54 protein-coding genes (1 of these 54 running past the window's edge) are annotated in these 56,351 nt (G+C 63.2%); 37 read left to right on the top strand and 17 right to left on the bottom strand.

Annotated elements, in window-relative coordinates:
- The first annotated feature begins 127 nt into the window (after positions 1–127).
- The 8 genes from KIO74_RS20185 (at position 128) to KIO74_RS20220 (ending at position 7,993) form a co-directional block, all read left to right on the top strand.
- Positions 128–1,684, top strand: a complete 1,557-nt coding sequence (locus tag KIO74_RS20185; RefSeq protein WP_213333619.1) for an ABC transporter substrate-binding protein — start codon at positions 128–130, stop codon at positions 1,682–1,684.
- A gap of 8 nt (positions 1,685–1,692) precedes the next feature.
- Entirely contained in the window at positions 1,693–2,787 is a 1,095-nt protein-coding gene (locus KIO74_RS20190) for an ABC transporter ATP-binding protein (RefSeq protein WP_213333620.1), read from the top strand.
- Positions 2,777–3,832: an ABC transporter ATP-binding protein gene (locus KIO74_RS20195; RefSeq protein WP_249731085.1), complete on the top strand. Its 1,056-nt coding sequence runs from the start codon at positions 2,777–2,779 to the stop codon at positions 3,830–3,832. Before KIO74_RS20190 ends, KIO74_RS20195 begins: the two co-directional genes overlap by 11 nt.
- A gap of 30 nt (positions 3,833–3,862) precedes the next feature.
- On the top strand, positions 3,863–4,723 hold the full coding sequence (locus tag KIO74_RS20200) for an endonuclease/exonuclease/phosphatase family protein (protein ID WP_213333621.1): 861 nt from the start codon (positions 3,863–3,865) through the stop codon (positions 4,721–4,723).
- A gap of 6 nt (positions 4,724–4,729) precedes the next feature.
- Positions 4,730–5,650, top strand: coding sequence for an ABC transporter permease (locus KIO74_RS20205; RefSeq protein ID WP_213333622.1), 921 nt, complete (start codon positions 4,730–4,732; stop codon positions 5,648–5,650).
- A 1-nt stretch (position 5,651) separates the two neighbouring features.
- Positions 5,652–6,524, top strand: coding sequence for an ABC transporter permease (locus KIO74_RS20210; protein ID WP_213333623.1), 873 nt, complete (start codon positions 5,652–5,654; stop codon positions 6,522–6,524).
- An 81-nt stretch (positions 6,525–6,605) separates the two neighbouring features.
- Complete coding sequence (locus KIO74_RS20215) at positions 6,606–6,950, top strand: ArsR/SmtB family transcription factor (RefSeq protein ID WP_213333624.1); 345 nt, start codon at positions 6,606–6,608, stop codon at positions 6,948–6,950.
- Positions 6,951–7,000: 50 nt separating this feature from the next.
- Complete coding sequence (locus KIO74_RS20220; protein WP_213333625.1) at positions 7,001–7,993, top strand: SRPBCC domain-containing protein; 993 nt, start codon at positions 7,001–7,003, stop codon at positions 7,991–7,993.
- A gap of 66 nt (positions 7,994–8,059) precedes the next feature.
- Here KIO74_RS20220 and KIO74_RS20225 read toward each other — a convergent pair whose 3' ends face one another.
- Entirely contained in the window at positions 8,060–8,467 is a 408-nt protein-coding gene (locus KIO74_RS20225; RefSeq protein WP_213333626.1) for a VOC family protein, read from the bottom strand.
- A 218-nt stretch (positions 8,468–8,685) separates the two neighbouring features.
- A complete protein-coding gene (locus tag KIO74_RS20230; RefSeq protein ID WP_213333627.1) occupies positions 8,686–9,132 on the bottom strand; it encodes a MarR family winged helix-turn-helix transcriptional regulator in 447 nt (148 codons plus the stop codon).
- Positions 9,133–9,200: 68 nt separating this feature from the next.
- Here KIO74_RS20230 and KIO74_RS20235 point away from each other — a divergent pair, with 68 nt between their 5' ends.
- The 3 genes from KIO74_RS20235 to KIO74_RS20245 are packed head-to-tail and all read left to right on the top strand — an operon-like array spanning position 9,201 to position 11,273.
- Positions 9,201–9,938, top strand: coding sequence for a DUF899 domain-containing protein (locus KIO74_RS20235; protein WP_213333628.1), 738 nt, complete (start codon positions 9,201–9,203; stop codon positions 9,936–9,938).
- Between the two features lie 8 nt (positions 9,939–9,946).
- On the top strand, positions 9,947–10,438 hold the full coding sequence (locus KIO74_RS20240) for a DUF1579 domain-containing protein (RefSeq protein ID WP_213333629.1): 492 nt from the start codon (positions 9,947–9,949) through the stop codon (positions 10,436–10,438).
- Between the two features lie 43 nt (positions 10,439–10,481).
- A complete protein-coding gene (locus KIO74_RS20245) occupies positions 10,482–11,273 on the top strand; it encodes a VOC family protein (protein ID WP_213333630.1) in 792 nt (263 codons plus the stop codon).
- Positions 11,274–11,316: 43 nt separating this feature from the next.
- Here KIO74_RS20245 and KIO74_RS20250 read toward each other — a convergent pair whose 3' ends face one another.
- Positions 11,317–12,426, bottom strand: coding sequence for a sulfite oxidase (locus KIO74_RS20250; protein WP_213333631.1), 1,110 nt, complete (start codon positions 12,424–12,426; stop codon positions 11,317–11,319).
- A 368-nt stretch (positions 12,427–12,794) separates the two neighbouring features.
- Between KIO74_RS20250 and topA the strand changes: the two genes are divergently transcribed.
- The 4 genes from topA (at position 12,795) to KIO74_RS20270 (ending at position 17,132) form a co-directional block, all read left to right on the top strand.
- On the top strand, positions 12,795–15,584 hold the full coding sequence (gene topA / locus KIO74_RS20255; protein WP_213333632.1) for a type I DNA topoisomerase: 2,790 nt from the start codon (positions 12,795–12,797) through the stop codon (positions 15,582–15,584).
- Positions 15,585–15,775: 191 nt separating this feature from the next.
- On the top strand, positions 15,776–15,976 hold the full coding sequence (locus tag KIO74_RS20260; RefSeq protein WP_213333633.1) for a CsbD family protein: 201 nt from the start codon (positions 15,776–15,778) through the stop codon (positions 15,974–15,976).
- A 307-nt stretch (positions 15,977–16,283) separates the two neighbouring features.
- The gene (locus KIO74_RS20265) at positions 16,284–16,631 is read left to right on the top strand and encodes a DUF883 family protein (protein WP_213333634.1); all 348 of its coding nucleotides are present in this window, start codon (positions 16,284–16,286) and stop codon (positions 16,629–16,631) included.
- On the top strand, positions 16,632–17,132 hold the full coding sequence (locus tag KIO74_RS20270; protein WP_213333635.1) for a hypothetical protein: 501 nt from the start codon (positions 16,632–16,634) through the stop codon (positions 17,130–17,132).
- A gap of 246 nt (positions 17,133–17,378) precedes the next feature.
- Here KIO74_RS20270 and KIO74_RS20275 read toward each other — a convergent pair whose 3' ends face one another.
- Positions 17,379–18,209, bottom strand: coding sequence for a response regulator (locus KIO74_RS20275; RefSeq protein ID WP_213333636.1), 831 nt, complete (start codon positions 18,207–18,209; stop codon positions 17,379–17,381).
- 242 nt (positions 18,210–18,451) lie between these two features.
- Between KIO74_RS20275 and KIO74_RS32710 the strand changes: the two genes are divergently transcribed.
- The gene (locus tag KIO74_RS32710; protein WP_213333637.1) at positions 18,452–18,691 is read left to right on the top strand and encodes a NepR family anti-sigma factor; all 240 of its coding nucleotides are present in this window, start codon (positions 18,452–18,454) and stop codon (positions 18,689–18,691) included.
- 274 nt (positions 18,692–18,965) lie between these two features.
- The gene (locus KIO74_RS20285) at positions 18,966–20,741 is read left to right on the top strand and encodes a histidine kinase dimerization/phosphoacceptor domain -containing protein (RefSeq protein WP_213333638.1); all 1,776 of its coding nucleotides are present in this window, start codon (positions 18,966–18,968) and stop codon (positions 20,739–20,741) included.
- A 272-nt stretch (positions 20,742–21,013) separates the two neighbouring features.
- Here KIO74_RS20285 and KIO74_RS20290 read toward each other — a convergent pair whose 3' ends face one another.
- Positions 21,014–21,190, bottom strand: a complete 177-nt coding sequence (locus tag KIO74_RS20290; RefSeq protein ID WP_110377000.1) for a DUF1328 domain-containing protein — start codon at positions 21,188–21,190, stop codon at positions 21,014–21,016.
- 611 nt (positions 21,191–21,801) lie between these two features.
- Here KIO74_RS20290 and KIO74_RS20295 point away from each other — a divergent pair.
- The 6 genes from KIO74_RS20295 (at position 21,802) to KIO74_RS20320 (ending at position 28,890) form a co-directional block, all read left to right on the top strand.
- On the top strand, positions 21,802–22,098 hold the full coding sequence (locus KIO74_RS20295; RefSeq protein WP_213333639.1) for a NepR family anti-sigma factor: 297 nt from the start codon (positions 21,802–21,804) through the stop codon (positions 22,096–22,098).
- A complete protein-coding gene (locus tag KIO74_RS20300) occupies positions 22,098–22,661 on the top strand; it encodes a sigma-70 family RNA polymerase sigma factor (protein ID WP_213335977.1) in 564 nt (187 codons plus the stop codon). Before KIO74_RS20295 ends, KIO74_RS20300 begins: the two co-directional genes overlap by 1 nt.
- Positions 22,662–22,942: 281 nt before the next feature.
- Positions 22,943–23,503, top strand: a complete 561-nt coding sequence (locus KIO74_RS20305; RefSeq protein WP_291954832.1) for a TetR/AcrR family transcriptional regulator — start codon at positions 22,943–22,945, stop codon at positions 23,501–23,503.
- On the top strand, positions 23,500–24,579 hold the full coding sequence (locus KIO74_RS20310; protein ID WP_213333641.1) for an efflux RND transporter periplasmic adaptor subunit: 1,080 nt from the start codon (positions 23,500–23,502) through the stop codon (positions 24,577–24,579). Before KIO74_RS20305 ends, KIO74_RS20310 begins: the two co-directional genes overlap by 4 nt.
- Before the next feature lie 137 nt (positions 24,580–24,716).
- Positions 24,717–27,875 carry an efflux RND transporter permease subunit gene (locus tag KIO74_RS20315; RefSeq protein ID WP_213333642.1) on the top strand — a complete coding sequence of 1,053 codons (3,159 nt, stop codon included), beginning with the start codon at positions 24,717–24,719 and terminating at the stop codon, positions 27,873–27,875.
- 100 nt (positions 27,876–27,975) lie between these two features.
- Positions 27,976–28,890, top strand: coding sequence for a tellurite resistance TerB family protein (locus KIO74_RS20320; RefSeq protein ID WP_213333643.1), 915 nt, complete (start codon positions 27,976–27,978; stop codon positions 28,888–28,890).
- Positions 28,891–29,070: 180 nt separating this feature from the next.
- Here KIO74_RS20320 and KIO74_RS20325 read toward each other — a convergent pair whose 3' ends face one another.
- Complete coding sequence (locus KIO74_RS20325) at positions 29,071–30,252, bottom strand: pyridoxal phosphate-dependent aminotransferase (protein ID WP_213333644.1); 1,182 nt, start codon at positions 30,250–30,252, stop codon at positions 29,071–29,073.
- A gap of 252 nt (positions 30,253–30,504) precedes the next feature.
- On the opposite strand from KIO74_RS20325, the gene KIO74_RS20330 reads away from it, so the two are divergent.
- From KIO74_RS20330 to KIO74_RS20350, 5 genes are all read left to right on the top strand, one after another.
- Entirely contained in the window at positions 30,505–32,307 is a 1,803-nt protein-coding gene (locus KIO74_RS20330) for an IlvD/Edd family dehydratase (protein ID WP_213333645.1), read from the top strand.
- A 272-nt stretch (positions 32,308–32,579) separates the two neighbouring features.
- Positions 32,580–33,434 (top strand): isocitrate lyase/PEP mutase family protein, encoded by an 855-nt coding sequence (locus tag KIO74_RS20335; RefSeq protein WP_213333646.1) that lies wholly within the window; start codon positions 32,580–32,582, stop codon positions 33,432–33,434.
- Positions 33,431–34,120 (top strand): GNAT family N-acetyltransferase, encoded by a 690-nt coding sequence (locus tag KIO74_RS20340; protein WP_213333647.1) that lies wholly within the window; start codon positions 33,431–33,433, stop codon positions 34,118–34,120. Before KIO74_RS20335 ends, KIO74_RS20340 begins: the two co-directional genes overlap by 4 nt.
- Positions 34,117–34,587, top strand: coding sequence for a GNAT family N-acetyltransferase (locus KIO74_RS20345; protein ID WP_213333648.1), 471 nt, complete (start codon positions 34,117–34,119; stop codon positions 34,585–34,587). Before KIO74_RS20340 ends, KIO74_RS20345 begins: the two co-directional genes overlap by 4 nt.
- 21 nt (positions 34,588–34,608) lie before the next feature.
- On the top strand, positions 34,609–35,355 hold the full coding sequence (locus KIO74_RS20350) for an SDR family oxidoreductase (RefSeq protein WP_213333649.1): 747 nt from the start codon (positions 34,609–34,611) through the stop codon (positions 35,353–35,355).
- A gap of 205 nt (positions 35,356–35,560) precedes the next feature.
- On the opposite strand, the gene KIO74_RS20355 is transcribed toward KIO74_RS20350, so the two are convergent.
- The gene (locus KIO74_RS20355; RefSeq protein ID WP_213335980.1) at positions 35,561–36,499 is read right to left on the bottom strand and encodes a 2-hydroxyacid dehydrogenase; all 939 of its coding nucleotides are present in this window, start codon (positions 36,497–36,499) and stop codon (positions 35,561–35,563) included.
- A 364-nt stretch (positions 36,500–36,863) separates the two neighbouring features.
- Here KIO74_RS20355 and KIO74_RS20360 point away from each other — a divergent pair, with 364 nt between their 5' ends.
- The 4 genes from KIO74_RS20360 to KIO74_RS20375 all read left to right on the top strand — a co-directional run bounded on the left by KIO74_RS20360 (position 36,864) and on the right by KIO74_RS20375 (position 41,999).
- Positions 36,864–37,928 carry an ABC transporter ATP-binding protein gene (locus KIO74_RS20360; RefSeq protein ID WP_213333650.1) on the top strand — a complete coding sequence of 355 codons (1,065 nt, stop codon included), beginning with the start codon at positions 36,864–36,866 and terminating at the stop codon, positions 37,926–37,928.
- A 325-nt stretch (positions 37,929–38,253) separates the two neighbouring features.
- Positions 38,254–39,564 carry an ABC transporter substrate-binding protein gene (locus tag KIO74_RS20365; RefSeq protein WP_213333651.1) on the top strand — a complete coding sequence of 437 codons (1,311 nt, stop codon included), beginning with the start codon at positions 38,254–38,256 and terminating at the stop codon, positions 39,562–39,564.
- Between the two features lie 472 nt (positions 39,565–40,036).
- Positions 40,037–40,966 (top strand): carbohydrate ABC transporter permease, encoded by a 930-nt coding sequence (locus KIO74_RS20370; RefSeq protein ID WP_213335983.1) that lies wholly within the window; start codon positions 40,037–40,039, stop codon positions 40,964–40,966.
- A gap of 130 nt (positions 40,967–41,096) precedes the next feature.
- Positions 41,097–41,999 (top strand): carbohydrate ABC transporter permease, encoded by a 903-nt coding sequence (locus KIO74_RS20375; protein ID WP_213333652.1) that lies wholly within the window; start codon positions 41,097–41,099, stop codon positions 41,997–41,999.
- On the opposite strand, the gene KIO74_RS20380 is transcribed toward KIO74_RS20375, so the two are convergent.
- Positions 41,989–42,948, bottom strand: coding sequence for a DMT family transporter (locus KIO74_RS20380; RefSeq protein WP_213333653.1), 960 nt, complete (start codon positions 42,946–42,948; stop codon positions 41,989–41,991). The genes KIO74_RS20375 and KIO74_RS20380 overlap by 11 nt on opposite strands.
- A 381-nt stretch (positions 42,949–43,329) precedes the next feature.
- A complete protein-coding gene (locus KIO74_RS20385; protein WP_213333654.1) occupies positions 43,330–43,830 on the bottom strand; it encodes a MarR family winged helix-turn-helix transcriptional regulator in 501 nt (166 codons plus the stop codon).
- A 218-nt stretch (positions 43,831–44,048) separates the two neighbouring features.
- Between KIO74_RS20385 and KIO74_RS20390 the strand changes: the two genes are divergently transcribed.
- On the top strand, positions 44,049–44,828 hold the full coding sequence (locus KIO74_RS20390) for a creatininase family protein (RefSeq protein WP_213333655.1): 780 nt from the start codon (positions 44,049–44,051) through the stop codon (positions 44,826–44,828).
- A gap of 114 nt (positions 44,829–44,942) precedes the next feature.
- Here KIO74_RS20390 and KIO74_RS20395 read toward each other — a convergent pair whose 3' ends face one another.
- A complete protein-coding gene (locus KIO74_RS20395) occupies positions 44,943–46,532 on the bottom strand; it encodes an OpgD/OpgG family glucan biosynthesis protein (protein ID WP_213333656.1) in 1,590 nt (529 codons plus the stop codon).
- 605 nt (positions 46,533–47,137) lie between these two features.
- Here KIO74_RS20395 and KIO74_RS20400 point away from each other — a divergent pair.
- The 4 genes from KIO74_RS20400 to KIO74_RS20415 all read left to right on the top strand — a co-directional run bounded on the left by KIO74_RS20400 (position 47,138) and on the right by KIO74_RS20415 (position 51,104).
- Positions 47,138–48,268: a type III PLP-dependent enzyme gene (locus KIO74_RS20400; RefSeq protein WP_213333657.1), complete on the top strand. Its 1,131-nt coding sequence runs from the start codon at positions 47,138–47,140 to the stop codon at positions 48,266–48,268.
- 257 nt (positions 48,269–48,525) lie between these two features.
- Entirely contained in the window at positions 48,526–49,065 is a 540-nt protein-coding gene (locus KIO74_RS20405) for a GNAT family N-acetyltransferase (RefSeq protein WP_213333658.1), read from the top strand.
- A 109-nt stretch (positions 49,066–49,174) separates the two neighbouring features.
- The gene (locus tag KIO74_RS20410; protein WP_213333659.1) at positions 49,175–50,608 is read left to right on the top strand and encodes a homospermidine synthase; all 1,434 of its coding nucleotides are present in this window, start codon (positions 49,175–49,177) and stop codon (positions 50,606–50,608) included.
- A 169-nt stretch (positions 50,609–50,777) separates the two neighbouring features.
- The gene (locus tag KIO74_RS20415; protein WP_213321262.1) at positions 50,778–51,104 is read left to right on the top strand and encodes a hypothetical protein; all 327 of its coding nucleotides are present in this window, start codon (positions 50,778–50,780) and stop codon (positions 51,102–51,104) included.
- A gap of 9 nt (positions 51,105–51,113) precedes the next feature.
- On the opposite strand, the gene KIO74_RS20420 is transcribed toward KIO74_RS20415, so the two are convergent.
- The 7 genes from KIO74_RS20420 to aztA all read right to left on the bottom strand — a co-directional run.
- On the bottom strand, positions 51,114–51,620 hold the full coding sequence (locus KIO74_RS20420; RefSeq protein ID WP_213333660.1) for a DUF2937 family protein: 507 nt from the start codon (positions 51,618–51,620) through the stop codon (positions 51,114–51,116).
- Between the two features lie 163 nt (positions 51,621–51,783).
- On the bottom strand, positions 51,784–52,062 hold the full coding sequence (locus tag KIO74_RS20425; protein WP_213333661.1) for a hypothetical protein: 279 nt from the start codon (positions 52,060–52,062) through the stop codon (positions 51,784–51,786).
- 6 nt (positions 52,063–52,068) lie between these two features.
- Positions 52,069–53,067, bottom strand: a complete 999-nt coding sequence (locus tag KIO74_RS20430) for a WD40 repeat domain-containing protein (RefSeq protein ID WP_213333662.1) — start codon at positions 53,065–53,067, stop codon at positions 52,069–52,071.
- Positions 53,068–53,163: 96 nt separating this feature from the next.
- On the bottom strand, positions 53,164–54,126 hold the full coding sequence (locus KIO74_RS20435) for a CobW family GTP-binding protein (protein ID WP_213333663.1): 963 nt from the start codon (positions 54,124–54,126) through the stop codon (positions 53,164–53,166).
- A gap of 219 nt (positions 54,127–54,345) precedes the next feature.
- Entirely contained in the window at positions 54,346–55,311 is a 966-nt protein-coding gene (locus KIO74_RS20440) for a metal ABC transporter substrate-binding protein (protein WP_213333664.1), read from the bottom strand.
- Positions 55,312–55,419: 108 nt separating this feature from the next.
- Positions 55,420–56,289: a metal ABC transporter permease gene (locus KIO74_RS20445; RefSeq protein WP_213333665.1), complete on the bottom strand. Its 870-nt coding sequence runs from the start codon at positions 56,287–56,289 to the stop codon at positions 55,420–55,422.
- A gap of 1 nt (position 56,290) precedes the next feature.
- Positions 56,291–56,351: the end of a zinc ABC transporter ATP-binding protein AztA gene (gene aztA / locus KIO74_RS20450; protein WP_213333666.1), read on the bottom strand. It continues 743 nt past the right edge of the window; the window shows 61 of its 804 coding nt (coding positions 744–804); the start codon falls outside the window, past its right edge; it ends in the stop codon at positions 56,291–56,293.

A 56,351-nucleotide genomic window follows, 5' to 3' on the forward strand; every position in this document is an offset into this window, starting at 1 on the left:
ACTTGAGGCTGTTGATAATATAGATAGTAAATTCGATTTACTGTGGCGATATCATATCTTGTCACAAAATTGATTCATAGATGATCTAAGTTAATCTCCAATATATATCTATCCAAAGGATATGGATATGCTGGATCTGTCACGTCGTTCATTCATGGCGGGAAGCGCCGCTGCTGCCACGCTCGCGGCCACCGGAGTGTCGGCGCAGGCCAAGCGCCCGGAACTGCGCATCGCGGTGCAGGGGCTGCCGGTCACGCTCGAGCCCGTCAATGCCATCAGCAATGTCGGCAATCGCATCTCGAATGCGATCTTCGACACGCTCATCCGGCGCGATTTCTTTGCCGATGGCTCGGGCTCGGCAACGGCGCTGGTGCCGGCGATCGCCAAATCCTGGAAGCGCGAGGATGCGCGCACGGTCACCGTGACCATTGCCGACGGCATCAAGTTCCACAACGGCGATGTGGTCACCGCCAAGGATGTGGCGTTCACCTTCTCGGCCGATCGCGCCTGGGGCGCCAAGCCGATGGTGCCGCGCGGCCCGCTGTTTTCCGCGAATTTCGAGAGCGTGGAAGCGATCGACGACAAGACCGTGCGCTTCAAGACCAAGGCCGACGACTTCAGCCTGGAGAAGCGTCTCGCGTCGTGGATCTCCTGGGTCGTTCCGGAGAAGCTCTATCGTGAGCAGGGACCGGAAGCCTTCGGCCTGAAGCCGGTCGGTACGGGCCCCTACAAGCTCGTCGAGTTCATTCCGGGCGACCGCGTCGTTCTCGAAGCCTTCGATGATTACTATCTCGGGCGCCCGACAGCCTCGCGCGTCACCTTCCAGGTCGTGCCGGAAGTCGCCACCCGCGCCGCCGGCCTCATCAGCGGCGACTATGATATCGTCTGCGCCCTGACGCCGGACAACCTGCCGCTGCTGGCTTCCCAGTCCCATGTCGAGGCGCGTTCGTCGCAGATCGAGAACGTGCATCTCGTGGTGTACCAGTCGGACGCGCCGGCGCTGTCCGACAAGCGCATGCGCCAGGCCCTCAACCTCAGCATCGACCGCGACCTGATCAACAAGACGCTGTGGGGCGGTCTTGCCGGCATCACCAACGGCTTCCAGATCCCGCAGTATGGCGTGGTCTATGACCCAAAGCGCCCCGGGTTCAAGCATGATCCGGCCGCGGCGCGTGAACTGGTGAAGGCGGCGGGCTACAAGGGCGAGCCGATCACCTTCCGCACGTTGAACGATTACTACGTGAACTCCAACGCGGCGATCCAGATGATGCTGGAGATGTGGAAGGCCGTCGGTATCAACGCGCGGATGGAGATTCTCGACCAGTGGAGCCAGGTGCTGGCGCCGGGCCTCCAGATCCGCAACTGGTCGAACGGTTTCCAGATGCCCGACGCGGCGACCCCGCTCCCGAGCGACTGGGGTCCGAAGGGCTCCGTGCAGACCGTCCACGGCTGGAAGGCTCCCCAGGCTTTCAACGATCTCGCGGCGCAGGTCGCGAGCATGCCCGATGGCGACGATCGCCGTGGCGCCTTCCAGCGCCTGCTCGACATCTGGGAAGACGAGGCGCCCGGCGCCGTGCTCTATCGCCCGGTCGAGATCTATGGCATCCGCCGGGACATCAACTGGAAGCCTGTCAGCTTCGAGTTCATGGATCTGCGGCCTTATAATCTCTCCTTCGCGGGATGAGTTGGGGCATGGCCGAGCGCTCGACAGTGCGCGTCGAGGTCGAGGGGCTCACCCTCGCCTCGGCGGCCGGAGACATCCTCGTCAATGGTGTCGACCTTGCCGTGTCAAGCGGCGAGATCGTTGCCCTCGTCGGGGAGAGCGGCTCCGGCAAGAGCCTGACGGCGCTCGCCATTCTCGGCCTCCTGCCGCGTGGCATCACGCGGCTCCGCGGCCGGGTGCGTCTCAATGGTATTGACGTGACGGATCTGGCCGGCCCGCATGCGGCCGTGCGCGGGCGGCAGATCGCGGCCATCTTCCAGGATCCGCAGGCCTCGCTCGACCCACGCTGGACGGTGGGGCGCTATCTCGCCGGCCAGTTCCGGCGCTATGGCGCGACGGGCCGGCGCGCGGCCGAGACGGCTGCCGCCGACATGCTCGCGCGTGTCGGCCTTGGTGATCCCGGCCGCGTCATGGGCGCCTATCCGCATGAGCTCTCCGGCGGCATGGCCCAGCGGGTGATGATCGCCGGGGCGCTCGCCGCCGGACCGCAGTTCCTTATCGCCGACGAGCCGACGACCGCGCTCGACGTGACGACGCAGGCGCAGATCCTCGACCTTCTCGAAGATCTCCAGGCGGAGACGGGGCTCGGCGTCCTGCTCATCACCCACGATCTCGGCGTCGTCGCGGAGATGGCGCAACGCGTGGTCGTGCTCTATGGCGGCTCGGTGATGGAGACGGGGGAGGCGTCCGACGTGCTGGGCGCGTCCTGGCACCCCTACACCCAGGCGCTTCTGGCCGCGATGCCCGATCTCGCGCAGCTGGAACCGCCGCGTCCTATTCCCGGTTCGCCGGGCGATCGCCTTGCCGCCGGCACCGGCTGTCCCTTCCAGCCGCGCTGCCGGGACGCGATCCCGCTTTGCGCACAACGTCCGCCGTCGGTTGTCGTCAGCGGCAGCCATCGCGCGGCCTGCCATCGCAGTGAGCCGCGCATGCCGCGATCTGCCGGGCAGGCTTTGGCGCGGCCGCAGGGCGATGCCGGCGAGAGCACGGGTTGGCTGTCGACCCCGAACCATCCCTTGCCCGCTGTGGGCGCTTCGCCGGGGGAGCGCCGCCATGTCGGTTGATCGCAGGATGTCGGTTGATGCGCTCGTTGAGGCGCGCGGCGTCGGGCGATCCTTCAGCGTCGGCGGCTGGCTCGGCGCTCGCCGCGCCATCGCCGCCGTCGGCCATGTGGATCTTGCCATCCGGCGCGGAGAGACGCTGGCTATCGTGGGCGAAAGCGGCTGCGGCAAGAGCACGCTTGGCCGCCTGCTGCTCGGCCTGGAGCGTCCGACTCAGGGACAGGTGCTGTTCGACGGGCGGGATCTCGCGGGACTGGGCGAGCGCCGGCTCAGGCATCTCAGGGCGCACATGCAGCTCGTCTTCCAGAACACGCTGGCGGCGCTCGATCCGCGCATGACGATCGGCCAGCAGATCCTCGAGCCATTCCGCATTCATCGTATGGATGTGCCCGCCAGCGCGCCGCCCATCGAGCAGCTTCTTGCCGATGTCGGCCTCGCGCCGGCGCTCGCCGAGCGCTTTCCGCACCAGCTGTCCGGGGGCCAGCGCCAACGGGTCGTCATGGCCCGGGCGCTTGCGACGGAGCCGGATTTCGTCGTGTTCGACGAGCCGGTCTCGGCGCTCGACGTGTCCGTCCAGGCGCAGATCATTGCCCTCATTCGCAGCCTACAGCGCCAGCGCGGCTTCGCCTCGGTGTTCATTTCCCATGACCTCCGGGTCGTGCGCCATATCGCGGACCGCATTGCCGTCATGTATCTCGGCCGCGTGGTGGAGGAGGGGCCGATCGCGAAGGTCTTCGCGGCGCCCGCCCACCCCTATACGCGCGCGCTGGTGTCGTCCGTGCCACGGGTCGCCCTGGGAGCCCGGCGGCAGCGCGTGCGGCTGGCTGGCGAGCCGCCGAGCCCGGCCGCCATCCCCGCTGGCTGTCCCTTCCATCCCCGCTGCGCCCTGGCGCAGGATGTCTGCCGCAGGGACAGGCCCGCGCTGGCCGTCGTCGGGGGAGGCCAATCGGCCGCTTGCCACTTCGCCGCCACCGCTGCCGAGGACGCGGCCATAACACCGACACTTGTGCCGACAGATCCGCCGCCGCTGCGGCAGGCACACGCCTGACTGCCATAGCCCACGAAAAGAGGCATCCCGATGCGCGTCGTCACCTACAACATCCAGTACGGCAAGGGCCGCGATGGCCGCTACGACATCGATCGCGTCGCCGATGTGCTCGTTGGCGCCGACATCATCGGCCTACAGGAGATCGAGGCCTATTGGGAGCGCTCAGGCAATATCCACCAGGTCGAGCGCATCGTGGAACGCCTTGGCGACTACCACGCCGTGTACGGCGCGACGGTCGACATCGACAAGCGTCTCGACGGCCGGCATGTCCGTCGCCAGTTCGGCAATGCCATCCTCTCGCGCTGGCCGATCGTTACGACGCGCACCTTCCTGTTTCCGAAGCTGACGCCGCTCACGGCCCACGCCATCCAGCGCGGCGTGACCGAGGCGACGATTGAGACGCCGCTCGGTCTCATCCGCGTCTATTCCAGCCATTTCTCGCATCTGTGCGACGAGGAGCGGCTCATCCACGCGCAGGTGACACTCGACGTGCATCGCCGCGCCCGGAACGACGGGCCTGTATCGGCGGGCGGCCATCCAGACACCACGTGGCTGGAAGAGCCGCCGCCGGCGGTCCCCGCCGAGGCGATCCTGATGGGCGATCTCAACCTGACGCCGGACAGCCCCGTCTACGAGCTCCTCGTCGGCCCGACCAGCGGCATGTATGGCCGCCTCAACCCGCCCGACTGCTTCTGCGATGCCTGGGTCGCCGCCGGCCATGCCGAGAACGAGGGCGACACCATCTATCTCGACTGGGATGCCAAGACCGGCAAGCGCATCGACTACATCATGGTGACGCCCGGTCTCCGGGCCAAGGTCGCCTCGGCCGAGGTTCTGCGCGACGCCGATGCCTCCGACCATCAGCCGCTCGCGGTCACCTTTCGCGACTGACGCGCCATGTTCGGATTCGCGATCATCAAGATTGTGCGGGCCATCATCACCCTCTGGGCGGTGATGACCTTCGCCTTCGTTTTCATGCGTCTGACGGGCGATCCCGCCCGCGAACTCCTGCCGGACAATGCGACGGAGGAGGTGATCGCGCTCTTCCGGGCCCGCTGGGGGCTCGATCAGACGCTGTGGACGCAATATGTCGTTTACATCACCAACCTGGTGCAGGGTGATTTCGGGCGCTCGCTCGCCAACGGACGGGAGGCGCTGACCGTGGTGCTGGAGCGGTTGCCCGCCACCTTGACCCTGACGGGAACGGCGTTCGCGCTCGTATTGGCGATCGGCATTCCCGGAGGGATCATTGCCGCGCTCAATCGTGGCCGGCCGCTCGACCAGATCATGATGCTGTTCTGTTCTCTAGGCTACAGCCTGCCGAATTTCGTGCTTGGCGTGACGCTCATCTTCTTCCTGGCGGTGGGGCTGCGCCTCTTGCCGAGTTCGGGCAGCGCGACGCCCGCTCATCTCGTCATGCCGGTCATCACGCTCGGCTTTTCCGGCGCTGCGGTCATCGCGCGATTCACGCGCTCCGCCGTGCTCGAGGTGCTTGAACAACCCTATGTCCGCGCGGCGATGGCGGCGGGTGAGACACGCGGGCAGGCCATCTTCAATCACGTCCTGCCTAATGCGGCGGTCCCGATCGTCACGATCATCGGCTTCTCGCTCGGCGGCCTTGTCGGCGGCTCCATCATCGTCGAGCAGGTTTTCGGCTGGCCCGGCGTCGGGCGGCTGCTCGTCGATGTCGTCGGCCTGCGTGACCTCGCCGTCGTGCAGGCCCTGGTGATGCTCTTCGCCACGACGATGACGCTCGCCAATCTGTCCGTCGACCTCGCCTATGGCTTCCTCAACCCGAAAATCCGCAGGCGGCACTGACATGAGCGTCATCGATCTCGGGCGCGGTCTCCGTATCGGCCGGCGGCGGGGCAAGCCCCTGCCGGCGGCGATCGTGGTCGCCTTCCTCTGGATCGCCGTGATCCTCATCGCGTCGGTCGCGGCGCCGCTCATCGCGCCGTTCGGCTATGCGGAGCAGCAGCCGCTCCTGCGCCTGAAGCCGCCGGCGATCCTCGGCCACGACAATCCCTTCCTCTTCGGCAGCGACCATCTCGGCCGCGATGTCTTCAGCCGGGTCCTCTATGGCATCCGCTTCTCCATCATCATCGCGCTGTTCGGCACGCTCCTCGGCATGCTCATCGGCGTGGCGCTCGGCATGCTGGCGGCGCGGCTGCGCGGCTGGTGGGAGGAGACGATCATGATGCTCGTCGACATCCAGGCGTCGCTGCCCTTCATCATCTTCGCCATCACGGTCGTCGCCTTCTTCGGCAAGAGCTTCTGGCTGCTCGTCATCATCGTCGGCTTCGCCGGCTGGGAGCGCTATGCCCGGCTCGCGCGCGGGCTCGTGCTCGACGCCGAGACGGCCGGCTACGCGGGCGCGCTTCGGGCGCTCGGGGCGGGCTCGCCGCGCATCTATGTCAGGCACATCCTGCCCAATATCATCGGCGCGCTCATCGTGCAGATGACGCTCAACTTTCCCGAAGTCATCCTGCTGGAGACTGGCCTCAGCTTCCTCGGTCTCGGCGTGCAGCCGCCGCTGACCTCGCTCGGTCTGCTCGTCAACGAGAGCCGGAACTACATCGTGCTCGCATGGTGGATGGCGGCCGTACCGGGCGCCGTCATCGTCCTCACCACCTTGTCCGTCAGCCTGATCGGCGACTGGATGCGTGACCGCTTCGACGCGCGCCTGCGCTGAGCCGACGAAGCGGCGCGAGGATTGCATCAATCATTAAACCAACTGGTTGACTAACGGGCCCGGATCGGTTAATTAAACCATATGGTTGAACAGCAGCCGGCGATGCTCGATCGTGTGTTCCATGCACTCGCGGACCCGACGCGACGGGCGATGTTGCGCGCGCTATCGCAGCAGGACCAAGCGATCGGGGCACTCGCGGAACCATTCGCGATGTCCTTCGCCGCCGCCTCGAAGCACATCCGTGTGCTGGAAGGGGCTGGTCTCGTGACGCGCCGCATCCAGGGCAGATCGCATATCTGCCGCATCGCCCCGGAGCCATTGGCAATGGCCGAGGAGTGGCTGCGCTTCTATCAGCGCTTCTGGTCGGATCGCCTGGATGGACTGGAAGCCTTGCTCAAGGCCGAGGACGCCGCCGGCGGCGCTTGAGAGGGGATCCCCCTCAAAACGCCTGCTGTGAAACAAGAGGGAGACGCACTGTGACATCAGAGCCCCATGGCCTCCGCCTCGTGCGGACATTCGATACGTCACCGCAAGCCCTGTACGCCGCGTGGACGGAGCCATCGCTTGTCCGTCGCTGGCTTTTCACCTCGCCCGAGAGTGAGAAGAATAGCCATGAACTCGACGTGCGCGTCGGCGGCCGCTGGACGATTACCGACCGGCGCGGTGGACAGGACTACACGGCGGTCGGTGAATATACCGCTGTCGATGCGCCCCACAGGCTCGCGTTCACCTTCGCGATGCCGCAGTTCTCGCCGAACAGCGACCTCATCACCGTGGAGTTTGAACCCGATGGTGATCACACACGCATGGTCTTCACCCAGGCGGGGGACGACATCGCGAAAGAAATTGCGGAGCAGGGTGAAGACGCCGAAGCGGGAACCGCTCACGGCTGGGCCCTGATGTTTGACAGGCTGGCAGGGCTCTTCCAGCTCGACGAGCGGCCCGGCGAAAAGATCGACGCCCATACGGTTCGCTTCGAGCGGCTTTTGCCGGGCCCCATCGAACGCGTCTGGGCTTATCTCACGGAATCCGACAAGCGCGGCCAATGGCTGGCGTCCGGCGCCATGCCGAGCACGCCCGGAGCCAGTTTCACGATCCGCTTCGATCATATATCCCTGTCACCGCACAAGCTGGAGACGCCGGCCCGCTTCAAGGACTATGAATGCGGCATCGACAGCCCGCACCGCATGCTCCGCTACGAGCCGCCGCATGTCCTTGCCTTCACCTGGGGCGATGGCATTGAGGACAAGTCGGAGGTTCGGTTCGAGCTCTCGCAGGTCGGAGACAAGGTGCGGCTCGTCCTGACCCATAGCCGCCTCGGCGCGATGAAGGACATGGTCAATGTGTCCGGTGGCTGGCAGCCTCATCTGGCCGTATTGGCGCATCGGCTGGCCGGGCTGACCCCGCCGTCGTTCTGGCAGCTCTTCGAGGGCGTTGAGGATGCCTATGCCGGGCGCTTCTCCGCGTGAAGCCCACCGCAAGGCCGCGATGGCGGCCCTGCGGATGCCGCGAGACGCCGCGGACAACAAGACTTCTCAGGTCGGCTGGACGAAACTCGGGTCCATGTAGAAGATTTCCCAGGCGTGACCATCGAGATCGTGGAAAGCCTTCTGGTACATGAAGCCGTGATCCTTCGGCTCGCTATAGGTCTTGCCGCCTGCGGCGACTGCCTTGCTCACCAGGGTATCGACCGCCTCGCGGCTTTCCAGGGATATCGCAAGCAGGACCTCGACATCCTTTGACGTGTCGCAGATGTTGCGCGGCGTGAACTCCTTGAATTTCGCCTCCGTCAACAACATCGCATAGATCGTGTCGCTCATGACCATGCAGGTCGCGGTCTCATCCGTGAATTGAGCGTTGAATGTGAAGCCAAGTGACTTGAAGAATGCAATCGATGAATCGAGGTTCTTGACCGGCAGATTCACGAATATACCCTTGACCATGAGGTTTCCTTCCAGGTTTTTCCAGCGGATATATAGATTGGCTGTGTCTGTCGTCGCGGCTGACCCCGACTGTGGGTGTCCGCGAAGCGGCATGAACTTGAGTGCAGCTATCGAAAGGCATTCGCTCTTCGTAGCCTATGCGTCAGGGCGAGAGCCCGGGTAGCCGCCAGACCGTTCCAACCGGATCGCGCGCTGCTATGCTCTCTATCGCGACGCCATCAGGCAATTCGGCCAAGGTCGTTGCGAAGACGTTCGGGGACGCCGTCGCCAAGCAAGGCGTCAACGATGGCATGTTCGCGTTTCCAGATCGGGACCGCCTCCGCGAGCAAGGTTTTGCCGCCCGCGGTCAGCGACAGAAGGCGGCTGCGCTTATCCCTGGGATCCGGCGCGATGGTGATGAGTTCACGCCGTTCCAAGGGTTTCAGGGCGGCCGTCAACGTCGTCCTGTCCATGGCCAGAAGCGAAGCCACCGAACCGATTGCCGGTGGATGGGGCCGGTTCAGGGACATCAGCAGGGAGAACTGCCCGTTCGTCAGTCCAAGAGGTCGGAGAGCCTCGTCGAAACGCCGTGCCAATGCACGGGCCGCGCGCTGCACATGCAGGCAGAGGCACGTATCGCGCACCAGAATTGTCGTTTCAAAAGGGATCTCGACGTGCTTTGACATGACCTAATAATGTTGATATCAACATAATTGTCAAGCCACAAGCTGATATCTGCTGCAAGGAGGCCGCAATGCAAGGCAATCCTGTCGTGTCCCGCGACGAATGGCTCACCGCGCGCAAGGCCCTGTTGGAGAAGGAAAAGGAAATGACGCGGCTGCGCGATGCGGTCAACGCCGCGCGGCTGGCGCTGCCCTGGACGAGGGTCGACAAGGCCTATGTCTTTGATACCCCGGAGGGGCGGAAGACCCTGGGCGGGCTGTTCGCCGGGCGCAGCCAGCTCGTCATCTATCACTTCATGTTCGGGCCGGATTGGGAGGCTGGCTGCCCGAGCTGCTCATTCCTTGCGGACCATCTCGAAGGTGCCTTGCCCCATCTGGAGCATCATGATGTCACGGTGACGCTGGTGTCACGGGCTCCTCTTGAGAAGCTGCAGGCCTACAAGACGCGCATGGGATGGCATTTGCCATGGGTGTCATCCTATAAGAGCGACTTCAACTTTGATTATCATGTATCATTTTCGCCCGATGAGATTAACAGCGGCAGTATAGTCTACAATTTCGACATGATGTCCCCGTTCGGGGATCTGGATGAACTGCACGGGCTAAGCGCCTTCACGAAAAATGAAGCGGGAGAGGTGCTCCACACCTATTCCGGTTACGCAAGAGGCCTTGAGGAGCTCCTGGGTGCCATGATGGTTCTCGATCGTGCGCCAAAGGGGCGCAACGAAAAGACCATCATGGATTTCGTGCGTCGCCACGATGAGTATGGGCCCCAATCGCAATCCACCTGTTGTCATTCAAAAGGATGAGCACACTCATGAAAGTCGAACCGCAGAAAGAACATCGCTGGCTCGAGCAACTGGTCGGCGAGTGGACCGTGTCCATGCCCGCCTGTGACGACGGCTCCACGGCTTCATCAGAAGCTCCATCCAAGCCTTGGTCCGAGACGACGCGCATGCTCCATGGCGTTTGGCTGATTTCCGAGGGCAGCGGCGAGATGTCTGATGGCGGATCGGGTACAAACCAGCTGACTCTCGGCTATGACCCGGCCAAACAGCGGTATGTCGGAACCTGGGTCGGTTCGATGATGACGCATCTCTGGGTCTACGAAGGCGCGCTCGACCCGACGGGCAAGGTTCTGACTCTCGATACCGTGGGGCCTGGGTTCGAGGATCCTGCCAAAAGCACGCGCTATCAGGATGTCATCACAATTGAGGACGATAACAACCGCACGCTGTCATCCCGCTTCCTCGCCGAGGACGGAACGTGGAAGCCGGTCATGACGATGCACTATCGCCGCAAGATGTGATTTCAACCTTTCCGTCAGACGTTTTCAAAAGGGAGGACATGTGATGGCCGGTCCAGAGGGTAAGTTCGTCTGGTACGAGTTGGCCACCAGCGACAAGGAGGCCGCTGAAGCGTTCTACAAGAACGTCGTAGGCTGGACTATGCAGGATTCAGGCATGGTCGATTTTGCCTATACCATCCTGCATGCGGGCGAGCAGCCTATCGGCGGCCTCATGACACTGCCGCAGGACGCTTGCGACGCTGGCGCCAAGCCGGGATGGATGGGTTATATCGGCGTCGCGGATGTGGATGCCAAGGCGGATGCCGTCGTAAAGGCCGGCGGCAAGATCTACCGCGCGCCGGAAGACATCCCCGAAGTCGGGCGCTTCGCTGTCGTCGCGGATCCGCAGGGTGCGGTTTTCACCCTGTTCAAGGGCCAGGGCGAGGATCAGCCGGACGCGGCGCCTGGCGCCAACGGCCATGTGGGGTGGCATGAGCTGATGGCCATCGATCACAAGGCCGCGCTCGCCTTCTATTCCGGCCTGTTCGGCTGGACGAAGGACGAGAGCCTTGATATGGGCGAGATGGGCACATACCAGCTCTTCGCGTGCGGAAGCCAACCCGTCGGCGGGATGATGGACAAGCCGCCGGTCGTTCCCGCCCCCTTCTGGACCTTCTATTTCAACGTCGAGGACATCGACGCGGCCATCGACCGGCTCAAGGCGGGCGGCGGACAGGTCATCAACGGGCCGATGGAAGTGCCCGGCGGCGCCTGGATCGTCCAGGCGCTCGATCCCCAGGGCGTTGTGTTCTCGCTGACGGCGCCACCCAAGGGCGGCATGACCTCCACCATGTAAGAGGACAGCCTCGCACTGATGGGCTGGTCCATAAGGCCAACCCTCATATGACGAAATTGTCGGCCGGCTCCTCGGGGCCGGCCGTCGCTTCGACCATGACGGGGATGACCCAATTGGCCGCGTAGCTCTCACGGTCCGGCTGCGCGGCCTCGGGCTGGCGGTTGCCGAGGACGTCCGTGGCACGGGACTTGAGATGGTAGCGGCCGGGGGCGGGCGGCGTCCAAATGAATTCCCAGAGGCGCCAGCCGTGCGGCGAGGCCGGGCCTACGAGGGTCGCGGCCTGCCACGGCGCATCGTCGCCAGTGGCGACCTCGACGATGCTGATGCCGGCCTCACCCGCCCAGGCGGCGCCATGGATGCGCAGGGGACGGCCGGCTTCAACGACCGCGCCGTTGACGGGCTGCGCGATCTGCGACTTGACGTTCATGGTCGTCAGCGGCGCAACCATGGGTTCGCCGAGGCTCCGATCCCATTGGATATAATCCCGCGTCTGCCAGTAGCCGGTGAAAGGCTGCTCGACGACCCGGACCTCCACCAGCCACTTGATCCAGGCCATGCCGTACCAGCCGCCGATCGCCGCACGCAGGGGAAAGCCGTGTTCCAGCATGAGGGGTTCGTTGTTCATGGCATAGGCGAGGAGCGCGCTTTCCGACATGGCCTTGGTGACCGGTAGGCTGCGCGCGAAGGCGATCTCGCCGGGTGACGCGGTCTTCTTGCCGGCGTCGACCAGCCCGCGATCCGCGCCGATCAACACCACCTCGACCGCATTCGTCCGGACGCCGGCAAGCGCCAGGACGTCACGCAGCAGCACACCGGACCAGTGCGCGTTGCCCACGGCGCCGTCCTGCCATTGCAGGCCCTCCCTGGCGGGTTCATAGAAGACGCGGCCGTTGCCCGCGCATTCCATGACGGCCGCAAATTCCGCCTTCGGCAGGGCCTTCAGCGCATCGAGATCAAGCGAGAGCGGCCTGTCCACCGCGCCTGTGACGGCAAGCCGCCAGTCTGTCACGGCTAATCCCGGCATGCGGAAGTGGTTCCGGATGTAGAACTGATCGCTGGGGATCAGCCAATCTGATAATCGGGAGAAGGGATATTCGACATTCAGCGGCGACTGTTGCCGGACGATCGGCGCGGGCTGCTTGCTGTCTGCCATGGACCGTGGTTCCCTCGGGGCTCTCGTGTGCGTTGTCAGGGTAGTGACGCGTTGGGCCACGTCAATGCCGCGCAGTTGCGGCTGTCGCGCGCGTATGGTTCATCGGTATGGACGTGCGGGCGTCGGGCTCTGGCCGGCGTAGCAGCATTGCGCGATAGCAACGGCGTCCGATCAGTGTGCAACGGGCGATTGTTGGAGTGTCATCAGCGGGACAGTGTGCGTTCCGCTGGTCTTTTTTGGGCTTTTTTGACCTGACGCGTTTCTGTGGAATTTGACTTGTAGGACTGTTTCACCCACTTAGGACCCATCGCTGTCCAGTCCCAGCCGGGTCGCGTTTCAACATCTGTCTTTGCCAAGGACTCTTATTCATGAAGGTCGTTGTCGTCGAATCTCCGGCCAAAGCCAAGACAATCAATAAGTATCTGGGTAGTGGCTACGAGGTTCTGGCATCCTTTGGGCATATCCGCGATTTGCCCGCCAAGGACGGTTCGGTTGATCCTGACGCCGATTTCGCGATGGTATGGGAGCTCGAGGATCGCGGCGCCAAGCGCATGTCGGAGATCGTGCGCGCCGTTAAGGGCGCTGACAAGCTGATACTCGCCACCGACCCCGATCGCGAAGGCGAGGCTATTTCCTGGCACGTGGTGGAGGCGCTCGGCGAAAAAAAGGCTCTGCGTGGCATTCCGGTCGAACGCGTGACCTTCAACGCGATCACCAAGGATGCTGTTCTGGACGCGATGGCGCATCCCCGGCAAATCGACCAGGCGCTCGTCGACGCCTATCTCGCGCGCCGGGCGCTCGACTATCTCGTCGGCTTTACCCTGTCACCAGTGCTCTGGCGCAAGCTGCCGGGCGCCCGTTCCGCCGGTCGGGTCCAATCAGTCGCGCTCAGGCTGGTCTGTGACCGCGAGCGCGAGATCGAAACCTTCGTTCCACGCGAGTATTGGTCCCTTATCGCCCTGCTTGCGACGACGCATGGAGCGACCTTCGAGGCGCGCCTTGTGGGTGCCGATGGGCAGAAGATAAGCCGGCTCGATATCGGCAAGGGCGAAGAAGCCGCAGCCTTCAAGCGTGATCTCGAAGCGGCGACGTTCCAGGTCGTCAGCGTGGAGGCGAAGCCCGCCAAGCGCCATCCGCAGCCGCCCTTCACTACCTCCACCCTGCAACAGGAGGCCTCGCGAAAGCTGGGGCTTGCACCGGCGCGGACCATGCAGATCGCGCAGAAGCTGTACGAGGGTGTCGAAATCGGCGGCGAAACGGTCGGTCTCATCACCTATATGCGAACCGATGGCGTCGATATGGCGCCAGAAGCCATCACATCCGCCCGCAGCGTAATCGGCAAAGAATTTGGCGATCGCTATGTGCCGCCGCAGCCCCGCAAGTACAGCGTGAAGGCCAAGAATGCGCAGGAAGCGCACGAGGCCGTGCGTCCCACCGATCTTTCGCGCCTGCCGGCCGATGTGCTGCGTTATCTCGATGCAGACCAAGCCCGCCTCTATGAGCTGATCTGGACGCGCACGATCGCCAGCCAGATGGAGTCGGCGACTTTCGAACGCACAACCGTTGATATCGCAGCGCGTGTCGGCTCGCGCGTGCTGGATCTGCGCGCGACCGGCCAGGTCGTGGTCTTTGATGGCTTCCTGAAGCTCTATCAAGAGGGCAAGGACGACGAGGCCGACGAGGACGGCGGCCGACTGCCGGCGATGAAAGCCGGTGAAAATCTCGAAAAGCGCGAGATCCGCGCCACTCAGCATTTCACGGAGCCGCCGCCGCGCTTCACCGAGGCGAGCCTCGTCAAGCGAATGGAAGAGCTCGGCATCGGCCGGCCCTCCACCTATGCCGCCGTGCTCGCGGTGCTGCGCGACCGCGAATATGTCAGCCTCGACAAGAAGCGCCTCGTGCCCGACGACAAGGGGCGCATCGTCACCGCCTTCCTCGAAAGCTTCTTCCGCCGTTATGTGGAGTACGACTTCACCGCGGATCTTGAGGAGAAGCTCGACAAGGTCTCCAACCACGAGATCGACTGGAAGGCGGTGCTCCGGGATTTCTGGCGCGACTTCATCGTGGCCGTGGATGAGACCAAGAGCCTGCGCATGACGGAGGTGCTCGACGCCCTCAATGAGGAACTCGGGCCGCATATTTTCCCGCCACGCGCCGACGGCGGCGATCCACGCCTGTGCCCCTCCTGCGGAGTGGGCCGGCTGTCGCTCAAGCTTGGCAAGTTCGGCTCGTTCATTGGTTGCTCGAACTACCCGGAATGTCGCTATACCCGCCAGCTGGCCGCAGGTGGCAACGGCGACGCAGAGGGTGCCGGCGAGGCCGGCGGGGGCCCGAAGGTGCTCGGCCGCGATCCGGCCACTGACCTTGAAGTCACCCTACGTGATGGCCGCTATGGTCCTTACGTGCAGCTGGGGGAGGGCGAAAAGCCCAAGCGTCAGACCCTTCCGAAGGGGACCCCGCCGGATGTGGTGAGCCTCGAGATGGCGCTCAAGCTCCTGTCGCTGCCGCGACAAGTCGCGATACATCCGGAGACGGGCAAGCCGATCCTCGCCAATATCGGCCGTTTCGGCCCCTATGTGCAGCACGAGAAGACCTACGCCAATATCGGCCGGGATGATGACGTGCTGGAAATTGGCGCGAACCGCGCGATCGATCTCATCGTCGCGAAGGAGCAGGGCGGCGGCCGCAGGGGCTCCAACGATCCCGGCCGTCCGCTGGGCGATGATCCGGAGAGTGGGAAGCCGGTGGTCGTCAAGGCTGGCCGCTATGGGCCGTATGTGACGGATGGCGAGACGAATGCGACCTTGCCGAAAGGCACCGAGAGCGACGCCGTGACGCTCCAGGAGGCCCTCGCTTTGCTTAAGGCCCGCCGGGAGGCTGGCGGGAGCAAGAAGGGTGGGCGCAAGGTTGCGGCCAAGAAGCCGGCCGCCAAGAAGCCAGCCGCCAAGGTGGCGAAATCGGGGGCGGACAAGGCCTCGTCCAAGAAAGCAGCCTCCACGAAGGCAGCTTCCACCAAGGCAGCTTCCACGAAGGCCGGGGCGAAAAAGTCTGTTGCCCAGAAGGCTGGCGCGGCGGCGGCAGACGACATGTCAACGACGGATGAGCCTGCTGCGCCGCCTGCCAAGTCCGCGGCTGCCAAGTCCGCAGCTGGTGGCTGACCGTCGTTCCAGAATTTCAGGGAGGCGCGATGTTTGGCTGGGTCTCCCCCGACGCTGGCAGAAGTCCCGTCAAGCTTTACCGCCGCGGTTCTGCTAACCCTTGGCCGGCGGTGATGCCGTCGGGATGAAAACATGGAACTTCCCGAGGTTCGGCTCGTTCTTCTCGTAGAGATTACTATGGAGGAGCCAGTATGAACTGGGATCGTGTTGAAGGTAACTGGAAGCAGTTTAAGGGAAATTTGCAGCAGCAGTGGGGTAAGCTCACTAACGACGATCTGGATGTCGTGCAGGGCAAGCGCACGGAACTCGCCGGGAAGCTGCAGGAGCGCTATGGCGTGGCGAAGGATGAAGCCGAGCGGCAGATCGACGACTGGCTCAAGAAAACCCACTAGCGCTATTTCCTGCGGGTCGTTCGGATCTTCAGAATTTTGATGCGTTGAATAGCGCCCAGCCAATCGAGCGTCAGATCGGAGCGATTGGCTGGGCGATATTTGGTAATGGGCGTGGCCCCGCAGTCTTTTCCATTGCAGACGGACCTTTAGATATGAAGGGAGCGTCAAGGTTTTTGGCGCTGCGACAAGCGAGACGATCGCCAAGTGGAGCGATAGGAAGCTTTCGATTTTCACTACGTTTGCGCTTCGGCGTTGATCTCGGGTGCCTTGCGAATAAGAATGTGAGTTCTTGCTAAGGAGTAGCTTAATGGCCACCAAGCCGAATGAAGGGGAGTATGGCGCCGAGATCGCCAAGCTTCGCGAGGATATCACGCAGTTGTCCAACAGCATCGCGCAACTGGTGCAGCGTGAGGCGGACAACGCGGCGGCGCAGCTGAGGACCTCCGTTGGCCGGGCTGCTGATGCGGTCGCAGGCCGGGTCAATTCGGTCGCTGACGATGTTGCCCGGACTGGACGTCAAATGGCGTCGGACGCGCAACACGGCGTTCGGAATGCCGCGACGGAGCTTGAATCCAATATCGAGCGCAATCCCCTGACGGCTGTGCTGATCGCCGGTGGCATCGGCCTGGTGTTGGGCCTCCTGAGCCGCAAGTAAATGATCAGGCTCCTCAGGCAATTGGCTGCCGGAGCGATCGCGCCGATGCAGGAGGCCGCCCGCCGCACGGTCATCGATGTCGTGCTGCTGAGTGCGGTCGGACTGCTTGTGGTGATCGCGCTGATCTTCGGCGCTATCTCGGCGACCCATTGGCTCAGCCTGCGTTATGGTTTCATCCAGGCGACCGCGATCATGGCGGCCGGTTTTTTTGTGGCGGCCCTCGTCGTGCTCGCTGTCCGGATAGCCATCAATCGCCGCTCAACCGCGTCAAGGACGGCCTCTTCACGCGGCGTGAGGATGGAGGCGGCTGCTCAGGTTGGGCTCGCTGGCGCGTCGGCTTCCGGGGCAAGCCAGGGGCAACCAAAGAGCGGCATGACGGCCGAGGAGCTTGCACTCCTTGGCACCCAGGACATCGTCAAGTCACTGACCCCATTCCAGCTGACACTGGTGGCCGCCTTGGCTGGTTTTGTCGGCGGACGTCTTCTCGAGAAGAAGAAGTAGTTCCGGGCTAACCGTTCGGGATCTTGCCTGTGAGATCCCCGGGGACTGAAGCAGCGGATGCTGGGCAAGGCTTGAGTTCGTTCGGGCCTATTCCAGCGAAGCATGCCAGCGAACCTCCACATTCAGCCATCGGCTACGGGTGCTCCCAGTCCACGACTCACGATACGAACTTCGCCCCCGGACGTAATCCGGGGGCGGTGTTCAATTACCGAGGTTCCGAAACGGAAGAGACCCTAGACGCATTGATCAGCTGGCCGCCGCGGCGTCAGCGCGGTGGGACCGCCGGTCGAAGAAGAGCGCCTGGCTGATGATCGCCTTTACGGCATCCGCGTTGAACGGCTTGGTAACAAGAAATGTCGGCTCGGGGCGCAGGCCGGTCAGGAGCCGCTCGGGGTAAGCCGTGATAAAGATCACGGGTATCTCGATTTCCGAGAGGATGTCGTTTACGGCGTCGATGCCCGAGCTGCCATCGGCAAGCTGGATATCGGCAAGCACCAATCCCGGCTTTTGTGTCGCGATGGCGCCGACGGCTTCGCGATGTGTACGCGCGATATTTGTCACGCGATGGCCGAGGCTTTCCACAAGGGCCTCCAGATCCATCGCGATGATGGGTTCGTCCTCAATAATAAGGATGTCCGTGGCCAGCTGATCGGAAATGTCCTTGCTCGCCTGCCCGAGAAGTTCTGCGACTTCATCCTGGCTGCAATCGAGGGTTTCGGCGATACGCTGAACGGAAAAGCCTTCCACTGCCTGGAGGAGAAAAGCGAGACGGGGGCGCGGAGGAAGCGCCTCCAGTCTGCGCTGGACGTTGGCCTCGGCACCCATGGCGGGTTCTATGTCCATGGGCGAAACGGGATTGGCCGCTTCATTGAGTGGCACCGAGTTCCAGACACGCAACAGAATACGGAAGAGAGCGACGCGAAGATCTTGCGCATCGTCGATTTCCGCCGGATCCGCCATGATGGCTTCCAGCGTGGCAACGGCATAGGCATCACCACCACTTTGGGTGCCGGATAAGGCACGCGCGAATCGGCGCAGATAGGGCAGATGTGGTGCAATTGCCTGAGAGAGGGACATGAACGAACCCTTTTTCCTTGCGTTTAGACTTATCATGAGTCACGACACGTAAAATCAGTGTAACGGCAATGCTTGTGCTGGCGCGAGGGGGAAGTGTGACGCGCGATCCAAATTAAGAACGCTGCTTTCATTGATAAGTTCCGGCACTCTGGAACCTTTGCGACGCCGTTGCGTTTAATCCGGCACCAGGGGTTATACCCGGTTTGGTGAGAGGGTGGTTTTGATATGCGGTGGAGGTGCTGATGGACCGGGAGGAACGTCCGCGAGTTGTGCGGACTGTGCCGGCTGATAGGAGCGCACCGGGGCATTCAGCGAACACGACCACTCCGGCTGAACGTGGTGTCGACGGCGAGAAGCACTCAGTACAAGATCAGATTGGGCTTCAATTGCGGTCTATGTATGATGACGTATTGAACGAAGCCACGCCGGAGCGTTTCTTAAAGCTTCTTCAAGATCTGGATGAGAAAACGAAGTCCGAATGATATCGTTAGCTGATATCTATGCATATCGACGTGCGTGATATTGTCGACTTGGATTTTCGCATTCATGTCCATAGAAGGAATTATGTCGTCGGGGTTTAACATGTGCGGCTGACACTGATGGCGGCGCGGGGAGCCTGGATATTCGAAGGACATAGGCTCGCATGCGCCGACGCCGCTTCATCCATAAGTACCGGGCAGCTTGGCCGGCCGACCGCCAAGCGGGACCCGGGTCCGTGCGCCATGGATGCGGCTTCGCGACTTGTCGAGGCCCACGATGACATTTGGCCGTAGCCTTCGCAGCAGGATTGTCGTTACCCTCGGCTTTGTTCTCCTACCTGCTGTTGTTCTCGCCTTTGTGTGGATCTTCACGAATGTGAACGCCCTTCGCGATGCGAAGGTGGCTAACGCGACGCGCGCGGCGTCCGCCATGGCTCTCCAGGTCAACGAGTCGTTGCGGGATATGATCCTCGCAAGCGCCGGCCTCGATGCCAACGCAGGGACGACCAAGTCCACGACGGCGTGCAATCGCGAGCTCGGATCGATCGTCGGCGCACAACAGAGTTACGTCGGTGGAGCCGTTGTGGACCACGGGCGCATAGCCTGCGCGATCGGCGTGCCGGAGGATGCCTTTGCACGCCTCGCTTCGCCTGAACGTCTGGCGACAATCACCGCGGAACTGTCGACTGGAGCTCCCCTTGTGCTGGAGCGGCTCGACAATACCGACGCTGAAAAGATTCTGACGGATAATGGTCTGGCTATCCCGACCGACGGTTATCTCCTGGCGGCCGTGCCGAGCAGCCTGAGCAAGGATGGTATGCTGCTCGTGCTCCTGACCAGAGAGCGCATTATCGCCGAGCTCAGCGTACCTTTCATGGACATCGCCCATGGCGCTGCGCTGTTCGGGGCGGATGGAACGATCCTGGCGGAATGGCGGTCGGACAGCCTGCCCGAACGCTGGCTGCCAGCCATGCCGTTCGACGGCGCGACCGCCGCGGGGGTCTCGATCTCCGGCCATAGTTTTCGCTATTTCAAACTGCCGCTAGCGCGTACAGGCGTCGCGCTGCTGGTGGGATATCCCGAAAGCGCGTTTTTCGCGGCTGAGCAGAACATTCTTTGGGTGACGCTGTTGCCGCCGGTTCTCATGATGGGCGCCGCGGGAGTTGGCGCGCTGCTGGCCGTGGATCGCCTTGTGATCCAATGGATCGTCTATCTGCAGCGTGTCACACGGGTCTACGGCAGCGGGCGCTATTCGGTTCGTGCCCTGCGCCTGAGCAGGGCGCCACGCGAACTTGGTGAGCTTGGCTATGCCTTCAACCATATGGCCGACAACATAGCCCATCACGCCACCGAACTGAGTTCGGCGATCGATGACAAGGAGCGATTGCTGCGGGAGCTACACCATCGGGTGAAGAACAACTTCCAGGTCATCGTCTCGCTTCTGAGTCTGCATAAGCAAAGTCTTCCGGACAAGGAGCGCGATGAGGTCCGCTTCATAGAAGATCACGTGAACGCCATGGCCGTGGCTTACCGTGTCGGTTACAGCTATGGCGAGATGGGTGACGCACCGGTCGCGGAGCTTCTTTACGATATTGTCGATGGGTTGCGGCGCACGGCGGATCTAGCGCCAGACAACGTCGTGGTCGAGGTTCCGCCCGTCACGACCCGGATTGATCTCGATCGGGCGATTGGGATCGGTTTGTATCTCGCGGCTATGCTGCCTGCTTATCTGGACACGGTCCGCGCGGACGCGGCTCACTCGTCCTCGCAGATGAAGGTGAGGGTAAGCGCCTTTGTTGAAGGGGAGACATTGCGGCTTGCCGTTTCCGTCCGGCCAGCGACGACGATTGTTCAACTGTCTCATCTGCGCGGGCGTCTTACACGCGCCTATATCCGGCAGCTGTCCGCCCAAGAGGTGCCTGCGGATGATTCAACGGAAAGGACTATCCTCATTCCGTTGGATGGGATCGACGCGATGGGGCTTCCTTCGGGGGACAGGCCTGCGAAAAGCTTTCGCATCAGCGGCAGGCATACCGGATCACCCGCCGGATGATCTCCAGGTGGTCCTCAACAATGGGGATGGTCCTCAACAATGGGGATGCTCTTGCGAGGTAGCTTGGCGCGCGGACGCAAGACGGGATCCGGAACGCCCTCCGCTCAGACTGACGTCCCCAAGCGTTGAAGGAGGTTGATCCAGATCCCGTTTCTGAAGCATCGAGGTGAAAAGTGCGTTACACCTTTCCATTAAATCCAATGCAATCAGATATATAGCGCTACGTCTCGACTTTCATGGAGCGTTCGCCGCACGAGGCGACTTCCCGACGCTTAAAGGGGCGACTGACGCCCGCGCACGATGCTGACAATCGCGGAAATGATGAAGAGCACGATTGCGACGTAGAAAATGATCTGTGCGATCGAAATAGCCGTTCCGGCAATTCCGCCGAAACCAAGTACCGCGGCAATAAGCGCGATAACTAGAAAAGTTATTGCCCAGCTGATCATGGTATGTCCCTTTATTGTAGAAAGTTTACGTCCTTCTGCCAGCGCTCGCGCAGTTGCGTTTTGGGGACGGCGGCCCTAGCGTCGATAGTCGCCGTACCGAACGGGCGTTGTAAAACAAACGTCTTCCCACATATGAAGTTCCCAAATATGGGAAATGGAAGATCCTCTAGTAATCAGGTCGGGTCTTGCGCGTCTTACATGCGTACAGCAGCGACATCAGTTTAGATCCCGCTCGGCAGTTTGCGATTTATGTTCGCCGTGGGGATAATACCCGTCCGCCTGTTTGCTATCCGCAGGAGCCTGTCAAGGAGGCAGGGAGATCCTATCAAGGGCGTGATTTGAAATTGTCTCTGCCGCCGGGGCTTGGCGACACAATCGGCGACACAAATCGGCAAGGCAAAGATGGAAGGAAACCCTAAAATTCCTGTTTCCGTCTAACTACTTGGTGATGCGGGCGGTGTAATTTACCCACCATTGCCTGGATGAGTAGTGGAACCATTGGCAAAGCTTCGCGTTCTTGAAAAGCGAAGATTATGTGGCCTGGGTCTCGCGCCCGGGTTTCAGCTCAGCTTCTCTCTCGCGAGGGCTGAATGTGAGTGGAGTGAAGCAATATGGGGGCGCGTCGCTCTGCAGATGAAGAGACGCAGGAGTTGCATCCCGGTACCCGTATCAACGGCGGCGTGAAACAAGGGGGTTCCGCATTTGAGGGCGAACGTGGCGTGCATATGACTCATCCAGCAACGGCGGTGGATGGAATGGGTGCCCAGCTTTCTCCCGCCTTGCGAGGGGTGAGCGCCCAATTTGCCGAACGGCTCACGGACCTCTATCGAACAACGCTTGAGCAGCCTGTGCCAGATCGCTTTCTTGAGCTGTTGGACAAGCTCGACCGCAGGGAAGGGCAGGGATGATGGAGGCAAGTGCGAACGTTAAGCAGGATCTGCTGAAAGCCATCCCCAATCTGCGTGCTTTCGCCATATCGCTGTGCGGAAATCCCGAGCGAGCCGATGACCTCGTGCAGGAAACGCTGATCCGCGCCTGGGCCAATCTCTCGTCCTTCACCGAAGGCACGAATATGGTGGCGTGGCTTTATACGATCCTGCGCAATGTCTTCTATTCGGAGTATCGCAAGCGCAGCCGGGAGGTCGAGGATGTGGAAGGGCGCATCGCCGCCACGCAGGCCTCTCCGCCACCACAAGACGGGCACATGAACCTGCGGGATTTCCGTCAGGCGCTTGATGAGTTGCCTGACGATCAGCGCGAGGCGCTCATCCTTGTGGGTGGCGCTGGCTTATCCTATGAAGAGGCGGCAGAAATCTGCGGTTGCGCGCTTGGCACCATCAAGAGCCGGGTAAACCGTGCGCGCACTCGGCTCGCGCATACGCTGGCCGTGCAATCCGCTCACGAATTTGGCCTTGAGCCCGAATGGCAGGCCATCCTCGACCGTTCGGGGTCCTCGCGCGCCAGCCGTTAAGCCTTTGGAAAACTGATCGAAGCAGGATGCGACGCGTGTTTACGCGTCGCATCCTCTGTTTTTCGTTATGTGGACTTGCGGATCAAGACCGCCGTGGCGGCCGCACTTCAGGCGTCAGCACTTGACAACGGGCAAGACGTGGCGCATCTCGTGAGAATAAACGTTCATTCTCACGAGATGCGCCTTTGTCCGAGGTTCAATCAGATCATAGCGATCGGCGCGAACGCATCCTGGATGCCGCGGAACGCTCCTTCACGCAGGCGGGGTTCCATCGCACCACCGTGCAGGATGTTGCACGCGAAGCGAGTATGAGTCCTGGAAACCTCTATCGTTATTTTCCGTCCAAGGACGCTATCGTAACGGGCCTTGTCGAGCGCGACCGTACGATGCTGCGCGAAGATTTCGAAAGCTTTGCCCAGACAGAACGGCTTGAGGTCGTCTTGCGGGCTTTGGCGCGCAAGCATTTCGAGGAAGCGCCCCGTTCCAAGGCCGTGCTCTGTGTGCAGATCTGGGCGGAGGCCACCGTCAACCCGGCAATCGCAGCGGCCAATGCGACGCTCGATAGCGATCTCATGGATGGGATGCAGCGTCTGATCGAAGCCGGTCGGGAGCGGGGCGAAGTGGCCGAAGGCGTTGACGCCGCGGCGACCGCGCGGCTCATCATGAGCATGAGCAGTGGCCTGTTTATGCGCCGCGCCCTTTTTCCAGATTTCGATGCGGACAACGAAATCCAAGCTCTTCTGTGTGTCATCGGCGGTGTCTTGCGAGGCGACATATCGCAAGGCGGGATTTCGCATCTCCCGTCCGAGGACATTCTTCTGGCCACTGAGACAGATCGATGAAAGCAAGTCACATAATCGCCGTGGCCGTTATTCTCGGAGCCGGAGCCTGGATTGGTTCCGGGGTCATCGGTCGTGAGCATCCCCAGGGCGAGAAAACGGACGCGGCAGCCGCCAAAGCCGCGCCGCGCTTTCGCGTCTCTGTGGTTGAGACCCGCGAGGAGCAGCATGCGCGTCGCATCGTGCTGTCCGGACGCACCGAGGCTGATCGCCGCGTGACCGTCGCGGCCCGCACCAATGGCACGGTCATCGACCTCAAGGTGCGCCGCGGTTCCGTCGTCAAGACGGGCGACGTCATGGCCGTGCTCTCGGATGAGGCGCGCGAGGCGATGGTCGCTCAGGCGAGTGCCAGGCTGGAACAGCGCCGTGCCGAACTGAAAGCCAGGCTCACGCTCATCGAGCAGGGCAATATGGCCTCGCTGCAGAAGCCCTCGCTGCAGGCGGAGCTGCGCGCGGCCGAGGCGAGCCTCGCCCAGGCCGAGGCGGAGCGCGACAAGAGCAAGGTGCGCGCGCCGATCGACGGCATCGTGAATGCGGTGCCGATCGAGAACGGGCAGGCGTTGCAGGTGGGCGCGGCGGTTGCCGATGTGGTCTCCATGGATCCCATGCTGGCGGTCGTCGAGGTTGCGGAACGCCAGCTGGCGGGCATCAAGGTCGGCGACAAGGCCACTGTGCGCCTGATTTCCGGTGGTGAAGTGGAGGGCAAGGTGCGGTTTGTCTCCGCGACCGCGAGCCCGCAGACCCGCACCTACAGGGTCGATGTGGAACTCGCCAATCCCAAAGGCGCCATTCCCGACGGAGTGACCTGCGAGGTGATGCTCTCTCTCGCACCCGTGCCCGCGACGAAGGTGCCGCGGTCTGCCCTGACGTTTTCAAATGAAGGGCGCCTTGGTGTTCGCTCGGTTGCGAAAGATGGCGTGGTCGCCTTTTCGGAGGTCGTCATCATCCAGGACGGTCGCGATCAGGTCTGGCTAAAGGGTGTGCCGGACGGTGCGGCGGTCATCGTGCAGGGCCAGGACTTCGTGAAGGAAGGCGAGATCGTGGAGACCGTTCAGGCTGGAACGCTCGCCAAGATGTAGCGATGGCCGCGCCCGTGGCAGCGGGCGGATATGAGGTATGGGTCCGGGGCCTTTCCGCCCGGACCGCGCTGTTCTGATCAAGAAGGTGGAGACGGATGCCGGGCCTCACGTGGGGCTCGGCATTCTCCAGGACCCCGATGGCCAATCCCGTTGACTATGCGATATCGCATGCGCGCCTGACGCTCTCGATCCTCGTGTTCCTGCTCCTGGCGGGCTGGTCCGCTTATGTGAGCATTCCCAAGGAATCCGAGCCCGATGTCCGCGTGCCAATCATCTACGTCAATGTCACGCAGCGCGGCATCAGCCCGGAGGATTCCGAGCGCCTGATCCTGCGGCCGCTGGAGACGCAGCTGAAATCGGTATCCAACGTCAAGGAGATGAGCGCCGCCGCCTACGAGGGTGGCGGCTATGTGCTGGTGGAATTCGAGGCCGGGTTCAATTCCGATGCCGCGCTCGCGGACGTGCGCGCCAAGGTCGATCAGGCGAAGCGGGATCTGCCGCGCGACGCGGATGAGCCGGTGGTGCAGGAGGTCAATCTCAGCCTCTTCCCGGTTCTTGTCGTGGCGCTGGGAGGCGACGTGCCGGAGCGGACATTGCTGCGACTGGCCCGGGACGCCAAGAGCGCCATCGAGCAGGTGCCGGGGGTTTTGACGGCGGATCTGCGCGGCGCGCGTGACGAAGCGGTTGAAATTATCGCCGAGCCCATGCTCATGAAGAGCTACGGCATTTCGCTCAACGATCTCATCGCTTCTTTCTCCGCCGGCAACAGCCTCGTGGCCGCGGGCGCGCTTGAGGGGGCGTCCGGTCGCTTCGCGGTGAAGGTCCCGGCGCTGATCGAGAAGCCGCAAGACGTTCTGAAATTTCCGATCGCGGCCTCCGGATCGGCTGTGGTGACGCTCGGGGACGTCGCGGAAGTCCGCCCGACGTTCAAGGATGCAGTGTCGATCACACGCGTCAACGGCAAGTCGGCGATCGCTATCGAGGTGGTCAAGCGCACGGGCTCCAACCTCATCGAGACCGTAGACGCGGTGAAGAAGGTTGTGGAGAGCCTGCGCGCCACCTGGCCGTCGACCGTGCAGGTGACGTTCACGCAGGATAAATCCAAGGACATCCGGTCGATGCTGCATGAACTGCAGAACAGCGTGATCACCGCCGTTCTGCTCGTCATCATCATCATGCTGCTGTTCCTCGGCGGGCGCGCCTCGCTGTTCATCGGCATCGCGATCCCTGCGTCCTTCCTTGCGGGCATCCTTGGCCTGCAACTCGCGGGCCTGACCGTGAATATCGTCGTCCTGTTCTCGCTGATCCTCGCGGTCGGCATGCTGGTCGATGATGCGATTATCGTGTCGGAATTCGCCGAGCGGCGCATGGCGGCCGGAATGCCTGCGCGGGAGGCCTATTCTTTGGCTTCCAAACGCATGGCGGGTCCCGTCATCGCCGCGACGGCGACGCGCGTGGCGGCCTTCTCGCCGCTGCTGTTCTGGCCGGGCATTGTCGGCGAATTCATGAAATACATGCCGCTGACGCTCATCGCGACCCTGTCGGCATCGCTGGTCGTCGCGCTGTTCTTCACGCCGACGCTCGGCGCCATGCTTGGGCGAGCGAGCGAGGTACATGACGAGCGTGTCGCCGAGCGCGGGTTCTATATGCGCGTGGTTCGCCTGTCGCTTCGCCATCCGTTGTCGACGCTCGGCCTCGCGGTCGCCTTGCTGGTGACCGTCGTCGCGGCTTATGGGCGTTATGGCAACGGCGTCGAGTTTTTCCCGTCCGTAGAGCCGGACTATGGTCTCATCCAGGTGCGCGCTCGCGGCAACCTCTCCATCGCCGAGAAAGACAAGCTGGTGCGGGAGGTGGAATCGCGATTGATGAACCTGCCGGAACTCGGCACCATCTATGCCCGCTCGGGCGAGGGGCAGCGCGGTTCCGACGAGGTTACCGAGGATACGGTCGGCACCGTGCAATTCGAATTTGTCGATTGGCAGAAGCGCAGGCCCGCGCATCTGATCATGGAGGAATTGCGCGAGCGTACGAAGGATATTCCAGGTGTGATCATCGAGGTCACCCAGCCCCGCGCCGGCCCGCCCACGGGCAAGCCCATCACGCTGCAGATTATGTCGCTTGATCCTGACAAGCTCTTTCCGGCGGCTCAGAAGGCGGCGGAAATCCTGCGGGCGCGTTCCGATACGCGCGACGTCGACGACGGTTTGCCGTTGCCGGGTATCGACTGGCGGCTCGAGGTCGACAAGGCGGAAGCTGCCAAGTTCGGCGCTAATCCGACAGTGGTCGGCACCGCCGTCCAGCTCGTGACCAACGGTGTGAAGGTCGCTGAATACCGACCCAACGATACCGACAAGTCTGTCGACATCCTCGTGCGTTTCCCCGAGGAGAGGCGCAGCCTCGACCAGCTCGATGACCTCCAGGTCAACACGGCGTCCGGCGCTGTACCGATCGGTAATTTCGTGGCGCGTCAGCCGGAGAGGAAGGTCGGGCTTATCAACCGTGTCGCCGCGCGCCGCGTCGTCACGGTGACCGCGAATGTCGCGGAAGGTGTGCAAACGGCAGCCGTGCAGCAGGCCGTCATGCAGGAGCTTGCGAAGACGGATTTCGGGCAGGGCGTTTCATTCAAGCTCAAGGGCGAGGATGAGGAGCGCGAGAAGGCTGGCGCCTTTCTCATGAATGCCTTTGCGGCCGCGATGTTCCTGATCTTCGCGATCCTGCTCGCCCAGTTCAACAAGTTCTCCAGCGTCTTTCTGGTGCTGTCGGCGGTGGTGCTGTCGACGATCGGCGTGCTGATCGGGCTCATGGTCATGGGCCAGGCCTTCGGCGTGGTGATGACCGGGATAGGCATCATCGCCAACGCCGGTGTCATCGTGAACAACAATATCGTTCTCATCGACACCTACGATCGGCTCCGGGCGGAGGGCGTGAACGCGTATGACGCGATCATCGAGACCTGTCGCGAGCGCGCCCGCCCCGTGGTGCTGACGGCCGTGACGGCGGTGCTCGGCGTGCTCGCCATCGCCTTCGGCGTCAATCTGGACTTTGTGACGCGGGACGTTTCCATAGGCGCGCCCTCCACGCAGTGGTGGGTGCATCTGTCGACGGCGATCGTCTTCGGCCTGGGCTTTGCCACGGTGCTGACCCTCGTCGTCACGCCGGCGGCGCTGATGATGATCGCCAACCTGGCGGATTGGCGCGAAAAAAGGCGGGCCCGACGGAAGGGTGGTCCGGTGGCACCTGGCTCCGACAAGGTTCTGGGACCGGATGCCGTATCCGGCGGATCCGCGACGAATTAATGAGCCGGACGGGCAGGATTCGTGGAGCAACAGCCCGGGAAACTCTGGCACTTTGCTGCATGGCACCCTACGTTCTCCGGACAGTGAACCGGAGACGACCATGTTCGACGCCAAGAAGCTTCTCGACGTCCTCGTAGCCTCGGCCTCATCCCAGGGCCCCCAGGGTTCGACAAAAGGCTCATCTACAGGGCCGGCCACATCCGGGGGGGCTTCTTCCGGCCTCGACCTTGGTCCCGATGCCAGCTCCGGCCTTGGCGGTCTCCTTGGATCGGTTCTCAATCAGCTCGGAGGGGCTGGCCGGCCGACGCAGGCCGGTCCCGCCGGTTCGAGTTCTGGTATCCCCGGTCTTCCCGGCGCCTCTGGAACGCCGAATGTCGGCGATCTCGTCACGAAAGCGCGCGATTTTCTGCAGAGCCCGGCGGGGCAGAACGCCGCCAGCGCGGTGATGGGCGGTCTCGCGGGCCTGCTGCTCGGCTCGAAATCCGGGCGCAAGGTCGCGACCTCCGCCGCCAAGGTCGGCGGGCTCGGCCTCATCGCGGCGCTGGCCTACAAGGCCTATCAGGGTTGGCAAAACGGCCAGCCAGCATCGAGCGAGGCGGCGGCCACCATTCCGGCGCTGCCCGCCCCGACCGGCACCGCTTTCGACGCCAGCACGGCCTCGCAGGATACGGCGCTTGTCCTGGTGCGTGCCATGATCGCGGCGGCGGCCTCCGACGGACATATCGACCCGGAGGAGCGTGGGCGGATTGTCGGTGGGCTCCAGCAGGCGGGCTTCGACATGGAAGCCTCGCGGTTCCTGGACACGGAGTTTTCGAACCCCGCCAGCATCACGACCCTCGCCGCGGCCGCGACGACCCCCGAGATCGGCACGCAGATCTATGCGGCGGCCCGTCTCGCCATCGATCCGGACACGCCGGAGGAAGCACGCTTCCTCAAGGAGTTGAGCGAGGCGCTGGCCCTTGACCCGTCGCTCGTCGCGCATCTCGACACGGCTGCGGCGAGTGTGAAGGTGTAGTTTCAAATAAATGCGGTGTGTCGCCGATTGATCGCGTCATCCCCGGGCGCTGCGTAAGCGGCGAACCCGGGATCCATGAACACCGTCCGTAGCTCATGAAAAAGCACTGTGTTCATGGATCCCGGACAACGGCTGCGCCGTTTCCGGGATGACAATCGCGTTTACATCGCTATCCCACCTTCACCCCGGGCGGTGCTCGCTCAGGAATTCGCCCATGCGTTCCAGAGCCTTGCGGATGTTCTCGGCTGAATTGGCGTAGGACAGGCGAATATAGCCCTCGCCGAGAATGCCGAAATCCGGTCCGCCGATGACCGCGACGCCTGCCTTATCCAGCAAGGCATTGGCGAGGGGCTTGGCCTTCCAGCCGGTCCGGGAGATGTTGGGGAAGGCATAGAACGCCCCCTTGGGCGTGGCCGCGCTGACATTTGGCAAACCATTCAGGCCTTCCACCACGATACGGCGGCGCTTGTCGAATTCCGCGACCATCTCCACGACGCAGTCCTGCGGACCCGTGAGGGCGGCAAGGCCCGCCCATTGGGCGGCCGCATTAACGCATGAATAGGAGTTCACGGCGAGCTTGCGGGCGGCATCGAGCAGGGGCGCCGGCCAGACCGAAAAGCCCATGCGCCAGCCGGTCATGGCGTAGGTCTTGGACCAGCCGTCGAGAAGGATCAGGCGATCCCTGATCTCTGGATAGGTGAGCAGCGAGACATGCTGTTCGCCATCATAGACCATCTGGCCATAGATCTCGTCCGACATGATGGCGACATCGGGATGGCGGGCGAGACCAGCGACCAGCTTGTCGATCTCACTCTTTGGAGTGACACCACCTGTTGGATTGGCCGGTGAATTGAGGATCAGCAGCCGCGTTTTCGAGGTGATCAGGCCAAGCGTTTCCTCAGCCGAAAAGGCGAAGCTGTTTTCCTCGCGGATGGGCACCGGCACCGGCGTCGCGCCGGTGAACTCGATCATGGAGCGATAAATCGGGAAGCCGGGATCGGGATAGAGGATCTCGGCGCCGGGTTCGCCGAACATCAGGATCGCCGCGAACATGGTGACCTTCCCGCCCGGCACGATGAGTACGTCGTCCGGCGAAACCGTCACCCCGAGGCGGCGGTGGATATCGGCGGCGACGCCCTCGCGTAGCGGCAGAATGCCAGTGGCCGGGGTATAGCCATGGTGTCCATCACGCAGGGCCTTGATGGCGGCCTCGACGATATGTGGCGGTGTTGGAAAATCCGGTTGGCCGATACCCAGATTGATGATGTCGCGGCCTTCCGCAGCAAGCGCTGTGGCGCGGGCCAATACAGCGAAAGCATTTTCTTCACCAATGCGGGCAAAAGCCGGAACGATCGTGGGCATGCGTTGTCCTCCTGTCGATCAGGCGTAGCGCGCCGTGGGCAGTGTTTCAATCCGCTGTGCCTGATGAGAAGAGCGCGACCCACGGGGGATCATGCGGCAAGGGCTTCCGCGACATTCGAGCCCTGTGCTCCATGCAATCGTCTGACGATTGATTTTGGTCGCCATTTCTGATGATGATTTTTAGAGCAAATCAAATCAGCGGTCCCACCGCTCGGAGTGTGGGATGTACTGCAGATGTGGGAGGTCTTGGCGATGAGCAATTCCGGACAGGACAAATCGAAGCTGCGCTCGCGGCAATGGTTCGACAACCCCGATAATCCGGGGATGACGGCGCTCTATCTCGAGCGCTATCTCAACTACGGGCTGACGCGCGAGGAACTGCAGTCGGGCAAACCGATCATCGGCATCGCGCAGACGGGCTCTGATCTCTCGCCCTGCAACCGCCATCACATCGAGCTCGCCAAGCGTACCCGTGAGGGCATCCTGGCCGCCGGCGGCGTGGTCATGGAATTCCCCGTCCATCCGATCCAGGAGACCGGCAAGCGCCCCACAGCTTCGCTGGATCGCAATCTCGCCTATCTCGGCCTCGTCGAGGTGCTCTACGGCTATCCGCTCGACGGTGTGGTGCTGACGACGGGCTGCGACAAGACTACACCCGCCTGCATCATGGCGGCGGCGACGGTGAATATTCCCTCGATCGTGCTGTCCGGCGGACCGATGCTGAATGGCTGGTTCCACGGCGAGCGCACGGGTTCCGGCACCGTCGTGTGGAAGGCGCGCGAGCTCCTGGCCGAAGGCAAGCTCGACTACGAGCAGTTCATCGAACTGGTGGCGTCATCGGCCCCGTCGGTCGGCCATTGCAACACCATGGGGACGGCCTCCACCATGAATTCGCTGGCCGAGGCGCTCGGGATGAGCCTGCCGGGCTGCGCGGCAATCCCCGCGCCCTATCGCGAGCGTGGCCAGATCGCCTACGCGACCGGGAAGCGTATCGTCGAGATGGTGTGGGAGGACCTGAAGCCCTCGGACATCATGACCCGCGAAGCGTTCGAGAATGTGATCGTGGTGAATTCGGCCATCGGCGGCTCGACCAACGCCCCCGTCCACATCAATGCCATTGCCCGTCACATCGGTGTCGAGCTCAATGTGAAGGACTGGGAGACCGTCGGCCACGAAGTGCCGCTTCTCGTCAATCTCCAGCCGGCCGGGAAATACCTCGGCGAGGAGTATCACCGGGCGGGCGGCGTACCGGCCGTGGTGCATGAGCTGATGAAACACGGCCTCATCCATGAGGGCGCGCTCACGGTGAACGGCCGCAGCATTGGTGACAACTGCCGCGAGAGCGCCGCCACCGACGCGGATGTCATCCGCAGCTTCGACACGGCCTTGATGCAGGACGCGGGCTTCATCGTGCTGTCGGGCAACCTGTTCGATTCCGCCATCATGAAGACGAGCGTGATCTCCGAGGAGTTCCGCAACCGCTATCTCGTCAACCCTAAGGACCCCAACGCCTTCGAGGGCAAGGCCTTCGTCTTCGATGGCCCGGAGCAGTATCACAAGCTCATCGACGACGAGTCGCTCGGGATCGACGAGCACTCCGTTCTGTTCATGCGCGGCGCCGGGCCAATCGGTTATCCCGGCGCGGCGGAGGTCGTGAACATGCAAGCTCCGGCCTATCTCCTCAAACGCGGCATCACCTCGCTGCCTTGCATCGGCGATGGCCGTCAGTCAGGCACCTCGGGTTCGCCGTCGATCCTGAATGCCTCACCGGAGGCGGCAGCCGGCGGTGGCCTTGCGATCCTGAAAACCGGTGATCGGGTGCGCATCGATCTGGAGAAACGCAGCGCCAACATCCTCATCTCCGATGCGGAAGTGGCGGAACGGCGTGAGGCACTGGAGAAGGCTGGAGGATACAAGTATCCGGGCAGCCAGACGCCCTGGCAGGAAATCCAGCGCGGTATTGTCGATCAATTGTCCGAGGGCATGGTCCTGAAACCCGCCGTTAAGTACCAGCGGGTTTCCGAGACCTATGGTGTTCCGCGCGACAACCATTGATCGCGGCCGCCTGCCGCGGGTCCTTGGGCCCGCGGCGATCTGGCCTTTCCTCTCTGTTTCGCGGTGAGTTGCGCGCCCAGTGCAAGGCGCCCTTGTCCTGATGGTGTTGCTGCCGGCTTGGAGCTGTGCTTCATCCGTGAGCAGGCAGCGTCGGGCGGGACGCTTGTCGCGTTATAGGGATGTTTTGCGGCCCAGCCGCTGACATCTCTTCATTGAAACACCGATAGTCACGGACGAATCGGTCGAGGCGACACACAACGTGGGAGGGGGCCGTGACCACAACCGTTCAGCAGCGGCGGCGGGCTTTGCGCAAGCTCCATGAGGGAAGCGGCATCTTCGTCATGCCGCATCCTTGGGATATCGGCACGGCGCGCTATCTCCAGCACCTCGGCTTCAAGGCCTTGTCGACGACCAGCGCCGGGATAGCCTTCTCGCAAGGGTTCCCCGACACGGAATGGGCTGTGCCCCGGGACATGATGCTCGATCACATCCGGGAGATCGTGGACGCGACACATCTGCCCGTCAGTGCGGATTTCGAGGCCGGTTATGCCCACGAGCCAGAAGGTGTCGCCTCCAACGTGCGCCTGTGCATGGCGACAGGGGTCGCCGGCCTGACACTCGAAGACCTGACGAATGATGCCAATCGCCGCCTCTATCCCGTCGAGCTCGCGGCTGAGCGCATAGCCGCCGCCCGATCGGCGATCGACGATGTCGCGGCGGGCGCTGTCTTGACAGCATCGACGGAGAGCCTCCAGGTCGCGGAGGATTCCTTTGACGAGGCCTTGCGCCGCCTGATCGCCTATGCCGAGGCTGGGGCCGACTGCCTTTACGCCCAGGGCATTCTCTCGCGTGAGCAGATCGCGACGCTCGTGAAGGCGATCGCGCCGAAAAGTTTGCAGATTCTCGTGCCGAGCCATGCGCCCTTCACCATGAAGGAGCTGGAGGACCTCGGCGTGAAGTGCATAAGCGGTGGCTCCGGCCTTTGCCGGGTGGCCTGGGGCAGCTTCATGCAGGCCGCGCGCAAGCTCTCGCAGGGCAGCCTGGAGATCTATGGCTCAGCTGTTCCGTTTCCGGAGATCAATGGGTTTTTCCGGCAGGATCTGGCCAAGGGGCGCCGCAAGGCATGAGCGGGTCGGATAGGGGCGCCCCGGCCTCCATCGCGCCTGCGCGCGGGGTGCCCGAGCGCACGGTCCTCACCGGCCGCTACTGCAGCCTTGAGCCGCTCGACGCGACGCGTCATGCGCCGGATCTCTGGCGGGCGCTCGCTGGCCATGACCACCTGTGGGATTATCTCATGCAGCCGCCGTTCGCCGACGAGGCGAGTTTCACGGCCTATGTGGCGGAGCGTGAGGCAAGGACAGATCCACTCGGCTATGTCGTGATCGATAGCGGCCGCGGGCAGGCGGTGGGCTGGGCCTCGCTGATGGAAATCCGCCCCGAGCACGGCGTGGTCGAGGTCGGCAACGTGCTCTTCTCGCCGCTTCTGCAGCGGACACGGATTGCGACTGAGGCGATCGCGCTCCTCGCTGCTTATGTCTTCGACGGGCTGGGGTATCGCCGTTTCGAATGGAAGTGCAATGCCCTGAACGCAGCCTCCCGGCGGGCGGCGCAGCGTTTTGGCTTCACCTTCGAGGGGATTTTTCGCCAGCATATGATCGTGAAGGGGCAGAACCGCGACACTGCATGGTTCGCCATGCTCGACAGCGAATGGCCAGCCCGCCGCGCGGCCTTCACGGCCTGGCTCGACCCGGGAAATTTCGACGCGCAGGGGGGGCAGCTCCGCTCGCTGGCGGCGATCCGGGACAGCCTGTGAACGGACTCGCCGTACGCCTGGCGGCGGCGACCGACCATACGGCGGTTCTCGCCTTGCAGCATGCGGCCTTTGCCCGGAACAGGGAGCGGCTCGGCGTCGAGCCACTGCCTCTGCTCGCCGATTACGGTGAAATCTTCGCCGGTGGTGGAACGTGGGAGATCTGGCTGGCCGTTGCGGCGGAAGGGATCGCCGGCGTGCTCATCCTGATGCCTCGGCAAGATGATCTCTACATCTGGAGCATCGCGACCGACCCCGCTTTTCAGGGGCGGGGAGTGGGAAGGGTACTTCTGGCCCATGCGCTGGTGCGGGCTCAGGCTCTGGAACTCTCGTCCTTGCGCCTGTGCACCGGAAGGGCCCTTTCCGAAAACATCGCCTGGTACGCGAGAGCGGGCTTTGTGATTGAACGGGAAGAGCTGATGCCGGACCGTGTCCTCGTGCATATGGCGAAGGCTCTGACCGCATCGTGACTGAGGGAAGGAGACTTGGGAATGGCGGGACGTCTTGCGAACAAGGTGTGTCTGGTAACGGCGGCGGGCCAGGGAATTGGGCGCTCTTGTGCCCGGTTGTTCGCGCAGGAGGGCGCGACGGTCATAGCGACGGATCTTGATGCGTCCAAGCTGGCGGACCTTGATGAAGCCACATGCCGCCCACTCGATGTGCGCTCGACTGAGGCCGTCGAGGCCCTTGCCAAGGAGATCGGGCCGATTGACGTGCTTCTGAACGCCGCCGGCTTCGTGCACCATGGCAGCGTGCTTGAATGCTCCGAGGCCGACTGGGATTTTTCATTCGACTTGAACGTCAAGTCCATGCACCGGACCATTCGCGCCTTCATCCCCGGCATGCTGGAGAAAGGCAAAGGCTCGATCATCAACATCGCATCCGGCGCCTCGTCCGTGCGCGGCATTCCCAATCGCTATGTCTATGGAGCCTCGAAGGCCGCGGTCGTCGGCCTGACCAAGGCGGTCGCGGCGGATTTCATCAAGCGCGGCATCCGCGCCAACGCGATTTGCCCGGGCACCATCGAATCGCCCTCGCTGGATGATCGCATCGCGACGCTCGCCGCACAGACGAACCAGACGATCGAGGCGGTGCGGCAGGCGTTCATCGATCGACAGCCGATGGCGCGGCTCGGCACGGCTGACGAAATCGGTTGGCTCGCCGTCTATCTCGCCTCCGACGAGGCGAGCTACACCACGGGCCAAGTGCATCTGGCGGACGGCGGTTTCGCTTTATAGGCGGTCGCGCGATGCCGGCAGCTCTCTGAAGAATCAGCAGGTTTCAAAAGAATCCCGAGTTGCCAACCACGAATGATGGCAACATCTGGGCTTTAGGCTCGCCACGCGGCTGCTCGCTGGCTTTCCCTTTCCCGCATGGGAGAGGGACAGGGTGAGGGGTAAACGGTGACTGCCTTGTCCCTCACCCGTCACTTCGTGGATGGTCCTAGCCCTTGCGTGGCCAGGGCGTCTCGACCACCGGTGTCACCGGCCCCTTGCCTTCGAACCACGACACGATGTTGTCCACGACGAGCTGGCCCATCGCGTCGCGCGTATGGTGGGTCGCCGAGCCGACATGCGGCAGCAGCACCACATGGTCCATGGCAATGAGTTCCGCGGGCACATGTGGCTCCTTCTCGAACACGTCGAGGCCTGCGGACAGGATGGTGCCGTCGGCGAGCGCCTTGATGAGCGCCTTTTCGTCGACCACGGTGCCGCGCGCCACATTGATGAGGATGCCCGTCGGCCCGAGCGCCGCGAGCACTTCGGCGTTGACGATCTTGTCCGTTTCACCCCCGCCGGGGATGACGACGATCAGGATGTCGACGGCCTTGGCGAGCCCGACGAGGCTGTCGAAATATTCGTAGGACACGTCCGCCTGCGGCCTGCGGCCGTGATAGGCGATCGGAAGATTGAAGGCTTCGCAGCGCTTGGCGATGGCCTTGCCGATGCGGCCGAGACCGAGGATGCCGACCTTGCGGCGGGCCAGCGTCGCGGTGAGCGGGTAGGCCTTCTCAAGCCAGTGGCCGGCGCGCAGGTAGCGATCGGCCTGGGGCAGCTGGCGGACCGTGGACAGGAGGAGGCCGAGGGCGAGATCGGCCACCTCGTCGCTCAGCACGTCAGGCGTGTTGGTGACGAGGACGCCTTTCTTGGCGGCATGGGCGGCGTCGATCTTGTCGTAGCCGACACCGAAGCTTGAAATGATCTCGAGAGCGGGCAGCCTGTCGATGAGTGTTGCGTCGACCGCGCTGCCGGCGACGACACCGCGCACGCGGCCGGCAATGTCAGCGAGCAGCGCGTCTGTGTCGGCGGCTTCCCAAAGGTTGTGGACCGTGAAGCGACCGCTCAGGCTCCTGGCCACGATAGGCTGCAATGGCGCGGTCATCAAAAGCTCCACGGCACCCGCTCCACCGTTCGTCTGTACCTCACTCACTGATCGTCTCCTCATTGACGGGGCCGAATTTGTCCGCAACCCCCTGGTCCAGGTTCCTCACCCGTGAATTCTGTACTACCGACCGCACCATGCCCAAACTCGCAGCCAGACGCGAGCGCTATGGATCGCCTGATTCCCGCCGGCCGGAAAGCGCTGTAGGCAGATTTGTCAGATTATTGAAATTCGTCGTTGTGATAGCTAGCCTAGCCATTGCATGATCCCTAGCATGGGCATGCGTGGTGCATGTATGGTCTTCTCGTGAGAAGGCCCAGCGAAGCGCGGCCGTAACAGCGGCAAGTGGAGGAAGCAGTCAAAGATGGCATCCGTAGAAATCAGAGAGGTCCGTAAGGCCTTTGGCGCAACGCCGGTTATCCACGGGGTATCGATTGATATCACCGACGGCGAATTCGTCATTTTGGTCGGGCCGTCCGGCTGCGGCAAGTCGACCCTCCTTCGTATGGTCGCTGGCCTTGAGAGCGTCACCGGCGGCGAGATCCGCATCGGCGAACGCGTGGTGAACAATGTCCCGCCGAAAGAGCGCGACATTGCCATGGTGTTCCAGAACTACGCCCTCTATCCGCATATGACCGTCGCGGACAACATGGGCTTTTCGCTGAAGCTCAAGAACGCCCCCAAGGCCGAGATCCAGCAGCGCGTGAACCGCGCGGCGGAGATCCTCGGCCTGACCAAGCTGCTCGATCGTTATCCGCGTCAGCTCTCGGGTGGCCAGCGGCAGCGCGTCGCCATGGGCCGCGCTATCGTGCGCGATCCGCAGGTCTTCCTCTTCGATGAGCCGCTGTCGAACCTCGACGCCAAGCTGCGCGTCCAGATGCGCACGGAGATCAAGGAGCTGCATCAGCGGCTGAAGACCACAACGGTCTACGTGACCCACGACCAGATCGAGGCCATGACCATGGCCGACAAGATTGTCGTGATGCACGACGGTATCGTCGAACAGATGGGCGCCCCGCTTGATCTTTACGATCGTCCGGCCAATCTCTTCGTGGCCGGCTTCATCGGTTCGCCTTCGATGAACTTCATCAAGGGCAAGATCGTTTCCGACGGGTCGCCGCGGGTCGTCACCGAGGGCGGTGTCTCGCTTCCGGTGAAGGAGGTTCCACAGGGTTCCGATGGCCGCCCCGTGGTCTACGGCATCCGCCCGGAGCACTTCATCATCGATTCCGAGAAGGGAATCCCCGCGGAGGTCGCGGTGGTGGAGCCGACGGGTTCGGAAACACAGGTCTTCGCCAAGCTTGGCGGGCAGGACATCGTGGGCGTGTTCCGTGAGCGCGTGACAGTGGGCCCAGGCGACAAGCTTCCCCTGTCCCCCAACCCCGCCCTTGTTCATCTGTTCGATCAGGAGACGGGCAACCGGATCTGAGGCAACGAGGGCATCGCGATAACGCGGTGCCCTTTTTTCTTGGCAGAACGTTTCTCTTGGCAGAACGTTTCTCGCGAGGCTTTCGCCTGAGTCTTTCTCGGCAAGCGAGAACCGTGCGGTTGCACCTGTCGGACATCATAGGAGGACCTGTACGCGTTGAGTGCGGTGCTCGTGCTGAACCTGGGACCCCAGGCAGAGCGCGGTCCGGGCTGGGCTCAGGGGGCTTCCACACCAGGAAAGGAATTGCCGGCGCGTAAAATTTCAAGAATTGGGGAGGGCAGGCGGCGCCGGCTTGAAACGGCTGCTTTCCGTGGAGGAAAAGCTGATGACGATTTCAAGGCGCGATCTCATGATTGCGGGTGGCGGCTTGGCCGCTAGCGCCGCGGGGCTACCGTTGCTCGGTACCCAATCCTTTGCACAAAGTTCTACCTATGAGCCGGAGAAGGGAGCGTCGCTGCGTGTTCTGCGCTGGTCGCCCTTCGTGAAGGGCGAAGAAGACGCCTGGCTCGCCAACACCAAGAAATTTACCGAGGCGACCGGTGTCGAGGTCCGTATCGACAAGGAAAGCTGGGAGGACATCCGCCCCAAGGCAGCGGTTGCGGCCAATGTCGGCTCTGGTCCGGACATCGTCTGGGTGTGGTTCGACGATGCCCAGCAATATCCTGACAAGCTGCTTGATGTGACCGACTTCGCCAACGCGCTCGGCAGCAAATATGGTGGCTGGTACGAGGGCCTCGAAGGCTACGCCAAGCGTGACGGGCGTTTCATCGCCGTACCGCTGGCGGCGATCGGCAACGCGGTCTGCTATCGCGACAGCTGGGTCAAGGAAGCTGGGTTCTCAACCTTCCCGGACAAGACCGATGCCTTCCTCGAGATGTGCAAGGCTTTGAAGGCCAAGGGGCATCCTGTGGGCTTCACGCTGGGCCATGGCGTCGGTGACGGCAACAACTTCTGCCATTGGGTGCTGTGGAGCCACGGCGGGAAGATGGTGGACGAGAGTGGCAAGGTCGTCATCAATAGTCCCGAGACGATCGCGGCACTGAAATTCGTGCGCGAGCTCTATCCCACCTTCATCGCCGGTACGGAGAGCTGGCTCGACGTCAACAACAACCGGGCCTTCCTCGCCGGCGAGATCTCTGTGACGGCCAACGGCGTGTCGCTCTACTACGCGGCGAAGAACGATCCGAAACTGCAGGAGATGGCGGCCGATATCCGCACGACCAACTTCCCTGTCGGTCCCGTGGGCAAGAAGGTCGAACTGCATCAGACGACATCGGCGGTGATCTTCAAATATTCGAAGTTCCCGAAGGCCGCTCTCGCCTATCTCCAGTTCATGTATGACAAGCCGCAGTTCGACGCCTGGATCACCGGCGCCAGCGCCTATTGCTGCCAGCCGCTGAAGGCTTTCGCCTCCAATCCGGTGTGGACGTCCACGCCTATCCACGCGCCTTACGCACTGGCTTCGGAGACGCTGCGGCCCAATGGCTATGCAGGCCCGCTTGGCTATGCTTCGGCCGCCTGCATGGCCGACTACATCGTGGTCGACATGGTGGCGGAAGCAGCCACCGGCCAGCGGACGCCTGAAGAGGCTGCCAAGCGTGCCGAGACCCGCGCCAACCGTTACTACAAGGTCTGAAGCGCACACGTTGCGCTGATTGGCAACAAGAGCGGGGGCGTCTTGGCCCCCGCGACAGACGCCAGGATTGCTGTCTCGTTTGAGGCGTGGCGCGGGACGGTGGTGCGGCCACCGTATGCTTGCGTATGTGTATGCTCACGCCTCGGTCCCTGATGGCAAGCGCGCATTGATGGCCGGCGAGCCGACGCTCCGGCTCCCAACCGAACGCCCGCGGTTTTTTGCTTCGCGCGAACCCGGGCGCGGAGCCACCGTGTCATTCCGGGGCGGGCCGAAAGGCCCGAGCCCGGAATCCATGAACACGACGGGGAACCGAAAGAGGGTCATAGGCGACGCGCCTTCTTGTCAGACCGCGTGTCCATGGATTCCGGGCTCCTCGCTGATGCGAGGCCCCGGAATGACTGCGGAATTCCATCCAAACTCAGCATGCTTTAGCCGGCAGGACGAATTCAAGGAGCGACACATGAGTATCGCCATGACGAGAAGCGAGGCGGGGAGACCGGCGCGACTGTTCGATCTCAGCCAGGGCAGGAATGTCCTTGGCCTCCTGTTCATGCTCCCCGCCGCAGTCTTTCTCCTGGTGTTTCTCACCTATCCGCTCGGGCTCGGCGTGTGGCTCGCCTTCACCGATACCCGTATCGGCCGGGCAGGGGTCTTCATCGGCCTGGAGAACTACATATCGCTCTGGGGCGATCATGTGTTCTGGCTCTCGGTGTTCAACACCGTCCTCTACACCGTCGGCGCGTCGATCCTGAAATTCGGGCTGGGCCTTTGGCTCGCGTTGATCCTGAACGAGCATCTGCCGTTCAAGGCCTTCTTCCGCGCCATCGTGCTGCTGCCGTGGGTGGTGCCCACCGTGCTTTCGGCTATTGCCTTCTGGTGGATCTTCGACGCGCAGTTCTCGATCATCTCGTGGCTGCTCATAAAGATCGGCCTAATCGACACGCCGATCAATTTCCTTGGCGATTCCACCAACGCGCGGGCCTCGGTGATCGCCGCCAATGTCTGGCGCGGCATTCCCTTCGTGGCGATTTCGCTTCTGGCCGGCCTCCAGACCATCCCGCAATCCCTGCATGAGGCGGCGACGCTCGATGGCGCATCCGGCTGGCAACGCTTCCGGAACATCACCCTGCCGATGCTGACACCCATCATCGCCGTGGTGATGACCTTCTCGGTGCTGTTCACCTTCACCGATTTCCAGCTCATCTACGTGCTGACCCGCGGCGGTCCGCTGAACGCCACGCATCTGATGGCGACACTCAGCTTCCAGCGCGCCATTCCGGGTGGCCAGCTCGGCGAGGGCGCGGCGATCGCGGTCGCCATGATTCCCTTCCTGCTGACGGCGATCCTGTTCAGCTATTTCGGCCTGCAGCGTCGTCGCTGGCAACAGGGCGGGGCTGACTGATGATTGAGGCAGCTTTCAAGGACATGCCGTTGGGCACTGTGCGGCGGAGCCGCATGAAAGCGAAGAGACAGGGCGTTGTCGCGGCCTCGAGCCAGCGGGCATGCTCAGGATTTAAAGAAAGGTGAAGCCGATGGCCGTTTCATCAGCCGCCAATATATCAGCACCGGAAACCGGCGATGAAGGCGGGATGCGCTATCTCGACCGGTTGCCGCGCCGGGTTGCCCTGGTTTATTTGCCGCTTTTCGTCTTCATGATCGTTCTTCTATTTCCCTTCTACTGGATGGCGATCACGGCGATCAAGCCCAACTATCAGCTGACGGACTACAATAACTACAGCCCATTCTGGGTTGTGGGGCCAACACTCGATCATATCCGCTATCTTCTGTTCGAGACCTCGTATCCGGGTTGGCTCTGGAATACCATCGTCATCTCCGTGGTCGCGACCTTCGTCTCGCTGGCGACGTCGGTCTTCGCGGCCTATGCGATCGAGAGGCTGCGTTTCACGGGCGCGAAATTCGTGGGGCTTGCCATCTTCCTGGCCTATCTGGTGCCGCCGTCGATCCTGTTCATTCCGCTTGCGCTGATGGTTTTCGGCTTCGGCATCTATGACACGAAGCTCGCCCTGATCTTCACTTATCCCACTTTCCTCGTGCCGTTCTGCACATGGCTCCTGATGGGGTATTTTCGCTCCATACCCTATGAACTGGAAGAATGCGCGCTGATTGACGGGGCCTCGCGCTGGCAGATCCTGACGCGGATCCTTTTACCGCTCTCTGTTCCCGGCCTCATTTCCGCTGGGATATTTGCTTTCACGCTGTCGTGGAACGAATTTATCTACGCGCTCACCTTTATCCAGTCGTCTGAGAACAAGACGGTTCCGGTCGGCGTTCTCACGGAGCTCGTTCGCAGCGACGTCTATGAATGGGGCTCGCTGATGGCCGGCGCGTTGATCGGTTCGCTGCCGGTGGTGATCCTCTATTCGTTCTTCGTGGAGCACTACGTCTCGTCTATGACCGGCGCGGTCAAGGAATAAGGCCGGATCGCGCGGCGGCTCGCCGCCGCTGCGCGACCACGCGCTCGCGATGGATGAGGTAAAGGCCGGAGGCGACAACGATGGTAGCGCCCACGATCGTGTAGGTATCCGGCACGGCGTTGAAGATGAGGTAGCTGAACAGCGTGACCCAGAGGAGATGGGTATAGCTGAAAGGCGCGATCACCGGCGCCGGCGCATGCCGGAACGCGAGGATGAGAAACCAGTGCCCGAGGGCGCCGGCCAGGCCGCAGATCGCCATCACCAGCCAGACCAGAGCGGATGGAGGCGTGACCCAGATGAAGGGCATGATCGGCGTCAAAACGACGATGCCGACGACGCCGGAATAGACCATCGTGGTCTCGGGAGAATCCCGGGACGCGAGCATGCGCGTGCTCAGGGTGTACCAAGCGCCGCAGAAGGCGCTCGCGATGGCCAGAAGTGCCGCAGGCTGGAAGCCGCCCAATCCCGGGCGGGTGATGATGAGTACGCCGATGAAGCCCACCGCGATGGCGGCGAGGCGGCGAGGCCCGGCCCATTCGCCGAGCACCGGGCCGGCGAGCAAGGCCACCATGAGCGGGCTCGAAAAGGCAATCGCTGCCACCTCCGGCAGTCCGAGATAGGCAAGGGCGAAGAAATTCAGGCCGGTCGAGAGGAGCAACAGTGTCGATCGCGCCGCCTGAAGCTTGGGGGCCTTGGTCCGGAACACGCCGGGGCGCGTCCATGGATTCAATAGGGCCAGAACAAACACCACACTTCCGAAATAACGGACCCAGGCGGTTTGCAAGGGATCGAAATACTGGTTCAGCCACTTGGCCGACGTGTCGATGCAAGCAAAGCCCAGGACCGACGTCAGACCAAGGCCGATCGCGACGAGCGTGTTTCCCGTAACGGGCCCCGGTTTTGCCGGCGGCGGGGCTGATGGACCGTTGGGCTGGGCCGGCTCGGCCATCGGGGTTTCAGGCTCTCCGTCATCTACAGGTTGTGGCTTCAGGCGTGCGATCACGGCGTTGCGAACTCTCAAGACAAGGCCCGCAGCTATGATCGCGGCTCCTGAACGACGGAGCCTGCTACCCAGACCAGCGAAGTGCCAATATGCCGTTACTGTAATCTATCGTTGGACTGTTCGCGACTTCCCGGGCTGCAGGGCTCGTCTGCGCAACACGCAGCCTCAACTTGGGCAATCCCTTGAAGCAGACCCATTCCTGGCGAACCTGATCTGCCGTCTTGCTTCATCTTGGGTGTTCCCTGTGAGCTCCGGCTCACGGGAAATACTCCAGGTTTTTGTTCTCACGCATTTTTTCGGATCGGTTTCGCTTCTCTCGAAAAAGCCCTAGGCAGCGACGGGATCGTCCAGATCGGCGTCGTCATCCTCGTCGCCGGGCAGCGATTTGTCGCTTGATCCCTTGTCGGCTAAGTTCTTAGCCATCTTTCGCAGCAGCTTGCGGGCGCGTTTGCGGTCCTTGCCGTCGAGGCCGTCGAGCAGTTGTTCCTCGGTGTCGCGCCAGAGGGCGTCGATGGCCGCGACTTTTTCGAGGCCTTCCCGCGTCAGGCTGACGATGATGATGCGGGCGTCTCCCGGCTCCGTCCGCCGCTCGACAAGCCCTTGCGCTGCTAGACGCGCCACGGTTTTCGACGCTGTCGGCGGTTTGACGCGCAGCAGTTCCGCCAATTCCCCCATTGTCGCGGGCTCGCCGGAGGCCAGCGCCTGCAGGACCTGCTCCTGGCCGGGAAACAGCCCCATTGAAGAAAGCCGTTCGCCGATACGGCTGCGGTGGAGGCGCGCGGCATAGACGAGCGCCCAGCCTATGCTTTTGGCGACGGGATGCTTCATGGGCCTGGTCTCTCCTCGGCGGGCGGAATCATCAGGTCGATCGGCATTGCCGCATAAATATTGCCGTCGAAATAATGGGCGCCTTGTGATGACGTTGCAATGACAATCGGCCACCGGACCGCTCCGCTCCGGGCTGGCTGGGCCGCGATGAGACCGCCAGTTCTTGAGTGTTATCGGAATGGCCGCTATTGCAGAGGTTCGAGCGAAAGGATCGCGCCATGCTGCCATCTCCCTTCTGGGCGGATCTGACGACCACGGATTTCGGCCGCGTGGCGATGGAAGACGTGACGCCCGTCCTGCCGGTGGCTGCGGTCGAGCAACATGGGCCGCATCTGCCGCTGGGTACCGATGCGATGATCATGGAGGGTTATATCGCGCGGGTCGTCGCCGCCTTGCCGGCTGATCTCGCGGTCTCGTTCCTGCCGACGCAAACCGTCGGCCATTCGCCGGAGCATCAGGCCTTCTCCGGCACGCTCACCTTGTCCGCCGAGGCCGCTATCGCGGCCTGGCGCGGGATCGGCGAGAGTGTCTACCGGGCGGGTTGCCGCAAGCTCGTCATCGTATCGTCCCACGGGGGCAATTCACCCGTCGTCGATATCGTGGCGCAGAGCCTGCGTGCGAATTGGGGGCTGACGGTCGTCACCGTGTCCTGGCAACGATTTGGCTATCCCGACGGGCTGTTCGATCCGGCCGAGATCCGCCACGGCATTCACGGTGGTGATATCGAGACGTCCCTGATGCTGGCTTTCCATCCCGACAAGGTGCGCATGGGCGAGGCCATGGCCTTCCCTTCGCTGACGGCGGACATGGAGCGAGACCACATCTGGCTGCGCCATCCACGGCCGGCTGGCTTTGCGTGGATGGCCCAAGATCTCAATTCAGCCGGTGTCGTCGGCGACGCAGCAGCCGCCACGGCCGCGAAAGGGGAGGTGGCGGCCGCCCATGGCGTCGCTGCCTTCATCGCGCTCTTGCGCGAGGTCAGGAATTTTTCGCTGTAGGCCGTATCGCCGTTGATGGTCCCACCCGACCTCGCTGCCGCGAGGCCGCCCTCCCCGGAGGGGAGGGATCAGCGCGGGCTATCCTGGACGCTCGGTCAGCCGGTAGCGATCATATCACTCGGCCTTCCAGGGGAAGATCCAGGTTTCGGTCAGCGCGCGACTGCCGGAGCGGAGGAACGCGCGGATGTCCACCTGCTGGCCGGGCTCCACCTCGATATCGATGGCGGCGCGCAGGCCACGCACCTTCGGATTGGGCACGAGATAGGTGCGCACCACACGCCCCGATGACAGGGAGGCGTCAATCTCCACGAGATTGGGGTCGCGCGCGAAGTAAGCCAGGTCATCGCCCGCGAAATCGATGAGGAAGCGTCGGGTTCCCGGCTTCACCTCTTCCGGCGAGCCGGCGGCCTTCGGTTTCGTCTGGTAGGTGTTCAGGGCCCGGCCGCCGGGGTGGAGTTGGTCGGCGTTGCCGAGCGACGTGATGCGGTAGCGGTAGACGAGCGTCTGCCCCGGCTCGGCAGGCGCGCGCGGCACCCAGCTCGCGACGATGTTGTCGTTCGTTTCCTCATTGGTCGGGATCTCGACCAGTTCGACGTGACCCTCGCCCCAGTTGCCACGGGGCTCCACCCAGTAGCCGGGCCGCAGTTCATAGTGCAGGTCGAGATCCTGATAGTGCTCGAAGATCCGGTCGCGCTGCAGCAGGCCGAAGCCGCGCAGGTTGTTGTCCACGAAGGCCGACGTCGCCAGATCGCGCGGGTTGCGGAGTGGACGCCATATCCATTCGCCGGTGCCGGAGTGAATGAGCAGCCCGTCCGAATCATGCAGCTCGGGACGATACTCATCAAGGAAGCGGCGGTCGTTCTCGCCGACGTAATACATGGACGTCAGCGGCGCGATGCCGAGCTTGTTGATCGTCTTGCGCGGAAAGAGCGTCGCGGTGACGTCGACCACGGTTTCCTTCGAGGGATAGACGAGGAACTGGAAGGCGCCAGTGATTGAGGCGCTGTCGAGCAGCGCGTAGATCACCACACGGTCCGCCCCGGGCGCGGGGTTGTCGATCCAGAATTCACGGAAGAACGGGAATTCCTCCTCGCCCCCCGCGTTGATGGCAAGGCCGCGCGCGGACAGGCCGTAGCGCTGGTCGCGGCCGAGGAAGCGGAAATAGCTCGCGCCGAGAAAGGCGATGAGCTCGTCATGCACACGCGGATCGTTGAGGGGGTAGTGAAGCCGGAAGCCGGCAAAGCCTGTGTTGACCGGCAACGGCTTGTCGAACTTGTTGCGTCCGTAGTCGAAGAGCTGAGCCGAATAAGGAACTGGAGTCGGCACGCCCTCGCGAATGATGTTGACCGTCACCGGCCGCTTGAACAGGAAGCCGGGATGGAACATCTGCATGCGGAACTGTCCGCCGCCCTGCGCGAGCAGCGAACGCTCCGGGCGGAAGCGGATGTCGCGATAGCCATCATAATCCAGGCGAGAGAGCGGCTCCGGCAATGCGGGCGGATTGGGCTCGTAGGGCACGGCTCCGAGTTCGCGCGCCCGGCGCACGACATCGTCGTACACGAATTGAGGGGGCGTCTGCGGCGGTGCGCTGCCGGAAGGCTGGTCGGTGGAAGCGGGAGGCGTCTGGGCCAGCACCATGGCGGGGGAGAGCACGGCGGTAGCGGACATCAATTCGAGAAGGCGGCGGCGCGACAGTTTTTTCATAAGGCCCAAACGTTAGAGGCATCCGTTTCGATGATCGCACATCTAATAACAATCAGAGGCGCATTCCATCAGATTTCGCGGGATAGTGAACGCCGCTTGAGGCGGTGATGGGGCAGGCGTCCCCGAACGAAAATTTTTCCGTTTTTTCTCATTCTCCCCTTGAGGTTAGGGGCGAACCACTCTATGTACCGCTCTGCCCTATTTCGCACGTGCCTGTGGCCGTGTGCCAGTCGGTGAGCATCCGGACAAGAGGCCGGACCGCTGCCCGGAATGTGGGACCCTCGGGTCTTCGTTCCGAACACTTGATTGGCAGCCGGAGGCGAAACCGGCGCACCCCGTTCTCAAGCGGGGGACGCGGCTTAAAGCAACGACGGAACGGGCTTTTTTGGTCTCTGCCGGCTTTCCACAGGCCGGCCCGGGCTACCGAAGAGGCTTGTCCTTCATTGCCGGGCGTGCGGAGGGAATTTTCCCATCCAATCCAAGGCAGCACGGTCGGTTAACAGCCGTCACCGTCGTCGCGTCTCCACAGCGCGTCGGCGTGGATAGCTGTATCCGCATCATGCCGGGCGCGCGACGCGCCCCTTGTGATTTTTTGGGAGAGTGCCATGACAGATCGCATTCGCGAATTCCTGCGCAACCGACGCGAAGACGGCCCCTGCCTGGTCGTCGATCTCGATGTGGTGCGCGACAACTACATGGCCTTTGCCAGGTCGCTGCCTGACAGCCGCGTGTTCTACGCGGTGAAGGCCAACCCGTCCCCGGAAGTGCTCTCGCTGCTTGCCTCGCTCGGCTCGTCCTTCGACACGGCTTCGGTCGTCGAGATCGAGATGGCTATGGCCGCCGGCGCGACGCCCGACCGCATCTCCTTCGGCAACACCATCAAGAAGGAGCGTGACGTCGCGCGCGCCTTCGCGCTCGGCGTTCGTCTCTTCGCCGTGGATTGCGAGGCCGAGGTCGAGAAGATCGCGCGTGCCGCCCCGGGTTCGAAGGTGTTCTGCCGCATCCTCTGCGACGGTGCCGGCGCCGAATGGCCGTTGTCCCGCAAGTTCGGCTGCGAGCCCTCGCTCGCGGTGGAGGTGCTGGAGCACGCCCATCGTCTCGGCCTCGAGGCTTACGGTGTGTCCTTCCATGTCGGCTCCCAGCAGGGCAATCCGCATGCCTGGGACCAGGCGCTCGCCTCGGCGGCGGGTGTGTTCCGTGCTTGCGCCGAGCGTGGCATCCATCTGTCGATGGTCAATCTCGGCGGTGGTTTCCCGACTAAGTATCTCCGCGACGTTCCCGCGGTCGAGACCTATGGTTCGTCGATCTTCGAGGGCCTGATGCGCCATTTCGGCAATGCCATTCCCGAGACGATCATCGAGCCCGGCCGCGGCATGGTCGGCAACGCCGGCATCATCGAGGCGGAAGTGGTTCTGGTCTCGACGAAGAGCGCGGAAGAAGAGGTTCGCTGGGTCTACCTCGACATCGGCAAGTTCGGTGGCCTGGCGGAGACCATGGACGAGGCGATCCGCTATCCCATCCGCACGCCGCGCGATGGCGACGAGACCAGCGACTGCATCATCGCGGGCCCGACCTGCGATTCGGCGGACGTGCTCTATGAGCGCACGCCCTATGCGCTGCCGGTCAGTCTCGCCATCGGCGACAAGGTGCTGATCGAAGGTACGGGTGCCTACACCACGACCTATTCGGCGGTTGCCTTCAACGGTTTTCCGCCATTGCGATCGTACCATATCTGAGAATGCCTCAGGCATGGCCGGCGTTGTCCGGCCATGCGCTGGGCGTCCAGGACGCAGCGGGCCGGATATTGGCGCTGCTTGCCGCCGGCTGGGTCCGGCGGCCTGATTTCCACGACGATGAACAAGAACGACGGGCGCTGGTCTGATGTCATCAGACCGCAGTCGGCCCGCGGCATCCTGTCGGCCGGCATCCGGTCGGCTCAGCGGATGTCGCGGGCTGATTGAGCCCACACGGCGTGTGCGAAGGAGCCACGACCATGATCATGATCCGCGATGAAATCGCCGCTGATATTTCCGCGCGCGAGGTTCTGCTTGACAAGGCCTTTGGCCCCGGCCGCTTCATGAAGACCTGCGAGCGCTTGCGGGAAGGTCGCCTGCCGGCCGAAGGTCTGGCGCTCAGCGCCGTCGATGAGGATGGCGCGCTCGTCGGCACATTGCGCTTGTGGTCCATCACCACGACCTCCGGCCATGACGCGCTGCTGCTGGGGCCGCTCGCGGTTTCGGCCGAGCGGCAGGGCAGCGGCCTTGGCTCCGCGCTCATGCGTGACGCGCTCATGCGCGCCGCGGCGTTCGGCCATGGTGCCGTGCTCCTCGTGGGCGATGAGCCCTACTACCGGCGATTTGCCTTCGCCTCCGCGCGCACGGCCACCCTCAGCTTGCCGGGGCCCTACGAGCGGGAGCGCTTCCTGGCTTGCGAGCTCAGGGCCGGCGCCCTGGACGGCGCGAGTGGTCTGGTCCTTGCTTCAGGAAGGCAGATCGTGCTGCCTGTCGAATTTGAGGTTGCGCGGGCCGCGTAATCTCTATGAGTGTGACTTCATAAGTGTGACTTCGCGCTACCCAACCGGAGGATCTGGACTCACATCCGTCCACCCCTTGTAACGGCCTCAACGGCCGAGGAGAAAAAGAATGACAGACTGGCCTGTTCACGCCCGTTTCGACGGCCCTATCGTGCTGGTGGGCTTTGGCTCCATCGGTCGGGGTGTCCTGCCGCTGCTCGAGCGGCATATCGCGCATGACAAGGCCAAGTTCACCATCATCGCGCCGGAGGGGGACATCCGTGGGATCGCGAAGGAGCGGGGCCTGCGCTTCATCGCGCTGGGTCTCACGCCGGATAACTTCCGTGAGATCCTGACGCCGTTGCTCACGCAAGGCCCGGGCCGCGGGATGATCGTGAACCTGTCCGTCGATGTCTCCTCGGTCGCCATGATGGACTTCGCCCGGGATGTCGATGCCTTCTATATCGATACCGTGGTGGAGCCCTGGGCCGGTTTCTACGCCGATCCTAAAGCCACTGTGGCGGAGCGCTCGAACTATGCCTTGCGGGAGAGCCTGCTCGCGCTGCGCGGCCGCCGGCCCGGTGGCGTGACGGCCGTCAATTGCTGCGGGGCCAACCCGGGCATGGTCTCCTGGCTGGTCAAGCAGGCTCTGGTCAACGTGGCCGCCGATCTCGGCATCGAGGCCGGTGAGCCGGTGAGCCGTGAGGACTGGGCGCGCCTCATGCAGCGCGTGGGCGTCAAGGGCATCCATGTCGCGGAGCGTGACACGCAGCGCGCCAAGACGGCACGCCCGCGCGGGATCTTCGTCAATACGTGGTCCGTCGAGGGTTTCGTCGGTGAGGGGCTCCAGCCGGCCGAGCTCGGCTGGGGAACCCATGAGAAGGCACTTCCGCCGGAAGGGCGCCAGCACGAGGCCGGCTGTGGCGCGGCGATCTATCTGATGCGGCCGGGCGCCGGGACGCGGGTCCGTTCCTGGACGCCAACGCCCCAGGCTCAGCACGGCTTCCTGATCACGCATAATGAGGCGATCTCGATCTCGGACTATTTCACGGTTCGTGATGGGGACAAGATCAGCTATCGCCCGACCTGCCACTATGCCTACCACCCCTGCGACGACGCGGTTCTGTCACTGGATGAGATGGCCGGCGCGCAGTGGCAGCCGCAGCCGGAATGGCGCATCCTCGAGGAGAATGAGATCCTCGATGGCATCGACGAGCTCGGGGTGCTGCTCTACGGCCATAGCAAGAACGCCTATTGGTACGGCTCCCAGCTCTCCGTTGAGGAAGCGCGGACGCTCGCGCCTTACCAGAACGCCACAGGCCTGCAGGTGACCTCCGCGGTGCTGGCCGGCATTGTCTGGATGCTGGAGAACCCGGATCGCGGCATCGTCGAGGCGGACGAGATGGACTATCGCCGGTGCCTCGAGGTGCAGCGTCCTTACCTCGGCCCGGTCATCGGCGCCTATACCGACTGGACACCGCTCAAGGATCGCGGTGTCCTGTTTCCGGAGGATCTCGATAACGACGATCCCTGGCAGTTCAAGAACGTTATTGTGCGCGGATAAATCCAGCGCATAGTGACAGCGTGAATTGTCGCTTTGCCGGAAATGGCGGGTTTTCCCTTGGACAATCCGCAACTTTTCCCCGCCATCCTGATGGCGCGAACAGGGCAGGGTGGAACGGCGTACAGGGATTCTCCAGCCGCTCCATCGCCCACAGGGACTGAGTAGACCGATGCCGTTTTTTGACGACTTCTACGCCGACAAGCTGCGGGGAGGGCTGGGCCGCGACGACGCGGAGGCCGTCATCGACCTCAGGGGCAAGGTCCGCCCGGATGCCGAGGCCCATGTCATCGCGCTGCTCGAAGGTCGCGGCGGCCGCCCGGTGCATAGCATCGCCATCCTGATCGACCCCGCGACCGCGACCAGCGGTGAGACCTTGTTCCAGCCCGTTGGTCGCCTTCTGCTGGACGGCAAGCGTCGCGGGGTGGTGGAGCGGTTGCTGCCGTTGCCGGCGCGCGATGGCCTCGGCTTCTTCGTGGTCTTTCCCGCAAAGGCCTGAAGGCCGACGTCAGCCGCGTGTCGCCGCCGCGCTTCGTCTACGGCGATGGAAGGGTTTCGCGAAGGCCCTGATGAAGCCATAGCCCGCGAAGAAGGCGAGCCCCCCGATCGTGAAGCTTTCCGCGGTGACAGGCGTCGCGGGCTCGAAATCCTCCCAGGTATTGCGCGTGAGGTCAGGATCGGCGGCCTGCGCGAAGACGACGAGGCGGTTGAGCGGGCCGGCCTCGCGAAAGGCCCGCTGCTGATCCTCAAGCCGCTCCAGCCGCACCGTGACCTGCGCCATGCTGGTGCCGTGGCGCGCTGTGAAGCCATCGCTGCTGCCCGCCAGCCGCTTCAGGGCCTCCTCTCGGTCCAGGCCGGCGGCGCTCGCGTCCGCGTCGAAGCGCTGCATCACAATCTTGAGCTCGTCGATGGCGCCGCCGAGGCGCTGGCGATACTGCTGCGCGAATTCGGGCAACTGCGTGCCGGCAACGGCCGCGAAGAGACCTGTGGCGAGGCCGAGGGTTCTGGAGATCATGGCGTTTTCGACATCATGGCCCGATCTTTCAAACGCAAGGTTAAGGAAAGGTGTCGGCCGGGTTCAATCGACATTCAGCCTTCTCAGCTGTCATGGCCGGGCTTGTCCCGGCCATCCCGATGTATCGAGATGGCCTTCCGGTCGGGATCACCGGAAAGCGCCCTTAAGCGCCCTGCCCCGCCGCGAGCGCTGCGTCGACATCGGCGCGGGTGATCTCGTCGGCGGCCAGCTCGATCTTGATGGCGCGCGTCTCCTGACCCGGCTCCATGATCAGCACCACGGTCTCGGTGCCGGGGCAGGAGGGGTCCGCGCAGATGATTTCATTGGCGGCGATCACCGTATCCTCGGGCAGGCGGGCGATCTCGCGCACCCAGGCCTTGATGGCGAGGAGCGCGGGGTTCTCGCCGCGCTTGTGCTTGCGTCCGAACAGGCCGAACCGCATCGCGCGTCAGCTCGGCAGGGTGAACAGCCCGCCGTTGCCGGCCTCGTCACCGAAGGCGAGACTGCGGCCCGTATCATTCCAGGCAAGTGCCGTGATCGGCGAGCCGGTGGCGTCCTGCACCAGAAGTTCGGAGGCGTCGGTGAGGCGGATGAGGAGGATGGTGCCGTCGTCATAGGCGCTCGCCAGCACCAGCGCCCTGGGATGGAAGGCGACGCGCGCCACGCGGACCGGCCGCACGCCGCATTCGCGCGGCGCCCGACCCATCGGGCCCTGCTTGTCGAACGGCCAGACGATGGCCGCTTCCGCGCCCGACGTCGCCAGCCAGTTGCCATCATGGGACCAGGACAGCGAGCGCGTCTTGCTGGGATAGCCGCTCATCCGCATGTCCTTGCGATCGCTCAGCCGCCAGCCATGCAGGGCGTTTTCCTGCATGGCGGTGACCGCATATTGACCGTCCGGCGAGACGGTGACGCTGAGATGGGAGCCCTTCCACGCGAAAACGTCAGGCTTCGCATCCGTATTGGGAAACCACAGCGTGACGCCGTTGTAATGCGCCACGGCGAGGCGGTAGCCCTTGGGCATGAAGGCAAGGCCCTGCGCCGTCGTGGGCGCCGTGAAAGAGCGCATCTGCCCCTTGCCGTCCAGCGTGCGGACAGCCTTGCCGGCGCTCCACGCAATCGCCCCGTCGCGGCCGCTGGCAAGCGCATCGATCCAGCGTCCCGGCTCCTTGCCGCACTCGCGGGTCGAGCCATCGGCGGCAGTCGCCACGACGCGGCCGTCGTCACCGCCGGTGACGATCGTCTTGCCGGCATGGGCCGAAACGAGAATCCCTCCGCCGGGGTGGGCGGCCACGCGGGTGTGCTCGCTGCCGTCCGTAAGGAGCAGATGGCCATCGGCAAGCGCGAAGGCCGCCTTCGATCCAAGCCAGCCGGCGCCGATGACATGGGCGCCAGCCTCGACCGCCACGACATGCTCGGTGAGGGATTGTGACGGAGCAACGGTCATGGCTTTTCTTCAAATCTGGCGACACAGGGAAGGTGGCACATCCGGCCGGTCAGGGAAGCCGGCCGGATACGCCACCAAGTCAGACAGCTAAAGCGATCAGGCCGCGCAGGCAAGGAAAGCCTTGTTGAGGGCCTCGCGGTTCAGATTGCGGCCGATGAAGACGATCTTCGATTGCCGCTTCTCACCCGGCTTCCAGTCCAGGGTCAGGTCTCCGTCGAGGATCATGTGCACGCCCTGGAAGACGAAGCGCTTCGGCTCGCCCTTGAAGGCGAGGATGCCCTTGGACCGGAGAATATTCGGCCCCTCCTGCTGCACGAGTTCGTTGATCCAGGGCATGAACTTGGCCGGGTCCACGTCGCCAGGGATGGTGAACGAAACGGACTGCACGTCCTCGTCATGGTGATGGTGATGGCCCTCCTCGAGGAAGGCGGGTTCGAGCTCCAGCACCCTGTCGAGATCGAAGGCATTGCGGCCGAGCACTTCGGCGATATCGACGCCGGCGCGCTGGGTGCGGTGGATCTTGGCATAGGGGTTGATGGCGCGGATCTGCGCCTCGACCGCCGCAAGCTCCTCGGCGGTCACGAGGTCGGTCTTGTTCAGGATGATGACATCAGCGAAGGCCACCTGGTTCTTCGCCTCGGGCGCATCCTTCAGGCGCTCGGTCAGCCATTTCGCATCGACCACCGTGACGACGGCATCGAGCCGCGTCTTGGACGAGACGTCCTCGTCCATGAAGAAGGTCTGCGCGACGGGCGCGGGATCGGCGAGGCCCGTCGTCTCGACGATGATGGCGTCGAACTGGCCCTTGCGCTTCATCAGCCCGTCGATGATGCGGATGAGATCGCCGCGCACGGTGCAGCAGATGCAGCCGTTGTTCATCTCGAAGACTTCCTCGTCGGCGCCGACGACAAGCTCGTTATCGATGCCAACCTCGCCGAACTCATTGACGACGACAGCGAATTTCTTGCCGTGCGGCTCGGAGAGGATGCGGTTCAGAAGTGTCGTCTTGCCCGCCCCGAGATAGCCTGTGAGGACGGTAACGGGGATCTTGTCCGACATGGTGGCTCCGCTTCATGACGACGCCGGGCGGGATGCGCACCGGTATCTGGCCGGGCAAGGCGCCGGCCCTCGGGAATACTGTTGGCGTCTACATATTCACCCGCAGCGGCCGGCTCAAGCCCCATGGCTGGTTAGCTCCCGTGGCTGGTCAGGTCCCTTGGCTGTCTTGGCGCCGGCACGGTGCAGGGGCTCGCCCCAAAAGGGCATTGCCCCCACCATTCATGGCTTGAGCGCGTCGGTGAAGGCTTTGACGTTGTGCTCGATCATCGCGATGTAGGTCGGCGCGGGTTCGCCTGGCCCCGAGAGGGCGTCGGAATAGACAGTGCCGCCGATTCGCGCGCCGGTTTCCTTGGCGATCTGGTTGATCAGTCGCGGATCGGTGATGTTCTCGAGGAAAACCGCGGGAATCTTCTCGGCCTTGATCTGCCGGATGATCGCCGCCACGTCCTTCGCCGAAGCCTCCGTCTCCGACGAGACGCCCTGCGGTGGAAGAACGGTGAGGCCATAGGCCTTGGCGAAATAGGCAAAGGCATCATGCGAGGTGACGATACGGCGGCGCTCCTCCGGGATGGAGGCGATCGCCGCCTTCACCTTAGCGTCGAGAGCGGAAAGCCTGTCGAGATACTGCGCAGCATTCGCCTCATAGGTCGCCTTGCCGTGGGGGTCCGCGGCGATCAACCCGTCACGGATGTTGCGCACGTAGATCGCGGCGTTCGCCACGGACTGCCAGGCGTGCGGATCGTCCGGGCCATGGTCATGTCCGTGGGCATCTGCATGCTTGTGGCCGCCCTTACCGTGGTCATCGTGATCGTCGTCCTCGGCGCTGAGAGGCGTGATGCCCTTGGTCGCGACGACTTGTGAGGTCTTCGAGCCCGCGGATTTGACCAGGCGCGGCATCCATCCCTCGAAGCCGAGGCCGTTGACGACCACGAGTTTGGCGGCCGACACCTTGCGGGCGTCGGCGGGGGAGGGCGAGAAGACATGGGCGTCGCCGTCCGGGCCGACCAATACCTCGACGGAAACGCGTTCGCCGCCGACATTGCGGACGAAATCACCGAGGATCGAGAAACTCGCCACGACCGGCAAGGGCTTGTCGGCGGCCTGGGCGGGCGACAGAGCCGGCGAGAAGCCGCCGAGCAGGAGAGCGGCCAATCCAAACGATATAACATTACGTTTCGTGGGCATCTTGATGTCCTTCAGAACCATCGAGCCGGCCGAGGCCAGCCTTACGGAGAATAGAAAAGCCCTTGGCAATCCCGGCGCCCGGCTTCGACCGAGGGCGCCGCTCATATCTCAGGCGGTGAGATGTCGTTGCGGTATGAGGCGCCAGATGAGGCCGCCGGCGCACCCGAAGATGAGCGAGGCGACGTGCATGCCGCCGGCGACGAGGATGATGCAGGGGCCTGTCGGCAGGCCGCTGTGATAGGAGACGATGATTCCGACGAGGCCCGACAGCATCCCGATCAGCGTTGCCAGCACGATCAGGCTCGTCATTTCCGAAGTCCAGAGGCGGGCGCTGGTTGCCGGCAGCATCATCAGCCCCACGGCGAGAAGCGTGCCGAGTGCCTGGAAGCCACCAACAAGGTTGAGCACGACAAGCGCCAGGAAGATGAGGTGGCTTGGCCCACCGGCCCGGCTCACCGAAGCAAGAAAGGTCGGGTCGACGCATTCCAGCACGAGCGGCCGATAGATCAGCGCGAGCGCGACGAGGGTGATCGTGGTGATGCTGGCTATCAGGATGAGCGCGGTGTCGTCGAGGGCCAGCACGGAGCCGAAGAGGACATGGAGGAGGTCGACATTCGAGCCGCGCAGCGAAACGAGCGTGACGCCGAGGGCCAGCGAGATCAGATAGAAACCCGCGAGCGAGGCATCCTCCCGCAAGGCGGTGACGCGAGCGACGAGGCCGGACAGCAGCGCCACCGCGAAGCCGACGACAAGGCCGCCTAACGTCATGGCCGGCAGCCAGAGGCCGTAGAGCAGATAGCCGACGGCCGCGCCCGGCAGCACGGCGTGGGCCATCGCGTCACCGGTCAGGCTCATGCGGCGCAGCATCAGGAAGACGCCGACCGGGCCGGCGCCCAGCGCCAGCGCCAGCGTGCCGACGAGCGCGCGGCGCATGAAATCAAATTCGACGAAGGGGGCGAGAACCAGATCGTACACCATGTCAGGCCGCGGACCGCTCGCAGAAGGCCGCGTCCGGATCATGCGATTCGATCATCCTGCGG

The organism is Chelatococcus sp. HY11, assembly GCF_018398335.1.
Taxonomy (GTDB): Bacteria; Pseudomonadota; Alphaproteobacteria; order Rhizobiales; family Beijerinckiaceae; genus Chelatococcus.

Coding starts and splice junctions, on each gene's coding strand:
- KIO74_RS20360 (WP_213333650.1), top strand. CDS start 36,864: ATGGCATCCGTAGAAATCAGAGAGGTCCGTAAGGCCTTTGGCGCAACG.
- KIO74_RS20395 (WP_213333656.1), bottom strand. CDS start 46,532: ATGAAAAAACTGTCGCGCCGCCGCCTTCTCGAATTGATGTCCGCTACC.
- KIO74_RS20260 (WP_213333633.1), top strand. CDS start 15,776: ATGAACTGGGATCGTGTTGAAGGTAACTGGAAGCAGTTTAAGGGAAAT.
- KIO74_RS20390 (WP_213333655.1), top strand. CDS start 44,049: ATGCTGCCATCTCCCTTCTGGGCGGATCTGACGACCACGGATTTCGGC.
- KIO74_RS20375 (WP_213333652.1), top strand. CDS start 41,097: ATGGCCGTTTCATCAGCCGCCAATATATCAGCACCGGAAACCGGCGAT.
- KIO74_RS20265 (WP_213333634.1), top strand. CDS start 16,284: ATGGCCACCAAGCCGAATGAAGGGGAGTATGGCGCCGAGATCGCCAAG.
- KIO74_RS20295 (WP_213333639.1), top strand. CDS start 21,802: ATGGGGGCGCGTCGCTCTGCAGATGAAGAGACGCAGGAGTTGCATCCC.
- KIO74_RS20380 (WP_213333653.1), bottom strand. CDS start 42,948: ATGGCCGAGCCGGCCCAGCCCAACGGTCCATCAGCCCCGCCGCCGGCA.
- KIO74_RS20365 (WP_213333651.1), top strand. CDS start 38,254: ATGACGATTTCAAGGCGCGATCTCATGATTGCGGGTGGCGGCTTGGCC.
- KIO74_RS20425 (WP_213333661.1), bottom strand. CDS start 52,062: ATGCGGTTCGGCCTGTTCGGACGCAAGCACAAGCGCGGCGAGAACCCC.
- KIO74_RS20245 (WP_213333630.1), top strand. CDS start 10,482: ATGGCCGGTCCAGAGGGTAAGTTCGTCTGGTACGAGTTGGCCACCAGC.
- KIO74_RS20200 (WP_213333621.1), top strand. CDS start 3,863: ATGCGCGTCGTCACCTACAACATCCAGTACGGCAAGGGCCGCGATGGC.
- KIO74_RS20410 (WP_213333659.1), top strand. CDS start 49,175: ATGACAGACTGGCCTGTTCACGCCCGTTTCGACGGCCCTATCGTGCTG.
- KIO74_RS20315 (WP_213333642.1), top strand. CDS start 24,717: ATGGCCAATCCCGTTGACTATGCGATATCGCATGCGCGCCTGACGCTC.
- KIO74_RS20205 (WP_213333622.1), top strand. CDS start 4,730: ATGTTCGGATTCGCGATCATCAAGATTGTGCGGGCCATCATCACCCTC.
- KIO74_RS20285 (WP_213333638.1), top strand. CDS start 18,966: ATGACATTTGGCCGTAGCCTTCGCAGCAGGATTGTCGTTACCCTCGGC.
- KIO74_RS20340 (WP_213333647.1), top strand. CDS start 33,431: ATGAGCGGGTCGGATAGGGGCGCCCCGGCCTCCATCGCGCCTGCGCGC.
- KIO74_RS20415 (WP_213321262.1), top strand. CDS start 50,778: ATGCCGTTTTTTGACGACTTCTACGCCGACAAGCTGCGGGGAGGGCTG.
- topA (WP_213333632.1), top strand. CDS start 12,795: ATGAAGGTCGTTGTCGTCGAATCTCCGGCCAAAGCCAAGACAATCAAT.
- KIO74_RS20195 (WP_249731085.1), top strand. CDS start 2,777: ATGTCGGTTGATCGCAGGATGTCGGTTGATGCGCTCGTTGAGGCGCGC.
- KIO74_RS20225 (WP_213333626.1), bottom strand. CDS start 8,467: ATGGTCAAGGGTATATTCGTGAATCTGCCGGTCAAGAACCTCGATTCA.
- KIO74_RS20230 (WP_213333627.1), bottom strand. CDS start 9,132: ATGTCAAAGCACGTCGAGATCCCTTTTGAAACGACAATTCTGGTGCGC.
- KIO74_RS20385 (WP_213333654.1), bottom strand. CDS start 43,830: ATGAAGCATCCCGTCGCCAAAAGCATAGGCTGGGCGCTCGTCTATGCC.
- KIO74_RS20290 (WP_110377000.1), bottom strand. CDS start 21,190: ATGATCAGCTGGGCAATAACTTTTCTAGTTATCGCGCTTATTGCCGCG.
- KIO74_RS20370 (WP_213335983.1), top strand. CDS start 40,037: ATGACGAGAAGCGAGGCGGGGAGACCGGCGCGACTGTTCGATCTCAGC.
- KIO74_RS20430 (WP_213333662.1), bottom strand. CDS start 53,067: ATGACCGTTGCTCCGTCACAATCCCTCACCGAGCATGTCGTGGCGGTC.
- KIO74_RS20420 (WP_213333660.1), bottom strand. CDS start 51,620: ATGATCTCCAGAACCCTCGGCCTCGCCACAGGTCTCTTCGCGGCCGTT.
- KIO74_RS20330 (WP_213333645.1), top strand. CDS start 30,505: ATGAGCAATTCCGGACAGGACAAATCGAAGCTGCGCTCGCGGCAATGG.
- KIO74_RS32710 (WP_213333637.1), top strand. CDS start 18,452: ATGGACCGGGAGGAACGTCCGCGAGTTGTGCGGACTGTGCCGGCTGAT.
- KIO74_RS20445 (WP_213333665.1), bottom strand. CDS start 56,289: ATGGTGTACGATCTGGTTCTCGCCCCCTTCGTCGAATTTGATTTCATG.
- KIO74_RS20435 (WP_213333663.1), bottom strand. CDS start 54,126: ATGTCGGACAAGATCCCCGTTACCGTCCTCACAGGCTATCTCGGGGCG.
- KIO74_RS20215 (WP_213333624.1), top strand. CDS start 6,606: ATGGTTGAACAGCAGCCGGCGATGCTCGATCGTGTGTTCCATGCACTC.
- KIO74_RS20240 (WP_213333629.1), top strand. CDS start 9,947: ATGAAAGTCGAACCGCAGAAAGAACATCGCTGGCTCGAGCAACTGGTC.
- KIO74_RS20350 (WP_213333649.1), top strand. CDS start 34,609: ATGGCGGGACGTCTTGCGAACAAGGTGTGTCTGGTAACGGCGGCGGGC.
- KIO74_RS20310 (WP_213333641.1), top strand. CDS start 23,500: ATGAAAGCAAGTCACATAATCGCCGTGGCCGTTATTCTCGGAGCCGGA.
- KIO74_RS20190 (WP_213333620.1), top strand. CDS start 1,693: ATGGCCGAGCGCTCGACAGTGCGCGTCGAGGTCGAGGGGCTCACCCTC.
- KIO74_RS20320 (WP_213333643.1), top strand. CDS start 27,976: ATGTTCGACGCCAAGAAGCTTCTCGACGTCCTCGTAGCCTCGGCCTCA.
- KIO74_RS20235 (WP_213333628.1), top strand. CDS start 9,201: ATGCAAGGCAATCCTGTCGTGTCCCGCGACGAATGGCTCACCGCGCGC.
- KIO74_RS20300 (WP_213335977.1), top strand. CDS start 22,098: ATGGAGGCAAGTGCGAACGTTAAGCAGGATCTGCTGAAAGCCATCCCC.
- KIO74_RS20405 (WP_213333658.1), top strand. CDS start 48,526: ATGATCATGATCCGCGATGAAATCGCCGCTGATATTTCCGCGCGCGAG.
- KIO74_RS20185 (WP_213333619.1), top strand. CDS start 128: ATGCTGGATCTGTCACGTCGTTCATTCATGGCGGGAAGCGCCGCTGCT.
- KIO74_RS20440 (WP_213333664.1), bottom strand. CDS start 55,311: ATGCCCACGAAACGTAATGTTATATCGTTTGGATTGGCCGCTCTCCTG.
- KIO74_RS20275 (WP_213333636.1), bottom strand. CDS start 18,209: ATGTCCCTCTCTCAGGCAATTGCACCACATCTGCCCTATCTGCGCCGA.
- KIO74_RS20325 (WP_213333644.1), bottom strand. CDS start 30,252: ATGCCCACGATCGTTCCGGCTTTTGCCCGCATTGGTGAAGAAAATGCT.
- KIO74_RS20400 (WP_213333657.1), top strand. CDS start 47,138: ATGACAGATCGCATTCGCGAATTCCTGCGCAACCGACGCGAAGACGGC.
- KIO74_RS20210 (WP_213333623.1), top strand. CDS start 5,652: ATGAGCGTCATCGATCTCGGGCGCGGTCTCCGTATCGGCCGGCGGCGG.
- KIO74_RS20270 (WP_213333635.1), top strand. CDS start 16,632: ATGATCAGGCTCCTCAGGCAATTGGCTGCCGGAGCGATCGCGCCGATG.
- KIO74_RS20355 (WP_213335980.1), bottom strand. CDS start 36,499: ATGACCGCGCCATTGCAGCCTATCGTGGCCAGGAGCCTGAGCGGTCGC.
- KIO74_RS20250 (WP_213333631.1), bottom strand. CDS start 12,426: ATGGCAGACAGCAAGCAGCCCGCGCCGATCGTCCGGCAACAGTCGCCG.